The sequence below is a fragment of the Type-D symbiont of Plautia stali genome (assembly GCF_001485335.1).
Lineage (GTDB): Bacteria > Pseudomonadota > Gammaproteobacteria > Enterobacterales > Enterobacteriaceae > Pantoea > Pantoea vagans_C.
Genome location: NZ_BBOC01000021.1, coordinates 1 through 57,671 on the forward strand (window position 1 = coordinate 1; position 57,671 = coordinate 57,671).

Here is a 57,671-nt window from a genome sequence, read left to right on the forward strand (position 1 = left end):
AGTTTGGTAAAGCCATCCACATCAAAACCAAACGCGGCGTGATAAAACCGCGTACGCCGAACCAGGCGCAGTATGTGGCGAATATCCTCGACCATGACATTACTTTTGGTGTCGGCCCAGCGGGTACCGGTAAAACTTATCTCGCCGTTGCGGCGGCCGTCGATGCGCTGGAGCGCCAGGAAATTCGTCGCATTTTGCTGACGCGCCCTGCCGTTGAAGCAGGTGAGAAGCTTGGCTTCCTGCCGGGCGATCTCAGCCAGAAGGTCGATCCCTACTTACGTCCGCTGTACGATGCCCTGTTCGAAATGCTCGGCTTTGAGCGCGTTGAAAAATTGATGGAGCGCAACGTGATTGAAGTGGCACCGCTGGCCTACATGCGCGGTCGTACGCTCAATGATGCGTTTGTGATTCTGGATGAAAGCCAGAACACTACTATCGAACAGATGAAGATGTTCCTGACGCGTATCGGCTTTAACTCTAAAGCGGTGATTACTGGTGACGTGACGCAGATTGACTTACCGCGCAGCACCAAATCGGGTCTGCGCCACGCTATTGAAGTGTTGGCGGAAGTCGAAGAGATCAGCTTTAACTTTTTCCACAGTGAAGACGTGGTTCGTCATCCGGTTGTCGCACGTATCGTTAATGCTTATGAAGCGTGGGAAGAAGCCGATCAGAAACGTCGAGATAAACTGGCTGAAGAGCGCAAGCGTGAAGCGCTGGCGGCTCAGCTAGCGACCCACCCCAGCCCGCAGGAGAATTCATGAGCGCGGTGATTTTAGATTTACAGTTGGCCTGTGCCGATGAAAACGGCCTGCCAGCCGAAGCCGCCTTTCAACGTTGGCTGGAAGCGGCGGTCACGCCTTTTCAGCCGGAAAGCGAAGTGACGATTCGCCTGGTTGACGAAGCAGAGAGCCATGAGCTTAATCTGACTTATCGTGGCAAAGATAAGCCGACAAACGTGCTCTCATTTCCTTTTGAAGCCCCACCGGGAATTGAGTTACCCCTGCTGGGCGATCTGATTATTTGTCGTCAGGTGGTTGAGCAAGAAGCGGAAGAACAAGGCAAAACCCTGGAAGCCCATTGGGCGCATATGGTGGTACACGGCACGCTGCATTTGCTGGGGTACGACCATATAGAAGACGATGAAGCCGAAGAAATGGAGGCACTGGAGACCGAGATAATGCTTGCTCTTGGTTATCCTGATCCGTACATTTCGGAGAAAGAAGACGCCTGAAACTCTGTTTCAGGCTATTGCGCTGCTGGCGATGACGCCGGCAGTTCCTTTCCCTCATTAGAGAGAACGAAATAAAAACGCCATGAGCGACGACCATTCTCAAAACAGCGACGCACCCAGTAGTAAAAAGGGATTTTTCTCCCTGCTAATCAACCAACTGTTTCACGGTGAACCTAAAAACCGTGATGAACTGCTGGGGCTGATCCGCGATTCTGAGCAAAAAGAGCTGATTGACCAGGACACCCGCGACATGCTTGAAGGGGTGTTGGATATCGCTGAACAGCGCGTGCGTGACATCATGATCCCGCGCTCACAGATGATTACCCTCAAACGCAACCAAAGCCTGGAAGAGTGCCTGGCGGTCATTATTGACTCTGCCCACTCGCGCTTCCCGGTGATCAGCGAAGACAAAGACCACGTCGAAGGCATTCTGATGGCCAAAGACCTGCTGCCGTTTATGAGTAGCGCGTCTGAACCTTTCAGCATTGAAAAAGTACTGCGCCCTGCTGTTGTGGTGCCTGAAAGCAAGCGTGTTGACCGCATGCTCAAAGAGTTCCGCTCCCAGCGTTATCATATGGCGATTGTCATTGATGAATTTGGCGGCGTTTCTGGACTAGTCACCATTGAAGACATCCTCGAACTGATCGTTGGCGAGATCGAAGATGAATATGACGATGAAGAAGATCGTGATATCCGTCAGCTTAACCGCCACACCTACACGGTGCGTGCGCTTGCGCCGATTGAAGAATTCAATGAAATTTTTGGTACCAGCTTCAGCGATGACGAAGTGGATACCATTGGCGGTCTGGTGATGCAGGGATTCGGCCACCTTCCCGCGCGTGGTGAGAGCATCGACATTGATGGTTACCAATTCAAAGTCGTGATGGCTGACAGCCGCCGTATCATCCAGGTGCATGTGAAAATTCCGGAAGACTCTCCGCAACCGCAACTGGAAGACGAATAATTTTATGGCTTTAGCCTCTTTATACTCGCAGCAGCGGGTACGCCTGCTGCTGGCGTTAATTACGGGTGCCGTTGGCACCCTTTCCTTTTCCCCCTACGATTTCTGGCCCGCCGCGCTCATCTCCCTGGCAGGTTTACAACTGCTGTTGCTGGAGCGCCGCAGCCCGCAGGCCGCGGCGATAGGTTTCGTCTGGGGCTTTGGCCTGTTTGGCAGTGGCATTAACTGGGTTTACGTCAGCATCGCCACCTTTGGTGGTATGCCCGGTCCGGTGAATGTCTTCCTGGTGATTCTGCTGGCCGCCTACCTGGCGATCTACCCGATGCTGTTTGCTGCAGTGCTCAATCGCTTGTGGCCACGCGCCACATTGTGGCGTCTGGCACTGGCGGCTCCGGCCCTCTGGCAGATCAGCGAATTCCTGCGCGGCTGGATCCTGACCGGTTTCCCGTGGCTGCAATTCGGCTACAGCCAGATTGATGGCCCGCTGAAAGGCCTTGCACCGCTGGCAGGCGTCGAAACCATTACTTTCCTGCTGATGGTGATCGCCGGCCTGTTGGTGCATGCATTCCATCATCGCACAGTAAAAAGCCTGATCGCCGCAGCCGTGTTGTTGCTGCTGCCCTGGCCGCTACGGATGCTGCAATGGTATCAGCCACTGCCGGAACGCAGCGTGGATGTCGCCATGGTGCAAGGCAACATTCCACAGTCCATGAAGTGGGACCCACAACAGCTGCTCAATACGCTGCGCGTTTACACCTCCTACAGCCAGCCCTACATGGGCAAAGCGCCGATCATTATCTGGCCAGAGTCTGCGATAACCGATCTGGAGAGCAATCAGCAGCCGTTCCTGAAGGCGCTGGATGCTGAGCTGCGCGCGCGCGGAAGTTCGCTGATTACCGGCATTGTTGATTCACGCGTTGAAGGCGATAACCGCTACCACGATTACAACTCGGTGATTGTGTTAGGGGGAGAACAGCCTTACAGCTATCAGAGCCAGAATCGCTACCAGAAAAACCATCTGGTCCCGTTCGGGGAGTTTGTTCCGCTGGAAGACTTGCTGCGGCCGCTGGCGCCGTTCTTTGATCTGCCCATGTCATCATTCAGTCGTGGAGCTTATATCCAGCCGCAATTGAAAGTGTCGGGTTACAACCTGACCAGCGCCATCTGCTATGAGATTGTGCTCGGTGAGCAAGTGCGCGCTAACTTCCGCCCGGACACCAACTTCCTGCTTACGGTGTCCAATGATGCCTGGTTTGGTCACTCTATCGGCCCGTGGCAGCACTTCCAGATGGCGCGCATGCGTGCACTGGAGTTGGGTCGTCCGCTGCTGCGCTCCACCAACAATGGCGTGACCGCCGTGGTGAATGCCAACGGTGAAATCGAGAAAGAGATTCCGCAGTTCACCCGTGACGTGCTGGAAGCCAAAGTGACACCAACCACCGGTGAAACTCCTTATGCGAAAGCCGGTATCTGGCCGGTGTGGATTCTGACGCTAATCGGCATGGTGTTGGCGATTATACGCCGTCGTCATTGATACCTGGCTCACAATATCTCCAGGCGAAGTGATCACTTCGCCTTTTTTTTGCGCTGTTTTCCGCTCCCATCCGCTACGCTTTACCAGATTCTCTGCTGGCATTTTTCTTTTTTCATCGTGCTGGCACGATCATTGCTATTTATTTCAGTGATTTTCCAGACATCAGCGTTTTGTCAGCGTATTGCCATCTTTTCGCACTACTATCTGGCACTGACACGCACCGTAAGGGCGCACAGGTGTTTTATTGCCTCTTAATGGTGCGGAGCGGCTCGCAAAAAACAAACTTTTTTGTTTCATTGCGTTAACAATTCGCTATGTTAATCACTATCCTGCGTGCAGTTGCGCTAAGGGATAACTAAAAAAGCAGCACGAAATACACACAACATCACAATCTGCGCAGTTTATGTTCTGCGCAACATCCATTCAAAGGAGTAGGAACATGCAGACACGCAAAGTGGCATTATCTCTTCTGCTGTTGGGAGCAGCAGCGGGAGCGGCCCAGGCGGAAGATCTCACCGGCACCCTGAAAAAAATTAATGATAGCGGCGTGATCGTCGTTGGGCATCGTGAGTCATCAGTTCCCTTTTCTTACTACGACAACCAGCAAAAAGTGGTTGGTTATTCACAAGATTACTCAAACGCTATCGTAGCGGCGATCAAAGCCAAGCTGAACAAACCTGATCTGCAAGTTAAAATGCTGCCGATCACTTCACAAAACCGTATCCCTCTGTTGCAGAACGGGACTTACGATTTTGAGTGTGGTTCTACCACCAACAACCTTGAGCGTCAGCAGCAAGCCGCATTCTCTGACACCGTGTTCATCATCGGTACACGCCTGCTGGTGAAAAAAGGTGGCGACATCAAAGATTTCGCTGACCTGAAAGGGAAAACCGTTGTGGTGACCTCAGGTACCACCTCTGAAGTTCTGCTGCACAAGCTGAACGATGAGAAGAAAATGGACATGCGCATCATCAGCGCGAAGGACCATGGCGATTCTTTCCGTACGCTGGAAACCGGTCGTGCCGTGGCCTTCATGATGGATGATGCACTGCTGGCGGGTGAACGTGCGAAAGCCAAAAAACCTGATGACTGGCAGATTACCGGCACACCTCAGTCGAAAGAAGCCTACGGCTGTATGCTGCGTAAAGAAGATCCACAGTTCAAACAGCTGATGGATGACACCATCGCAAAAGCGCAGACCTCGGGTGAAGCGGCGAAATGGTTCGATACCTGGTTCAAACAGCCAATTCCACCGAAAAACCTGAACATGAACTTTGAACTGTCATCTGATATGCAGGCACTGTTCAAAGCGCCAAACGACAAAGCACTCTAATTAACAATGAAAACAAGGGCAGTTCCGCTGCCCTCTCGATTGCTGAACACGCGGTGCGGACAGACAGACTGCAACAGGTCGTTCCCCTGAAGCAGGACGTAAGACACCGCTCAACAATCTTATGGGTAGCCTGGCTACCCTTTTTTTACCGGAGCTCGTTATGGGTATCGATTGGAACTGGGGCATATTTTTACAACAGGCCCCGTTCGGCAATACGACTTACCTCGGCTGGCTGTGGTCCGGATTTCAGGTAACCGTTGCGGTTTCCTGCTGTGCCTGGATTATCGCCTTCCTGGTAGGTTCCTTCTTTGGCATTCTGCGTACCGTGCCCAATCGTCTACTGTCGACGATCGGTACCTGCTACGTGGAACTGTTTCGTAATATCCCGCTGATCGTCCAGTTCTTCTTCTGGTATCTGGTCGCGCCTGAACTGGTCGGTGAGAAGCTGGGGATGTGGTTTAAAGCGGAGCTGGATCCGAACGTTCAGTTCTTTGTCTCATCGACAATTTGTCTGGGCTTGTTCACCGCCGCGCGCGTATGTGAACAGGTGCGTGCCGCTATCCAGTCACTGCCGCGTGGCCAGAAAAACGCCGGTCTGGCGATGGGCCTGACGCTGCCACAAACCTATCGCTACGTGCTGTTACCCAATGCGTATCGCGTGATTGTGCCGCCGATGACGTCTGAAATGTTGAACCTGGTAAAGAACTCGGCGATTGCTTCGACCATTGGTCTGGTCGATATGGCAGCGCAAGCGGGTAAACTGCTCGACTACTCCGCCCATGCTTACGAATCCTTCACCGCTATCACCCTGGCTTACGTCGGCATCAACCTGATTATCATGCTGATCATGAGTCTGGTAGAACGCAAAATTCGCCTGCCTGGCAATCTGGGAGGCAAATAAATGTACGATTTTGACTGGAGTTCCATTCCGCCAAGCCTGCCCTATTTATGGAATGGCTTGATCATTACCTTCAAAATTACCGCGGTGGCGGTGGTATTCGGCATTATCTGGGGCACCATTCTGGCGGTGATGCGCTTGTCACCGTTTGCCCCGATCCGTTGGTTTGCCAAGCTATACGTCAACCTGTTCCGCTCGGTGCCGTTGGTGATGGTGCTGCTGTGGTTCTATCTGGTGGTACCGGCTTTGCTGCAACAAGTGCTGGGGCTATCACCAAAAACCGATATCCGTCTGATTTCCGCCATGGTGGCATTTGCGCTGTTTGAAGCGGCCTATTATTCGGAAATTATTCGTGCGGGTATCCAGAGCATTTCACGCGGTCAGTCAAATGCTGCGCTGGCACTGGGTATGACGCACTGGCAATCGATGCAGCTGATTATCCTGCCACAAGCCTTCCGTGCCATGGTGCCGCTGCTACTGACGCAAGGCATTGTGCTGTTCCAGGATACCTCGCTGGTGTATGTCTTAAGCCTGGCTGACTTCTTCCGTACCGCCTCCACCATTGGTGAGCGTGACGGTACCCAGGTTGAAATGGTTCTGTTTGCCGGTCTGGTCTACTTTGTGATCAGCCTGAGCGCTTCGCTGTTGGTTAGCTATCTGAAAAGAAAAAGGACGGTTTAAATGATTAGCCTGAAAAACGTTTCTAAGTGGTATGGTCACTTTCAGGTTCTGACCGACTGCTCCACCGAAGTAAAAAAGGTGAAGTGGTGGTGGTCTGCGGACCGTCCGGTTCGGGGAAATCAACGCTGATTAAAACCGTTAACGGTCTGGAGCCGGTTCAGCAAGGCAGCATTCAGGTCAACGGTACCGAAGTGAACAACAAGAAGACCAACCTCGCACAGCTGCGCAGCAAAGTGGGTATGGTGTTCCAGCACTTCGAACTGTTCCCGCATCTCAGCATTGTCGACAACCTGGTGCTGGCGCAGGTAAAAGTCCTGAAGCGTGATAAAGCTGCCGCCCGTGAAAAGGGTCTAAAGCTGTTGACGCGCGTCGGTCTGGCGGCACATGCGGATAAATTCCCTGGACAGCTTTCGGGTGGACAGCAACAGCGTGTGGCGATTGCCCGTGCGCTGTGCATGGACCCGATTGCGATGCTGTTCGATGAACCAACTTCAGCGCTGGATCCCGAAATGATCAACGAAGTGCTGGACGTAATGGTCGAGTTGGCCAACGAAGGCATGACCATGATGGTGGTGACGCATGAGATGGGCTTCGCACGTAAAGTGGCAAATCGCGTGATCTTTATGGATGAAGGGAAGATTGTCGAAGACACTAACAAAGATGACTTCTTCAACAATCCGCAATCTGACCGTGCAAAAGACTTCCTCGCGAAGATTCTGCATTAATTTGTTAGCGCAATAAATTGCGCCGCTACGGGATCTGCACACCGCTAGCGGCGCGGCTTTATGCAGGTGCGTATGAATGCGCACCCTACGTAAAACGCGCCAATGCATTGTAGGGTCGCCATTTATGGCGACCGTCAGGCGCTAAATCGACAAGCACATCGCGATTCATCGCGCTTTTGACATCCCATCAAGGCTCAAACGGCTGACGCTGGAAATGGTCGTGCCCACACTCCGGACAGCGCGTTAAGCTTTCAGGCGTGTAAATAGCTCGGGTAAAACCGCACTTCTCACACACCAGATTCCCTAAGCCCACCACTTCACCGCTCTGATAGACGCCGTGATGTCGCAGATCCTGAAACACCTCGCGCCACTCCAGCTGGCTTTTGTCTGTGATATCCGCCAGCTCCTTCCACACGCTCTCACGGATCACGCGCATAAATACGGAATCCCCCAACACATCAGAAGACTCCTGATAGCTCAGAGCAAACTCATGCAAATCGCGTCTGACGGCCCGCATCACTTCATTCACCTCTGAAGTCGTCAGCGTTTTTTTCGCCAGCAAATCCTGCCGCGCTTCTGCTACCAGCGCATCGACATCACGCTCGCCGCGCTCCAGCCGCTGGGTTAACGCCGCTATCGTTGCTCGATACTCCTGCGCCACGTTATTCATTTTGTTCTCCTTTCCGCGGGAATCGCTGCCTTTAAGTTTAGCTGTTCTGTCATATTTGCCGTGCTATCCGCCAGGGAAATCATAAAAGGGTGAAAGCGGCGGCGCATTAAGCAGAAATCCTGCCTGCAGGGGCGTGAAATGTTGTTGAGGGCCAGCCTTATGGGTATGCTATGCGGATCTAAAAGTATGCGAACCCACCATACAGGGTTAACGATTTTCACAAAGGACCACAGGCAGCCATGCAAGAGCAATACCGCCCGGAAGAGATAGAATCCCGCGTACAACAGCACTGGGATGAAAACGAAACCTTTAAAGTGACCGAGCAGGAAGGCAAAGAGAAGTATTACTGCCTTTCAATGCTGCCCTATCCTTCTGGCCGCCTACACATGGGCCACGTGCGTAACTACACCATTGGCGATGTAATCGCACGTTACCAGCGTATGCTCGGTAAAAACGTCCTGCAGCCGATTGGCTGGGATGCGTTCGGTTTGCCAGCAGAAGGTGCCGCGGTAAAAAATAACACCGCCCCGCCCCCTGGACATACGACAACATCGAATACATGAAGAACCAGCTGAAACTGCTGGGCTTTGGTTATGACTGGAGCCGCGAATTAGCGACCTGCCAGCCAGAGTACTATCGCTGGGAACAGTGGTTCTTCACCAAGCTGTATGAAAAAGGCATGGTCTACAAGAAGACCTCTGCGGTGAACTGGTGCCCGAACGACCAAACCGTGCTGGCCAACGAACAGGTTATCGACGGCTGCTGCTGGCGCTGTGATACCAAAGTGGAACGCAAAGAGATCCCACAATGGTTCGTGAAAATCACCGCCTATGCTGAAGAACTGTTGAACGATCTGGATAAGCTGGAAGACTGGCCTGAACAGGTCAAAACCATGCAGCGTAACTGGATTGGCCGTTCTGAAGGCGTTGAGATCACCTTTGATGTGGCTTACAGCGAAGAGAAACTGACGGTTTACACCACCCGTCCAGATACCTTCCTGGGTGCCACTTACGTTGCCGTCGCAGCGGGTCACCCACTGGCGCGTCAGGCAGCAGCCAGCAATCCTGCGCTGAGTGACTTTATCGCCGAATGCAGCACCACTAAAGTCGCGGAAGCTGATATGGCGACGATGGAGAAGAAAGGCATGGCCACGGGCCTGTTTGCTATCCATCCGCTGACCGGTGAAGAGATCCCTGTTTGGGTGGCTAACTTTGTGCTGATGGAATACGGCACCGGTGCGGTGATGGCCGTGCCAGGCCACGACCAGCGTGACTGGGAGTTTGCCACCAAGTACAACCTGAACATCAAGCCGGTTATCCTCAACCTTGACGGTTCAGAGCCCGATATCAGCGAAGCCGCAATGACTGAAAAAGGCACGCTGTTTAACTCTGGCGAGTACAACGGTCTGGACCATCAGGCGGGCTTCAACGCCATCGCTGATGCGCTGGCCGCTAAAGGTGTGGGCGTACGTAAAGTTAACTATCGCCTGCGCGACTGGGGTGTTTCCCGTCAGCGTTACTGGGGCGCGCCAATTCCAATGGTGACACTGGAAGATGGCACGGTCATCCCGACGCCAGAAGACCAGTTGCCGGTTATTCTGCCAGAAGACGTGGTGATGGACGGTATTACCAGTCCTATTAAAGCTGATCCTGAGTGGGCGAAAACCACCGTGAACGGACAGCCTGCGCTGCGTGAGACCGATACCTTTGACACCTTCATGGAGTCATCCTGGTATTACGCCCGTTACACCTGTGCCAACTATAACGAAGGCATGCTGGACCCGGCTGCGGCCAACTACTGGCTGCCGGTCGATCAGTATGTGGGTGGTATCGAACACGCCATCATGCACCTGATGTATTTCCGCTTTTATCACAAGCTGCTGCGTGACGCCGGCCTGGTCAATTCTGATGAGCCCGCTAAACGCCTGCTGTGTCAGGGCATGGTATTGGCCGATGCGTTCTACTACACCGGCGCTAACGGTGAACGTAACTGGGTGTCTCCGGTTGATGTGACGGTAGAGCGTGACGAGAAAGGTCGTATCGTTAAAGCTGTCGACAATGCAGGCCGCGAAGTGGTGTATGCGGGCATGAGCAAAATGTCGAAGTCGAAAAACAACGGCATCGATCCACAGCTGATGGTTGAGCGTTACGGCGCGGATACCGTGCGTCTGTTCATGATGTTTGCTTCGCCAGCAGAAATGACGCTGGAATGGCAGGAGTCCGGTGTGGAAGGGGCTAACCGCTTCCTGAAGCGCGTCTGGAAACTGGCTTACGAGCACATTGCGAAAGGGGCCACCGTGGCGCTGGACGTGAACACGCTGAACGACGATCAGAAAGCACTGCGTCGCGACCTGCACAAAACCATCGCGAAAGTGGCGGATGATGTTGGCCGTCGTCAGACCTTCAACACCGCTATCGCAGCCATTATGGAGCTGATGAACAAGCTGATTCGTGCACCACAGGAGAGCGAGCAAGATCGTGCCCTGCTGCAGGAAGCCCTGGTGGCGGTTGTTCGTCTGCTGTATCCGTTCACCCCGCACGCCAGCTATGTTCTGTGGCAGGCTCTGGGGGGTGAAGGCAGCATTGATGAAGCCAGCTGGCCGGTTGCGGATGAAGCCGCAATGGTCGAAGATTCACTGCTGGTGGTTGTACAGGTGAATGGCAAAGTGCGCGGCAAAATCACCGTTGCGCCCGATGCTACGCAGGAGCAAGTTCAGGCGCGTGCTGCGCAGGAGCATCTGGTGGCGAAATATCTGGATGGCGTCACCCTTCGTAAAGTGATTTATGTCCCTGGCAAACTGCTTAACCTGGTCGTAGGTTAAGTTCAGGAGGAACTGTGCGACAACTGATTATCAGGCTGTTTGTCCTGCTGGCGGTGATGATCACCGCTGGATGTGGTTTTCACCCGCGCGGCACCACCATGGTGCCAACTGAGATGAAAACGCTGATCGTCCAGAGCGGCGACCCTTATGGTCCGCTGGCACGTACCGTGCGCCAGCAGCTGCGTATCAATGATGTGACCATCGTTGAAGACAGCAAAAAGGCGAGTGCGAAGTACCCTACTCTGCGCCTGGGCGCAGAAATGCAGGGGCGTGATACTGCATCGGTGTTTATCAGCGGCACCACCGCTGAATATTCCCTGGTGATGACGGTCACCGCACAGGTTCTGCTGCCGGGCAAAGGTATCTACCCGATCAGCACCACCGTGTATCGTTCTTTCTTCGACAACCCGAACGCCGCACTGGCCAAGGATGCCGAGCAGGACATGATCGTACAGGAGATGCGTCAGCGCGCTGCCGAGCAGTTGGTGCGTAAGCTGCTGACCGTTCATGCCGCGCAGGAAAGCAACAAAGACACACTGCCGCAGCCGGAGACGATTGCACCGGGTCAGAACTCACCGGAAGTGCCGTCTTCGTCAGCTACCAGTCTGCAATGATCAGGATTTATCCTGAACAACTGAGCGCGCAGCTTCGAGAGGGGCTGCGCGCCTGTTATTTTCTCACCGGCAATGAACCCCTGCTGATTCAAGAGAGTGCCGACGCTATCCGCGCCGCCTCGACCGCACAGGGTTTTGAAGAGCACTTCAGCGTCACGTTGGATGCGCAAACCGATTGGGATGCGATCTTTGCCAGCTGTCAGGCGCTCAGCCTGTTTACCCAGCGCCAAACCTTAACCTTACAGTTGCCAGAAAATGGTCCGAATGCCGCCATGGCAGAGCACCTGGTCAAACTGGCCGGTTTGCTGCACAGCGATATTCTGCTGATTTTACGTATGGCAAAGCTGACCAAAGCGCAGGAAAACAGCGCCTGGTTTAAAGCGCTCAGCGGGCATGCCGTGGTAGTGCCGTGCCAGACGCCGGAACAGGCACAGCTGCCGCGCTGGGTTGCCAGCCGTGCAAAAGCCATGAAATTAAGTGTCGATGATGCCGCCATTCAGCTGCTGTGCTACTGCTATGAGGGTAACCTGCTGGCCTTAGCGCAAGCACTGGAACGTCTTTCGCTGTTATGGCCGGATGGCAAACTGACGCTGCCACGCGTGGAAGAGGCGGTCAACGATGCCGCGCACTTTACGCCGTTTCACTGGGTGGATGCACTGCTGGCCGGGAAAAGTAAACGCGCCCTGCACATCCTGCATCAGCTGGAGAAAGAGGACGCCGAAGTGGTGATTCTGCTGCGCTCGCTGCAACGCGATTTACTCACGTTGTTGTATCTGCAGCGTAACCAGGCAAAACAGGGTTTACGCACGCTGATGGATCAGCAACGCATCTGGCAAAATCGTCGTGCACTGTTTACCGAAGCCCTGCAGCGCCTTGATGCGCGACGTTTACAGCGCGCGGTACATCTGCTGGCTGAGCTGGAACTGACCATGAAGCAGGATTACGGTCAAAACCTGTGGCCTCAGCTAGAAACGCTGTCGCTGTTGATCTGCCATCGTGATTTTCCCTTGAGTTTCACCGATGTCTAAACTCTATGCGCTGTTTGGCGGCACCTTTGATCCGATCCATTTTGGCCATCTGCGTCCAGTGGAAGCCCTGGCGCAGCAGGTGGGTTTGAAGAAGGTGACGTTGCTACCCAACAATGTGCCGCCGCATCGCCCTCAGCCCGAAGCCAGTGCGCAACAGCGCGTTGAGATGCTGCGTTGTGCCATTGCCGACCGCCCATTATTTGATATCGACACACGGGAACTGGAGCGCGACACGCCCTCCTGGACTGTGGCTACGCTTGAAGCACTGCGTGCGGAACGCGGTGCAGAACAGCCCCTCGGGTTTATCATCGGACAGGATTCTCTGCTAACGTTATCCAAATGGCATCGCTGGCAGGATTTGCTGTCGCTGTGCCATTTGCTGGTTTGCAAGCGTCCCGGCTATGCGGCACAGATGGAGAGTGTTGACATGCAGCAGTGGCTGGATGCCCATCTGGCGCAAAACCCGCAGCAGTTGCATCAGGCACCTTCAGGCCACATCTGGTTGGCGGATACCCCGCTGTTCGACATCTCCGCCACAGAAATACGCCAGCGTCGCCATAGCGGTCAATCCTGTACCGATCTGCTGCCCGATGCGGTCATTGACTATATCGATCGCGCTGGCTTATATCGCGCTTGATCTTTGCGTGCTATACTGCGCCGCTTCATTTTCGGCTACGTTTTCGGGCATTCAGCCTGCTCGCAATCACCTGTTTTTAAGGGGAACCTTTTGCAAGGTAAAACACTCCAAGATTTCGTTATTGATAAGATTGATGATCTTAAAGGTCAGGACATCATTGCTGTCGATGTTCAGGGCAAATCCAGCATCACCGACTGCATGATTATCTGCACCGGCACCTCCACGCGCCACGTTATTTCGATTGCCGATCACGTGATGCAGGAATCACGTGCAGCTGGCCTTAAGCCATTGGGCGTAGACGGTAAAGCTGCCGCTGACTGGGTCGTGGTTGATCTCGGCGAAGTGATCGTTCACGTGATGCAGGAAGAGAGCCGCCAGCTGTATGAGCTGGAAAAGCTCTGGAGCTAAGCGTTGAAACTTCAGCTTGTCGCCGTCGGCACCAAAATGCCGGATTGGGTTCAGACCGGTTTCATGGAATATCTACGCCGTTTCCCCAAGGATATGCCGTTTGAACTGACCGAAGTCACTGCCGGTAAACGCGGCAAGAACGCGGACATCAAACGCATTCTGGAAAAAGAGGGCGAAGCGATGCTGGCTGCCGTGGGTAAAGGCAATCGCATTGTCACGCTGGATATTCCAGGTCAGCCGTGGGAAACGCCCCAACTGGCGCAGCAGCTTGAGCGCTGGAAGCTGGACGGCCGCGATGTCAGCTTGCTGATCGGCGGTCCGGAAGGACTGGCGCCGGCGTGTAAAGCCGCCGCCGAACAGAGCTGGTCGCTTTCTGCGTTAACGCTACCGCACCCGTTAGTGCGCGTGTTGGTGGCGGAAAGTTTGTATCGTGCCTGGAGCATTACGACGAATCACCCTTATCACCGTGAATAAACGCCTGACAACCTCCAGACAATAAACGCAGCGGATGAAATTACAGAGCAACGCCTTTCGCGACTACACTGCTGAACAGAAACTCTTTGTCCGCCGGGCTCTGGTGGCTTTTGTTGGCATTTTTCTCCTCTCCAGCGTGCTGGTGGTAAACCTCTATCACCTGCAAATCCTGCGTTTCGACGATTACAGCACCCGTTCAAATGAAAACCGCATCAAGCTGGTGCCCGTGGCACCGAGCCGCGGCATCATCTTTGACCGTAACGGCGTGCCGCTGGCGCTGAACCGTACGATCTATCAGGCGGAGCTGGTGCCAGAAAAAGTTGATGATCTTAAGCAGACCTTGCAAGACCTGCGTCCGGTGCTGGATCTGACTGACGACGATATCGACGCCTTTGAAAAAGAGCGTAAGCGCTCGCGCCGCTTTACCTCCATTCCGGTGAAAACCGCACTGAACGAAGTCCAGGTAGCGCGCTTTGCGGTGAACCAGTACCGCTTCCCCGGTGTGGAAGTCAAAGGCTATCAGCGCCGTTATTATCCTTACGGCCAGACCCTGACTCACGTGGTGGGTTACGTATCAAAAATCAACGATCGTGACGTTAAACGGTTGGATGATGAAGGGAAATGGCCTAACTATGCCGCAACGCATGATATCGGTAAGCTGGGCATCGAAAACTACTATGAAGATGTGCTGCACGGCAAAACCGGCTATGAAGAGGTTGAAGTTAACAACCGAGGGCGCGTGATCCGGCAGTTGCATGAACAGTCCCCTCAGGCTGGACGCGATATCTATCTCACCGTCGATTTGAAGCTGCAGCAGTATATTGAAACCCTGCTGACCGGCAGCCGCGCAGCAGTGGTGGTGAGCGATCCACGCACCGGTGAAATTCTGGCGCTGGTGTCGACGCCAAGTTATGACCCCAATCTGTTTGTCGATGGTATCTCCAGCAAAGATTACAAAGCACTGCTGGGTGACGAGAACCGTCCACTCTATAACCGTGCGTTACAGGCATCCTATCCGCCTGCATCCACCGTTAAACCTTATGTCGCCGTGTCCGCACTCAGTGCCGGCGTGATTAACCGTAATACCAGTTTGTTCGATCCCGGCTGGTGGCAGTTGCCAGGTTCGGAAAAGCGTTACCGCGACTGGAAAAAGTGGGGACACGGCCGGCTTAACGTCACCAAATCGCTGGAAGAATCCGCCGATACCTTCTTCTATCAGGTTGCCTATGATATGGGCATTGATCGCCTGTCCGAGTGGATGACCAAATTCGGTTATGGCCATCGTACCGGTATCGATCTGCCGCAAGAAAGCCCAGGCAACATGCCAACCCGCGAATGGAAACTGAAGCGCTTTAAAAAGCCCTGGTATCAGGGTGACACCATTCCAGTGGGCATCGGGCAAGGTTACTGGACGGCGACGCCCGTACAGATGAACAAAGCAATGATGATTTTGATTAACGATGGCGTAATCAAAGTGCCCCACTTGCTGCGCGCCACCCGTGAAGGGCAAACCATGGTGCCTTATCGTCAGCCACCCGATGCCCCGATTGGTGATATTCACTCCGGCTATTGGGAAATCGCCAAAGACGGTATGTATGGCGTGGCGAACCGCCCCAACGGAACCGCACACAAAAGCTTTGCTGACGCGCCTTATAAAATCGCCGCAAAATCAGGTACTGCGCAGGTTTTCGGCTTGAAAGAGAACGAAACCTATAACGCCCATAAGATTGCCGAGCGGTTGCGCGACCATAAACTGATGACGGCTTTCGCGCCCTATGACAAACCGCGCGTGGCGGTCACCATGATTCTGGAGAACGGCGGTGCCGGCCCTGCGGTAGGTACTGTAATGCGCCAGATTCTCGACCACATAATGTTAGGCGACAACAATACCGTGCTGCCTGAAGCCGCACCGACGCCGCCTGGCTACGAAGGTGAATAAAGATGTCCATGAACGATAGCCCGCAGAAACGATCGATCTGGACGCGTATCCACATCGACCCGATTTTTATGCTGATCATCCTCGCGCTGCTGACCTACAGCGCCATCGTGATCTGGAGTGCCAGCGGTCAGGACCCAGGTATGATGGAGCGTAAGCTCGGCCAGATCGCGATGGGCGTGATTATCATGCTGGTGATGGCACAGGTGCCGCCGCGCGTCTATGAGAGCTGGGCGCCGTATCTCTATATTGTCTGCGTAATATTGCTGGTGGCCGTTGATGCCTTTGGACATATCAGTAAGGGCGCACAGCGCTGGCTGGATCTGGGATTTGTGCGTTTTCAGCCCTCGGAGATTGCCAAAATTGCGGTGCCGCTGATGGTCGCGCGCTTTATCAACCGTGACGTCTGCCCCCCTACCCTGAAGAATACCGGCATCGCGTTAGTGCTGATTTTCATGCCGACACTGCTGGTGGCAGCGCAGCCGGACTTGGGTACATCTATTCTGATTGCCGCATCGGGTCTGTTTGTGCTGTTCCTGTCAGGCATGAGCTGGAAGCTGATCGCGGTGGCTGTGCTGCTGGTTGCCGCGTTCATTCCCGTTCTGTGGTTCTTCCTGATGCACGACTATCAGCGTGACCGCGTCATGATGCTGCTGGATCCAGAAAGTGATCCACTCGGCGCGGGCTATCACATCATCCAGTCAAAAATTGCGATAGGTTCCGGTGGGCTGCGCGGTAAAGGCTGGCTGCACGGCACGCAGTCGCAACTTGAGTTTCTCCCTGAACGCCACACCGACTTTATTTTTGCCGTGTTAGCAGAAGAACTTGGCCTGGTCGGGGTGTTGCTGTTGCTGGTCCTGTATCTGTTGCTGATTCTACGCGGGCTGATTGTCGCAGCCCGTGCACAAACCACTTTTGGTCGTGTAATGGCCGGCGGTTTGATGCTGATTTTATTCGTTTATGTTTTCGTTAACATTGGCATGGTAAGTGGTATCTTACCCGTGGTCGGCGTACCGCTACCGCTGGTGAGCTACGGCGGATCGGCATTGATTGTGTTAATGGCCGGATTTGGCATCGTGATGTCGATCCATACTCATCGAAAAATGTTATCTAAAAGCGTTTAAGAGGCTGCACATGCGTAAGGATTGGCTTGGGGTTGTACTCGCGTCACTGGTACTGGCTGCCTGTTCCACACCGGAACAGCAGACTAACACGGCACCGCCACAACCGGCCTATAACGGCCCGGTGGTTGAGATCCCAGGCGTGGAGCCACGCTATGAACCGATCAATCCGTCCACCAGCCAGGATTACAGCGTTAACGGTAAAAATTACCGCGTGATTCAGGATCCGTCGAATTACAGCGAAATCGGTCTGGCGACCTGGTACGGTGACGAAGCCAAAGGCAATCGTACTGCCATTGGTGAGTCCTACGATCCAGACGCCATGACCGCTGCACACCCGACGTTGCCACTGCCAAGCTATGTGCGCGTGACTAACCTCGCCAACGGTCGTCAGATTGTGGTGCGCGTGAACGATCGCGGCCCTTATACGCCGGGTCGGATTATCGATTTATCCCGTGCCGCAGGCGATCGTCTTAACATCTCGAATAACACGCGCGTGCGTGTGGATTACATCAAAGTCGCGCCGGATGGCTCGGTTTCCGGTCCTGGCACCATTGGTACGACTGTTGCTAAGCAGAGCTATGCCCTACCCGCACGCCCTGACTTGGGCGGCGGCATGGTGATGATGGGCGGCAGCAGCGCTAATACCACACCAGCCCCTGCCCCGCAGGATGTCCGCGCGGTGGATAACAGCACGCTGCAAAGCAACGGCAACATGGGTGCGCCAGTACAAAGCAGCGGTTTCCTTGGTGCACCACAGCCGTTAGCCAATGGTGTACTGGAAGGCAGTGAACCCGCGGCTACGCCTGCCCCTGCGGCAGTTGCGGCGCCGGTGGCGGCCAGTGCTGCCCCCGTGAGTCAGAATGCTCACGCTGGCAGCGGTTATGTGGTACAGGTCGGCGCCGTCAATGACGCGGCACGTGCCCGCCAACTTGCCACCAGCCTGGGCAAACGTTTTGGTGTGCCGGGCAGCGTTGAGGCCAACGGTAATGTCTATCGCATCCAGCTCGGGGGTTACAAAAGCCGAGCTGAAGCCGCAGCGTTACAGCAGCGTCTGACCACTGAAGCACAGATGAGCTCATTTATTACCACTGCCCGCCCGTCAATGTAACGGGCAGTCAATTTTACCGCTGATACTGATTTGCAAAGCAAGATGTCGCCCGATCGGGCGTTTGCTATAGTAAGGCACTTTTTTCACTCTTAGCCCACGGATGTTGTAGTCCTTAACATGAATACGCTGAAACCTTCTCGTTTTCTGAAACGCCTGACAGTGGGATCACTGGTCGCCCTCTCTCTCAGCCATGCCGCATTTGCGGATGATGTTAATCTTAAGACGATGATCCCGGGCGTACCGGAAATCGATGCTGAAGCTTATGTGCTGATGGATGCCAACTCCGGCAAAGTGCTGGCGGAAAAGAACGCGGATGCACGCCGCGATCCCGCCAGCCTGACCAAAATGATGACCAGCTACGTGATTGGTCAAGCGGTCAAAGCCGGTAAAATCCATAACGATGACATCGTCACCGTGGGGAAAGATGCCTGGGCAACCGGCAACCCGGTGTTCAAGGGTTCATCACTGATGTTCCTGAAACCTGGCGATCGCGTACCGGTTTCCCAGCTGACGCGCGGCATCGTGCTGCAATCGGGTAACGATGCTTGTGTGGCAATGGCGGACTATGTCGCCGGTAGCCAGGACGCCTTTGTTAGCCTCATGAACAACTACGTTAACGCGCTGGGTCTGAAAAATACCCACTTCCAGACCGTACACGGCCTGGACGCTGAAGGTCAGTACAGCTCACCACGTGATATGGCGCTGATTGGTCAGGCACTGATTCGTGACGTACCGGACGAATACGCGGTTTACCGTGAAAAAGATTTCACCTTTAACAATATCAAACAGATGAACCGTAACGGTTTGCTGTGGGATACCAGCCTGAACGTGGACGGTATCAAAACCGGTCATACTGATGCCGCTGGTTACAACCTGGTGGCATCCGCTACTGAAGGCCAGATGCGTCTGATTTCTGCGGTAATGGGTGGTCGTACTTATAAAGGCCGTGAAACCGAGAGCAAAAAACTGCTGACCTGGGGCTTCCGCTTCTTTGAAACCGTAGCACCACTGAAAGCGGGTAAAGAGTTTGCTTCTGAGCCAGTGTGGTTCGGTAACAGCGATCGTGTGCAGTTGGGCGTGGAAAAAGATGCCTATCTGACGATTCCTCGCGGCCGCATGAAAGACCTGAAAGCCAGCTATGTGCTGAACAACACCGAACTGCATGCACCGCTGCAGAAAAATCAGGTCGTGGGCAGCATTAACTTCCAGTTAGATGGCAAAACCATCGAACAGCGTCCGCTGGTGGTACTGAACGAAGTGCAGGAAGGCGGCTTCTTCGGTCGTATCATTGATTACATCAAACTGATGTTCCATCACTGGTTCGGTTAAGATCAGCTTGAAAAAACGCCCGTCTGGTACAATATAAATACAATCCCCGTATCAAACGTGTAGGGGAGGCCTTCTGGCCTCCCTTTTTAACTTTTTTGCACCACCCGTAAGGGACGCATTTTTGCCTCCCGAATTATCTGTTAAGCACCGGAGTCAACATGAAAACCAAACTGAATGAACTGCTCGAATTCCCTACCCCCTTCACTTATAAAGTCATGGGACTGGCGCAACCGGAGCTGGTTGATCAAGTGGTTGAAGTGGTGCAACGTCACGCGCCAGGCGACTATACCCCGGCGGTGAAGCCCAGCAGCAAAGGCAACTATCACTCCGTCTCCATCACCATTACCGCCACGCATATCGAACAAGTTGAAACCCTTTACGAAGAGTTAGGCAATATCGAAATCGTGCGTATGGTTCTGTAATACCCACGCTGGCAAAGGCAGCTTTGCCAGCGTTATACTCAGCCCTTCACTCTTTACCGGATTTCCGCTTTGTCAGCTAACATGCTTCTTGTTCGTCAACTGGGCCTGCGCGACTGGCAGCCCGTCTCCGATGCGATGCATCAGTTTACCGATCAACGCGACCCGCACACTGCCGATGAACTCTGGCTGGTGGAGCATCACCCGGTGTTTACCCAAGGCCAGGCCGGTAAAGCAGAACATCTGTTGATGCCCGGTGACATTCCGGTAGTACAAAGCGATCGCGGCGGTCAGGTGACCTATCACGGACCTGGTCAGCAAATCATGTATGTGCTGATTGACGTCAAACGCCGTAAAATGGGCGTGCGTGAACTGGTGACGGCGTTAGAAGAGACGGTAATCAGTACACTGGCGGACTACGATATTTCCGCGCGGGCGCGCGCCGATGCGCCCGGTGTGTATGTGGGTGATGACAAGATTTGCTCGCTGGGATTGCGCATCCGCAAAGGGTGTTCCTTCCACGGGTTAGCCTTAAACGTGGCCATGGATCTCGCTCCCTTCTTACGCATCAATCCGTGTGGCTATGCGGGCATGCAGATGACCCAGCTCAGTGCAACCCAGCCCGGCGTCACTCCGGGCGATGTGCAACCGCGCCTGGTGCAGCATTTCGCGCGATTAACCGGTTTTAGCCAGCTGGAGTGGAAAAATGAATCAGCGGTCTGACCTTGACTGTCTGTGCTGATTTACAAAATTGTAACTTTTGCACGGGCTTATCGGCTGCTTATACGCAGACGAGATGATATAATTTTTGCCATATTTTCAAATAAAGTTGAAAGCCTGGTTCTCAGTTTGAGTGAGGAAGCTTTCAAATCGCAATCCCGACCGGAACCTGCAGATTTATGAGTAAACCAATTCAGATGGAACGTGGCGTCAAGTATCGCGATGCCGACAAAATGGCGCTGATTCCGGTGAAAACCGTGATGGTCGAGCGTGAAGAAATTCTGCGTAAGCCGGAATGGATGAAGATCAAACTGCCTGCGGACTCAAGCCGCATTCAGGGAATCAAAGCCGCCATGCGCAAAAATGGTCTGCACTCGGTGTGTGAAGAGGCGTCCTGCCCTAACCTCGCCGAATGCTTCAACCATGGCACCGCCACCTTTATGATCCTCGGCGCAATTTGTACCCGTCGCTGCCCGTTCTGTGACGTAGCACATGGCCGCCCCAATGCGCCTGACGCCAACGAACCGCTGAAGCTGGCGCAAACTATTGCCGATATGGCACTGCGCTATGTGGTCATCACCTCGGTGGACCGCGACGATCTGCGTGACGGCGGTGCTCAGCACTTTGCCGATTGCATCACCGCGATCCGCGAGAAAAGCCCAAGCATTAAGATTGAAACGCTGGTGCCTGATTTCCGTGGTCGTATGGACCGCGCACTGGAAATTCTGACCGCAACCCCACCGGATGTGTTCAACCACAACCTGGAAAACGTGCCGCGCGTCTATCGCCAGGTGCGTCCTGGTGCCAACTATGACTGGTCACTGAAACTGCTGGAACGCTTTAAAGAAGCCCATCCGGATGTGCCGACCAAGTCTGGTTTGATGGTAGGTCTGGGTGAAACCAATGCAGAGATTGTTGAAGTGATGCGCGATTTGCGCCGTCATGGTGTCACCATGCTGACACTCGGCCAGTACCTGCAGCCAAGCCGCCACCATCTGCCGGTACAGCGCTATGTCAGCCCAGCCGAGTTCGATGAGATGAAAGAAGAAGCCATGGCGATGGGCTTTACCCATGCCGCCTGCGGTCCGTTCGTTCGCTCTTCTTACCATGCAGACATGCAGGCGAAAGGTCTGGAAGTAAAATAATCCGCCATTTTGGCCGCAGGCTAATGACCTGTGGCCGTTTTTTCGGCAGCCAGAAAAACAAAAACCAGACTGGAAGCAGTCTGGTTTTTTTATTAACGTCATAAATATTTACATTTATATACGTTCGACGTTGGAATTACTCTTTGTGACTGACGCGTTCAGCCGGCGCTTCTTCAGCGGTGCTTTTGGTTGCGGTGGATTCATCGTCTTTCATGGCTTTCTTGAAGCCTTTGATTGCGGAACCCAGATCGCCACCCAGTGAACGTAACTTGTTGGTACCAAACAGCAGTACGATAAGTGCACCGATGATCAGCAGTTTGGCAATGCTGAAACCTTCCATACTTTACCTTTCAACCTTAGCGAAAAACATACATGACTATTAACGCGCAGTTTATCACCTGTCACAAATGGAATCTGTAACAGATTACGATTAACCTACGCGTGGCACTAAATGAAGCGGCTCAGAAATGCCTGGGTACGTGGATGCTGAGGATTGCCAATCACCTGCTCTGGGCTGCCCTGCTCCACCACCACACCCCCATCCATAAACACCACCCTGTCAGCGGCTTCGCGCGCAAAACCAATTTCGTGCGTCACCACAATCATGGTTAAGCCTTGGTCTGCCAGCGTTCGCATGGTGGCCAGCACTTCGCCCACCAGCTCGGGGTCCAGCGCCGATGTAGGCTCATCAAACAGCATCAGCGCCGGTTTGATCGCCAGTGCACGCGCAATCGCCACGCGCTGTTGCTGGCCGCCTGAAAGGTGACGTGGCCAGGCATCGGCTTTATCACTCAAGCCCACGGTTGAAAGCAGTTCCCGAGCGTGCTGCAGCACTTCCTGACGCGGATACTTATGCACGCCAATCGGTGCTTCGATAATGTTCTGCATCACCGTCATGTGCGGGTAAAGATTAAACTGCTGAAACACCATGCCGATTTTCTGGCGTTGATGGGCAATCTTGCGTGCCGACAAGCGGTGCAGAATACCGCGCTTCAGCTCGTAACCGATCTGCTCGTCACCCACCATAATCGAGCCCGCATTCATATCTTCCAGATGGTTAATGCAGCGCAGGAAAGTCGATTTACCCGATCCCGAAGGCCCGAGGATCACCACTACCTCGCCCGGAAACACATCCAGATCGATACCCTTCAGTACTTCATTATCGCCATAACTCTTCTGCACATTGCGCGCACGGACCAGCGGCTGAACGTCACTCATACATCCTCCTTCAGTCGGTGTGCGGCGGCGACCGCTTTATCGGTATTGGCAGTACGGCGTTTATTCACTACCACGGTGCGTTTAGTACCACGTGCGTAGTAACGCTCAATGGCGGACTGGCCCACGTTGAGAATCGAAGTGATGAACAGATACCAAATCACTGCCACCATCAGCATCGGGATAATTTCAAAGGTACGGTTATACACAGCCTGCACAGAATAGAGCAGGTCGCCCATCGCAATTACACTCACCAGCGAGGTGGCTTTGATCATGCTGATCAACTGGTTGCCTGTTGGCGGAATGATCGAGCGCATCGCTTGTGGGATGATGATGCGACGCAGCGCACGGCTGCGGCTCATACCAAATGCCTGAGTGGTTTCCACCTGTCCATTGTCCACTGACAGCAACCCTGCGCGAATGATCTCGGCCATATAAGCCGCCTCATTCAGTGCCAGACCAGCGATCGCAGCCGTTAACGGCGTGATCAGATCGTTGGTATTCCAGTGAGCAAAGGTGATGTCCGTCCAGGGCACGGTGATGGAAATGGACGGAAACAGCGTTGAAAGGTTGTACCAAAAAATCAGCTGCACCAGCAGCGGCGTTCCACGGAAAAACCAGATGTAGAGGGAAGAGATACCACTCAACAACTTGTTATCAGACAGTCGCCACACCCCTAACACCAAACCTAACAGCGTCCCGAGGATCATTGAGACCACGGTCAGGCCCAGCGTCACCTGAAGCCCTTTCATCACCGAGCCTTCAGTGAACCACTGCAGCACCACTTTCCACTCAAAATTGGGATTGGTCGCCACTAACCAGAGAAAGTTAGCGGCAATCACCAGTACCACAATCCAGGAGATCCAGCGCCCATAGGTGGGCGCACTGCGGGCAAAAGCCACATCGCGCTGCTGCACGTCGGCCTTATCCCTGGCTCGCGTATTGTGGTTGAGCGGACTCATTTTGCCGTCCCCTGCGCCAGATTACGTCCCGGCTGCTGCAGAATATTGCCGTCGAGTTTCCATTTTTTCATGATCGCCGCATAAGTGCCGTTGGCAAACAGCTCTTTATAGGCATCCAGCACCACATTGCCCAGCTCGGAGCCTTTCGGCACCACAGTGCCCTGGAAGATATCGCCGAAACCGTTTTTCTGCCCTTTGCCCGACAACTCGAGTTGGCCATTCGCCTGCTCGATGAAGTAAGTCAGCGGCGCCTGTGACGAGAAGAATGCATCGGAACGTTTTGAACGTACCGCCAGAATCGATGACGGCTGGTCGGTGAAGGATTGCACCTGCACCGCTGGTTTGCCCGCAGCCACACAAGCATCAGACTGCTTACGGATCACCTGCTCTGCCGAACCCGCCGCCATCACCGCGATGCGTTTACCGCAGGTATCCTCAAGACCATTGATCTTCGCTGGGTTGCCCTTCTGCACACCGAACACCACGAACTCCTGCACGAAGTCGATAAAATCGACCTTCTGCTGACGGTCCGGATAGTCACCAATCGGGCCAATCGCCATCTGGTAACGACCTGAATTGATGCCAGCCAATACGCCAGATAATCCGCTGACGGTAGCATGTTCAATTTTCACGCCGAGCAGCTGTGCCAGCGCCTCGGTCAGGTCGGCAGACGCGCCATCCATTGAGTGAGGGCCATTCACAATCTCATAGGGAGGGAATGATCCGTTGTTTACCGAAATCATTTTTCCGGCGCTTTTAATTTCAGCAGGCAGACGATCGTGTAAAGCCTGATCAACTTTCTGCGTTGGGATGGCATCCGCTGCCTGAACGACGCTTACGGTCAGGCCCAGAGCCAGCGCGATAGCGGTTGCAAGTGTTTTCATTGGCCAGTTTCCCCAAAGTCTATCAAAGTGGTTTCAATTCAGGACGTGCAAAACGGCGGTTTTCCAGCACCGGTAATACGCTGCGGGCGTAAGCAATGCGTTGTGGATCGAGGTCGGCAAACACCAGCGCGGCAGACTCAGGCGCTTTAGCAATGGCCACACCGAGCGGATCGACCACCAGGCTGTTACCGATGTTGCGCGGGCCACATTCGCCCACGGCCACCATGTAGCAGGTGTTTTCCAGGGCGCGTGCGGTGCAGAGCAACTCCCAGTGCATCTCTTTCAGTGGACCTTTCACCCATGCGGCAGGCAGCACCAGCACGTCTGCGCCATCCAGCACCAGGCGACGCGCCAGCTCCGGGAAACGCACGTCGTAGCAGGTCATCAGGCCCACTTTCATCCCTGCAACTTCAACCAGCGGAGGGATCACATTCCCTGGATTGACGCGCTGAGATTCCTGCATCGCAAAGGCATCGTAGAGGTGTAATTTGTCGTAAGCGGCAATGATTTCGCCGTTACGGATGGCAATCAGCACGTTCAGCGCTTTGTTGCCTTCAGTTGGCACGTGCACGCTCATCATGGTGGTTAAGTCATTACCTTTGCTCACCGCCAGCAGCTGCGTCACAAAAGGGCCATCCAGGGGTTGCGCCGCTTTCAGTACCAGGTCTGGGTCGGCAATATCACGCGCCAGCACACCTTCAGGCAGTACCAGCAAATCTGCGCCACCCGCCAGCGCATTGTTCATCAGACCGATGCAAATATCGGTGTTTTCCTGCCATTCACGGCTGACAGCAAACTGTCCCATTGCAACTTTCATCATCACTCCCCTTTCGCGACGGCCGGGAAAATCGCTTCCGGCGTCAGCAATGTTTTGGTTAAGCCTTGTTGGAACAGCTCGTTGGCAAAATCGGCGATCATCTTTTTGTTAGTTGAGAATCCGTTTTGATTCCAGTCGGCCGGTAATTCCTGCGCGGTACGTCGCAAATCATCCAGCAACCACGGCGTGGTATCCGCATACTTCTCACGTTTCTTCATCCACATCTGGTACGACCGATCGATAATTTCGCTTAAGGCCTGTGGCAACCAGGGATGCGCTTCTGCCAACGCCGGTTTCATCGCCAGAATGTGAATGCCAGGCACATAACCAACGCGGTTAAAGTAGTCGCGCTCGGCAGTGGCAAAGTCGGCCTGCAGCTGACGTAAACCGGAGTCTTTCAGGAAGAAGCCCTCAGGCATAAACGGCGTGAATACCGCATCCAACTCGCCCGCTTTCAGCAGGTCGATCAGCGGTCGCTCACCCGGAGCAGGCTCGATGCGGCCCGGACGGCCAAAGCCCGCCAGACGGTCCACAATCGGGTGATCTTCGGTCAGACGGCCCGCAAACCAGTAGGCATCATCAATGTCTACACCCGCTTCACGCAGTACGGTACGCGTCCAGGTATTGCCGGAATCCTGCCACCCCGTGACACCAATCTTTTTGCCTTTCAGCTGTGCAGGCGTGGTGATGGGGCTGTCAGCGGTGGTGATAATGCAGCGCTGACGAAAGCCCCGCATCAGGAAGTGCGGCAGGCCCAGCAACGCGTAGTCACCTCTGGCACATGCCTGAACATAGCGGCTGAAGGAGACTTCACCCGCATCGTATTTGTCGCTGGTTGCGAGGTTATCGACCAGCGTACCTACGCGGTCAATCTCCAGCGTAAAGCCTTCTGGTTTGATATCGCCGAGTGCTAGCGGGGTAAAATAATCCCAGTCACGCACCGCCAGTCTGATGGTTAACATATCTGTACTTCCCCGTTTTCTGCCAGCCAAGGCATTGTTTATTTTTTAATCAAATAATGCTTGAAATTGAGTCTAAAACGCGAATACTAATCTGAACAATCAATTCTTTGTTACTGAACAAATGATTTTCTTATGACGCAAAATGTAGACGTAGAGTGGCTTAGCCAACAGATTGATGACGCTTCGGTGAAGGGGATTACTCACGCCACTTCAACTCTGATTCGTGACGGGGAAATCGCGGTGGGTATGCAGATGCCGGCGGTACGTGAACTGGCAGAACGGTTGGGCGTCAGCCCGGCAACCGTATCTGCTGCCTGGGCGCAGTTGAAGAAGCAGAAAGTGCTGGCGGGAAAAGGTCGCAGTGGTGTCTGGGTCTGTGGCAACAGCGTGCTGCCCCGCCCGATTCGCTTTGAAAAAATTGGCAATTACGGCGAAAACATTAAAGCGTCACTGGCGATGGCGTCGCCGGACCCTGCGCTGCTACCGGACCTCAGACAGGCGATGCTGGCGGGCATTACCTCAACCGATCTCAACAGCTATCAACGTGAGGCGATCTCGCCGCAGTTACAGGCTGCGATCCAGCCGCGCTGGCCCTATCCGGCACAGGCCTGGCTCGCCACCGATGGCGGATTTGATGCCATGAACCTGATCGTGCAAACCTTGCTGTCGCCTGGCGATCGGGTCATCATCGAAGATCCGACGGCCACACGCCTGTTGGATATGCTGGATAATATCGGCGCAGAAATTTTACCGCTGCCCTGTGACGAGCAAGGCCCGCTGCCTGCCGTATTAACCACGCATCTGCAAAAGTCACCGGCCATGTTTATCTATCAGCCGCGCACCCATTCAGCAACAGGGCACAGTGTCACCCAGCGCCGCAGCGCCGAACTGGCCCGCGCGTTGGCAAACAGCAACACCCTGATAGTGGAGGATGACGGCATCGGCGACCTGTCACGCTGGCCGGTCTGGAGCCTGGGCTTTCACTTCCCGGAACGCGTTATCCACGTCCACTCGTTCTCCAAAGCCTATGGCCCGGATCTCCGGCTGGCAGTGCTGTCCGGTACGGCAGATATGGTGAAACGATTACAGTCATGGCGTAACTTTGGCGTGAGCTGGACCAGTCGAATTTTGCAAGACGCCGTGGCATGGATGCTGACTGATGACACCACGCAACAGTGTATCCAGCGGGCAAAAACCGCCTATGCACAGCGCCGCCAACAGCTGCTCGCGGCACTGGCGGCTCGTGGAATGGTGCTGGAAGAGCGTGATGGGCTCAGTGTTCTGATTCCGGTGGAGTCAGAACAGTACGCGATGATTACCTTAGCTGCACGTGGCATTGCCGTGCTGCCAGGTGAGCGCTGTAGCATTAACAGTCGGCAATTTATCCGCGTCAGCGCCGCGCTATTGCCATTCGAACAGCTGGACAGCATCGCAGACGCTATCGTCATCGCCTCAGGTCGAGAACTGAAAACTACCCCAGATCTTTGATGTGATAGCGCGGTGACTCCACATAGCCTTCTCTCGAATAAAACTGATTCGCTTTAAGGCGGGATGAGTGACAATGCACTTCCATCCGGTCACATCCGCGTTTTATCGCCAACTGCTCAGCGTGATTGAGCAGCTGCTGCCCACTGCCCTTGCTGCGTTCGCCTTCGGCAATACAGAAATAGCTAATACGCGCGAAGTCGCCAGAGAGGGCCAGTTGTGGAATGAAATGCAGTGAGAGAAAGCCCAAAACCTGATTGCCATGCTCCGCCACCAGCAATATCTCATCAGGATGGTTACACAGCTGGGCTAAACGTGAATCAATAAATTTTTCCGTGCCGCTGTAACCCAGCTCAGTTAACAGCGCACTCAACGCAAAACTGTCTTTTGCTTGAGCCTGACGTATGTTCATCCTGCCTCCTCATAAGTCCCTGACTGCAGTTATATAGCGTTGTTCAGCAAAAAGCTGCAAGTAAGGATTGTTATGAGAATGTTACTGATATTATCTGTGAGATACGCCGCAGAATGTGCCTTGTCATCGGAGTGTCACGGCAATTTAAGGTTGGCTTAACCTGGCTTTGCCATGCTGGAGGAAATGAATTTCCGAGGCATAAGCCATGAAAAATTTAGTCCCACGTACGTTGAATGAACTTATCGCTACCAGCGTCGCGATCGCTGCCGTGCTGGCCTATGCGCACACCTGGTGGCAGATGTAAAATTAAGGCGAAAAAAAACCCGCCATTAGGCGGGTTTTCAGAATTCTAACTGTTAACTTACAGAGCGATAACGTTAGCAGCAGATGGGCCTTTAGCGCCGTCAGTGATTTCGAACTCTACACGCTGACCTTCAGCCAGAGTTTTGAAACCATTGCTCATGATTGCAGAGAAGTGTACGAATACATCTTTGCTGCCATCTTCTGGAGTAATGAAACCGAAGCCTTTCGACTCATTAAACCACTTAACGTTACCTTTGATCTTGGACATCTATATTACCTTTACATGAAAAATGGACACTAAACTGTGTCGACGTGTAGTACAGCAATTGCGGTGACATTTGTCCAGTGCGAATTGATGAAAAAGTGATAAATATTGATTTTTTCCACCTCCTTCACACTTTCTGACGCTTTTCACCGTTTAAAACGGGAATCTCAGCCAGGCAAAATAGACATTGCCATTATTATAAGTCTCTGGAATATAAGTCATTTGGAAAGTGGCTGGCCCGTATCCGATTGATGCTAATGATAAAATCAACGGAACAGGGATATAGCACCAGTTATCTCCCCCCGTTACACCCGCGGTGTAGCCTGCTGCGATGTGGGAGCTTTGGTCGTTTAAGGGACACCATGTTGCCTTTTCACTCCAACGGGAAACGCACCGCCTGCCCCCCCGGGGACAAGAATGGTATTTTTTCATGTGTTGAACATCCAAAGCCAAACGGCTATGCCAGGTGAGGATGAGTCAGCAATAAACGCAAAGTTAGCCGTATTTTAATGATAAGCAGGTGCAAAAAATGCACACCACCCGTGATAGTTGAATCATGATATAAGTTAATATTCAGCCACTTAGCCCTGATCATTTACATCGTAAACAAATTAATTAAATTTATGAATTGAACTCAAAGAACGAATGAGATAAATCTCATCTTTCCAGGAAGGAGAGAGGGGAATATTGAGATGACCATTCGCTGTAGCCACTGCGGTTGCGTTAAATTCTTTTTCACGTTGCCTAAGCGTGAAAACAACAGTGCACCTCGTCACCATGGGGCTTGCTGCGCAGGCTGTGGTAAGCCAATCAATCAGCAAGATCTGCATCCGCCGCTGCTAACCTGTGATGAGTGGGCCGCGTCGCGCGCCGAATAAATTTAGCAGGCACCCAAAGGTGCCTGTTAGTGTTAGAAAATCAGTTTAAACACGCCAGTAATCGTCAACAGTCCCACAATAAAGATGATGGCAATGATCCACAGGATTATTTTCATTATTCGCTCCTTCAGTGATGAAAAATAACGCGTCGCCATTCCAGTATAGATGATCATTCTGAGTTCGCCGCCGACTGCGAGCCCTGTCACGTAAGAGGATGGTTGTTACTTTCACTTCAATTAAATTTCTGCGAGACCGGTCGCAGGTCGCAATTTCCCCCCTCGTCTGACCGCACAAGGCAGCCTCGAACTGTCTAAAATTAAAGCGCCTCTAGCAGGCCTCAATTGTTATCACTGCCTACGTAACAAGGAGATCTTATGAGCACGATTAATACCAGCATGGGGCGTTACAGCCTGAAGGCAAAGGATTATGGCAACCACATCAGTGGCAGTTTTGCCATCAATGATGAGGGGGGCACACAACTCACCATGCAAGAGTTTGAAGAGCACTACCTTGACGATGTCGTCAACAATGTCATTTATCCTGTCACGGGTGGGAACCGTGAAATTACCCGCGCTTTGCGTGAACAAATGGTTAAAGCCGGCTTTGAACAGCCACACTAAGATTTTGGGCCACGGTTTGTGGCCCTTTGCTTCTAAAACCCTTACTTGCGGTTATTAATGTTTTCGGCGCAGGATGCCTGATTAATGATGACATGGAGATTGACCGCGTGAGTGCCCTCTATCGTATTTCCCCTTCCCAGTTGCATCAGTTTGTCCAAGCCATTTGGTTGCACGCAGGCAGCAGCGCTGAAGAGTCGCGTCTGGTTGCCGATCACCTGGTCGCCGCGAATCTGGCAGGCCACGATTCACATGGCGTCGGCATGATCCCCAGCTATATGAACTCTCTGTCTCAGGGGTTTCTGCAGCTTAACCAGCACGCCACCATCGAAAAAGATGCGGGTGCCGTTATCACGCTGCACGGCCACAACGGATTTGGTCAGGTTGCAGCACACGAGGCCATGCAGCACGGTATTGAGCGTGCAGCGAAGTTGGGTATTGCGGCGGTTGGGCTGCATCACTCGCACCATATCGGCCGTATTGGTCACTGGGCGGAACAGTGCGCGGCGGCGGGGTTTGTCTCCTTCCATTTCGTCAATGTGATGGGTGATCCCATGGTTGCGCCGTTTAATGGCAGCGATCGTCGTTTTGGCACCAATCCGTTCTGCGCCATCTTCCCACGTCGTGACGCCAAACCGCTGCTGCTCGATTTCGCCACCAGCGGCATTGCCTTTGGCAAAACACGCGTGGCCTGGAATAAAGACCAGCAGGTTGCGCCGGGTTATTTAATCGATCATCAGGGCCAGCCCACCACGGAACCAGGTGTGATGCATCAGGCCCCCTATGGCTCGCTGATGCCGTTTGGCCTGCATAAAGGCTATGCACTGGCGACCATGTGCGAGATTCTCGGTGGTGCGCTTTCCGGTGGCCGCACCACCCACGATGCCACCCTGGTCAGCAGCCATGATGCTATTTTCAACTGCATGACCACGATTATCGTCAATCCCGAGGCGTTCGATGCCCCTGCGATGCAGGAAGAGGCGGAATCTTTCCTTGAGTGGGTGAAACGTTCACCACAAAGCGGTGATGCACCGATTCAGGTGCCAGGCGAATGGGAGGAGCAGAATCGCGTTGATCGCGATCGTGATGGCATTCCGCTGGACAGTAATAGCTGGGAGCAAATCTGCGCGGCTGCACTTACCGCCGGAATGCCCGAAGAGGAGTTAGCGGCCTTCCGTGCCCTGGCACAGTAGACCGCTGGCATAAGGCTGAGGTGCAATACCTCAGCCTTGCATTTAGATCACATTTGCGAGCAGCAGACAGCCCACCAAACCGCACACCGAAATAATGGTTTCCAGCGCCGACCACGAGCGAATGGTTTCACCAATCGTCAGGTTGAAATACTCCTTGAACAGCCAGAAGCCGGGATCGTTAACGTGCGAGAAGATCACGCTGCCGGAACCCACCGCAATCACCATCAGTTCTGGGCTGGCGCCGCTAGTGACAATCAACGGTGCGACGATGCCGCCTGCGGTAATCGCCGCTACCGTTGCTGAACCCAGCGCAATACGCAGCACCGCGGCAATCGACCACGCCATAAAGATCGGCGAGACATTGGTTTCATGCATCATGCTGGCGATATATTTATCCACGCCGCTGTCCACCAGCACCTGCTTGAATGCGCCACCACCACCAATGATCAACAGCATCATGGCAATGATTTTGATCGAATCGGTAATGGTGCCCATCACTTCATCCATGCTGCGGCCGCGGTTCAGACCGAAGGTGAAAATGGCGATTAACACCGCGATCAGCGTTGCCATGATCGGGTCGCCGAAGAACTCGGCATACGGCAATAACAGGTGCCCTTTTGGCAACACCATTTCGGCCACTGCGCGCAATGCCATCAGAATCACCGGTACCAGTGCAGTTCCCACGCTGACACCGAAGCCAGGCATTTCCGCTTCAGTAAAGGTTTTCGGGTTCCACAGTCCTTCAGGGATCGGCTTGTCGATGCCTTTCAGGAAACGCGCATAAACCGGACCGGCAAGAATCACCGTTGGAATACCTAACAGCGTGCCGTACAGCAGCGTTTTACCCATATCGGCATTAAACAGCGTGGCAATCGCCGTTGGACCCGGATGCGGAGGCAGGAAACCGTGCGTTACAGACAACGCGGCCGCCATCGGCACGCCAACAAAGAGTAACGGGACACGCGCTGAGGCTGCCACGCTGAACACCAGCGGCAACATCAACACAAAACCGACTTCATAGAACAGCGCGAAGCCCACAGTAAAGCCGGTCAGCACCAGTGCCCATTGAATATGCTTCGGGCCAAATTTGTCGATCAGCGTGGTGGCGATACGTTGCGCCCCGCCGCAATCCGCCAGCAGTTTGCCCAGCATGGCACCGAAGCCCATAATCAGCGCCAGGCTGCCTAAAGTGCCACCGACACCGGCTTTGATTGATCCAATCACTTTATTGACCGGCATTCCTTGCATCATGCCCACCGCCAACGCGACCAGGATTAGCGCAATAAACCCGTTTAGTCTGAATCGGATCATCAGCAGCAGCAGTAATGCGACGCCAATCGCCACATAGAGTAATGGCATAATTTTTCTCCACTTTTGCGTACGACGAGAAGTCGCCAGCGGTTTGTTTTTGGTTATCCCAGAGGACTTTGAATTTCACGACATCTGCGCCTGGCGTTAAGTCGCTTACGCGATGTTACGGGTATCATGTTAAGGGTAACATTGCGCACAAAGCATCAGATGCGGCGGCGGAATTTCTGTTTTGCGAAGGTGATCAACTTTTTGCCTGGTGGTTATCAGAATGTTTGCCACGGGGACGTCACGGCTTTTGGTTACACTAGATTCTTTACGCCATTCAAAAAGGACATGCAGGTGAGTGAGAATCTGATCGAGTTGTACAGTAATCAACAAACCCTGTTTGGTCGCGGTAGCATTGACCGCCTGGTGCCGCTGTTAGCGGCCAATCCCCAACCTACTCTGCTGTTTTGTGGCCGCTCATTTCTTAATGGCCCGGCCTGGCAACGACTGGGTGCCGCGCTGAATGACCAGATTTTGGGCTACGAGATTGTCAGCCATGAAGCCTCTCCCGATGAAATCGATGCGTGGGTCAACCGCTGGCGCGGTCACGTTGACCGTGTGGTCGCGATAGGCGGCGGTAGCGTGTTGGATGCGGCAAAAGCGTTCAGTGCCATGATGCAGCATCCGCTGAATACCGCGCGCTATCTGGAAAAAGTGGGGGATACCGCCGTTCAGGCTATCACCTTGCCGTTGATTGCCATCCCGACCACCGCAGGGACCGGCAGTGAAGCGACGCAAAATGCCGTGGTGACCGATCAACAGCATATTCAGATTAAAGCGTCGCTGCGCCATCCGGTGTTTGTGCCGCAGGTCGCGATTCTCGATCCCGATTTACTCAAAGGTTCACCGGATAGCGTACTGGCGACCTGCGCCATCGATGCTTTTACCCACTTGTTCGAAGCGTACCTGTCACGTAAAGGGAATCTCTTTACCCAGCAAACCGCGCTGAACGGCCTGCGGTTATTCTTTACAGCCTGGCCGAACCTGAATCGTGATGACCAGCAAGGTGACGAAGCACGAGAAGCGATGATGATGGCCTCCTGGCTTGGTGGGGTTTGCCTGAGCAGCGCAGGATTGGGTGTGATCCACGGGATCGCCGGTGAACTGGGCGCGATTAAGCCGTTCCATCACGGTGAAGTCTGTGGTCGCTTACTGTTCCCGTTCCTTGATGTGCTGGCCGAAAGTGAAAATGCCGATCAACAGCGTCTGATGGCGCAGTTAGGTCAAGCGCTGCTGCCAGAGGATCCGGCCCCACCGGCGCTGGCACTCAAAGCCTGGTTGCAACAGCACGCGATTGTGCCGTTCTGGCAGGAGGGTCCGACGCTGAGCGCCACCGAGGTCGACTGGATTGTGGCACGCGCCAACAGTAAAAATGGCTGGGTGAGTTACGATGCCCCAACCCTGACCGAGATAATCTCCGCCGCGTGGCGCGTGGTTTGATAAAGCGGGCGGCCTGAAGGCCGCCCATGAACTACACCACCTTGAACATCGCAATCTCTTGCGCCAGCTGTGCGGCTTCATCACGCAAGGCTTGGGTATTTTCCGCCGTTTGCGTCACTAACATCAGGTTCTGCTGAATGCCCCGCTCCATTTGCGAAACGGCCAGCGTCACCTCCGCAATCCCTTTGCTCTGCTCATCTCCCGCGACGCGCATTTCGCTGACCACCTGCTTCACCTTATGCACATCACCGACCAACTGCGTCAATTGCTGGCCCGCGCCCTGCACCAGCTTACTGCCCGCCAGCACGTTGCTGTCCGAATCAGCGATCAGCGCTTTAATCTCCTGCGCCGCCGTGGCACTACGCTGCGCCAGCGCGCGCACTTCCGAGGCCACCACAGCAAAGCCTCTGCCCTGTTCACCCGCGCGCGCCGCTTCAACCGCCGCGTTCAGCGCCAGAATATTGGTCTGGAACGCAATGCTGTCGATTACCGTCAGGATCTCCGCCACACGACGTGAGGAAGATTGAATCGAGCCCATGGTACTCACCACTTCACTCATCACCTCACTGCTGCTACGCGCAATATTGGCGGTTTGCTCCGCCGCCGCATCGGCAAGCCGGGTGTTTTCGGCGTTCTGCTGCACGGTGGCGTTAAGCTGCTCCATCGCGGCGGCACTCTGTTCCAGTGCAGCGACCTGTTCGGCAATCTTTTCGGATAAGGCATGATTACTCTGCGCCAGGCCAGAAGCATTGGCGGCAACGGTTTCACCGCTACCCTGCACACGGGAGATCACGCCAGCAATTTTATCGACAAAACTGTTAAAGGCCTCGGCGATATCGGCTAACTCATCACGCCCGCTTTTGGTTAAACGACGCGTCAGGTCACCATCGCCGTGAGCAATCGCGTCCAGCGCCACATGCGTCGCTTTCAAGCGCTGACCAATACGTTGGGTAAACATCCAGGTGAGCAACAGCAGCACAATCATCGCCGGGATCAGGAAGGTAAAGATGTCGCGCATCATGGTTCGCGCCAGACCGCTGACCACATTTTCCGGCGTCACCAGCCCCACCACCCATCCGGTGCCAGGCATACGGAACAGTGTCACCTGTGCACGGGTGTGCAGATAATCATCGGCAAAATCCGACATCTTTTGCACATCCCCTGCACCTTTGAGCTGGCTAATTTGCTCTGCCAGTGGCGCGAGCCACGCTGATTTCTCGGTCAGGCTTTTCAGGGTGCTCAAGGTCTTTAAATCCTGACCTGGGTAATAGAGCAGATTCCCTGCGCTATCCAGCGCAAACGCGTAACCGCCTGTGACCTGCCCTTTTTGCTGCATAAAGCCCGCCAGGTTATCCAGTTGCACATCCAGAGTCGCGACCCCGGCAAACCGGTCCCCAGCCACATAAGGCACGCTGCAGGTCACCATTTTCACGCCGGACACCGGATCCTGATAAACCTCAGACCAGCCGCAGCGATCGCGCGCCGTACTGCGCACGGCGCTGTACCAACTCTCTTGTTGATAGGGATTCCCCTCCGGCTGGTTATAGCCATCCGAATAGGCCAGCGAGCCATCGTTCTGTCGCGCCCAGAAAAAACTGCGACGCTGCACGCCGGGGGTAAAGGCGTCCGGTTCGGGCCACACACCGCCGCCCGCGATGGTTTTATCGCCGCTGCTGTTGATAATCTGCGGGAAACTCTGCTGCCAGAGTGTGGCATCGTGCGGCAGGACTTCTGCCAGACGCGCCATACTGACGGCTTCGCCTTCGATGCGAACCAGTTGCTGATTCAATTGACTGACAAGGTTGTTGCCGGCCTGCTCAATCAGCGTATGGCTGGCTTCGATGACGCGCGGCTGACCGCGCAACATCAATACGGAGAACACCACTGCGGTAGTAACACAAAGCAATAACAGGCCGCCCAACGTCATGCGGGCAGCCAAACGGGTTGGCAACATAATTTATCCTTACTTACCGACTGCATTTTCGATTGAGATAAGAAACTGCCGCTCAGCGGCGAATTGTGCGTTCCGTCACAATCGAGTATCGGCAAAGTCAGGAATAGCTTAAGGCTGCATGACGATTAAATGACAAAGGGTGGTTTGCCCGCCAGCATCTGTTCAATCACCTGCAGCACGCCCTCTTGGTTATTGTTGGGAGCCTCAAAGCGCGCCGCGTCTTTAACTTTCTGCGGCGCATTCGCCATGGCAAAGCTAAAACCGGATTGCTGCAGCATCTCCAGATCGTTGCCGCCATCGCCGAACACCAGAATCTCACTGCGATCGATGCCCCAGCGTTTGCCCAGCAGATCGAGTCCATGGCCTTTGTGATTGCCCGGCACGATTAAATCCACCGATCCGTGGCCGCTGGATGTCGCCGCAGCCGAACCCTGATGCAGGCGCTCAATGTCCGCCATTAGCGGCTCAACGTATTCATCAGACAGGTTAAGGGCAAACTTGAAGAGTTTGTCATCGCCGACCTCATCGAGGCTGCGAATCGGCTTCAGACGATGGCAGTAGTGACGCATTTTGACCAGCCAACTCTCTTCGATACCTTCGAAGTAGTAGGCGCTGTCGCGTCCACACAGAATGTAGCGCAGTTCTGGATAGTGTCCGTTATGCAGGGTATCGAGCACCGCGTCAATGTCCGCGCGAGAGAACGAGCCGCAGAACAACTCTTCGTCGCAGTCGATGATCCACGCGCCATTTTCGGCCACGAAAGCAATTTCACTGGAGATGTCGGGGAAGAAGGATTTGAGCTGGTAATACTGGTTGCCGCTGGCGACCACAAATTTGATGCCGCGCCGTCTCATTTCCTGATAACAGGCCTGAAAACGTGCCCGGTTGTACTGTTTCTTATCGTCGAGGAAGGTGCCGTCCTTATCCACCGCCACCATTTTTACCACGGTCATCATGACTCCTTAGCGCATTGAAAGGAAAAAAGGGCCGTAGAGAGGATAACCTGGTGAGCGAAGAAAGCGGAGAGAAACACGGATGGTGGACACCATCCGTGCAAGAGATATTAGTTAAACGCGCCGTTCAGAATCAGCGAGGTGATCACGCCTGTTGCTGCGGCAATCAACACATAGTTACCGTCAACATAAGACCAGTACTCACCACGCGGAGGCTCCGGCAGGCGACGTTCACGCCAGTCATCTACACGATAATGTGGGCCACGGAATTCTGGTGGCATTGGGTGTCCACGGCGGAAATCATGGCCATTCCACGCGAAGTGGTCGCCACCGTGGTGTCCTTCCGGCATACGATGGTCAGCATAACGGTCGTGATGATCCGGGCCATGACCATGATCGGGACCATGGTCGCCGCCATGATCAGGGCCACGGCCGTGGTCCTGATGTTGGTCGCCGCCGTGCGGCTGCCAGTGTTGGTTGCCCGGACCATCGGCCCAGGTGACGGCTGAAAACAGTGAGCTGCATGCAATAAGTGACGCAATAAGATTTGATGTTGTTTTTTTCATGATGTTGCCTCCAATGATAACGGCAGTTCTCGCACCGTTGAGTATCACTATTCATCAAATGGCAGCAAAAGAGGATTTCCAAAATTCCTAAAAAATCGGTGACTTACAATAAATTACCGCGAATTATCGCTTTCTTAACGATTGTGTCTTTTCTGACATCAAATGGACTTAATGTGAACAAAAAATGGAGATGGGAGGGGGAAAGAAACCCGATCGCGAGGATCGGGTGGATAATGCTAATTCCATAAATTGCATAAAGCGGGTAAACCCTGCAAATTTGAGGGTAAAACTGAAGCACACAACGCCACATCACTAGCATTGCCGATAAACAATACCACTTTAAAATGCAAAATTCTTTTAGAACCACCTGCTTTTCGGAAAAAACCGTAAAAATTTAACGGGGAAAATAAAATTATATTTCGCTGACGCTCACTTCCTGACAAATAAGGTCTGTGCTCTGACCAGAGTCGGGGGAGTGATTAAGCACTCTTTTCTTTTTTGCAGAGGAGCGCAGCGTAAAAAAAGCACGCCCTTGCCATAAAAAAAACACATAACCCACTAAAAAAGAAGGGGAATTGAAAAAATCACTTCTAAATGGACTGTTTATTCAAAGCAAACTTCATTGTTATTCATCATTCCCTTACGCGCTTATCAGATTAAAAGCCTTATTAGCCCCATTAATACACATCTGTGATTAATACCGCGCTTAATATTATCCACACTGAGTTTTGGATTATCCCTCGCTTTCTATTTAACTGAGTGTTTTTTCATCCCTGACGGGTCTGACAATAGAAGATTGCACCTCAGATAAAGTTATTTCAGGCAGATGATTGCATTAAAAAAATAATAGTGGACGTGTAGACAACGGAATCAACGCGTTGACGATACCGACAAATGTCGTGTTGTCGATGCCGGATGACGCACTAACGCGGCAGCAGGACGAACCGGACGGCGCACCAACTCGCCGCTGCAATTCGGGCAGCGCTGGTTCAGGATGGTTTCCACGCAGGTGACACAGAAGGTGCATTCAAACGAACAAATACGGGCATCCGGTGACTCGGGCGGCAAATCTTTATCACAGCATTCGCAGTTAGGACGAAGTTCCAGCATGGCGATCTCCTCTCAGTTTAGGGCCCATCATCACCTGCTTGTGCGGTCAGCACCAGACTGCTGACGGACACCACCCGGACAGATCGGGACAATCCTTCAGGGCAAAAGCATTACATTCCGCGTTTCACGTTCTATAGTTCAATCGCCACATTTACACATGAGATTATGCAATGCGAATCAAAGGCCTTAACTTCGGTTTCTTTATTGTGATTTTGGCGATCGTCACGGTCGCCTTTTTTGATGTGCTGACACCCTACTTTTCCGCCATCTTCTGGGCTGCGATTCTGGCGGTGATCTTCCATCCATTAAAATCCCTGCTGCGCCGCAAAATGGGCGATCGCAACGGGCTGGCTGCCTTTGCCACCTTAGCGATCATTTGCCTGATCGTCTTCACGCCACTGGCCATCATCACCTCTTCAATGGTGGTGGAGGTCAACACCGTCTACACCAAGCTGCAGAACAACTCGTCGCAGTTCCCTGCGGTGTTTGCCGATCTGATGCAGCATTTACCTTCATGGGCGCGTAACTATCTCGCTGAAAATCACCTCGACAATGCCGGACAGATTCAGCAAAAACTGTCTGAGTTTGCGTTAAAAGGCGGTCAGTATATGGCCGGCAGTGTGTTCCTGATCGGCAAAGGTACCTTCACCTTCACCGTGGGTTTTGGCGTAATGCTCTACCTGCTGTTCTTCCTGTTAAAGGATGGCGCATGGTTAGTGGCGTTGATGCTGGAAGCGCTGCCGCTTTCAACCTACGTAAAGCATCATCTGATGATGAAGTTCGCGGCGGTGTCCCGTGCTACGGTGAAAGGCACGGTCGTGGTGGCAGTGGTTCAGGGGATTCTGGGCGGTATCGCCTTCTGGATCACCGGCATTGATGGCAGTCTGCTGTGGGGCACGCTGATGGCGTTCCTGTCGCTGATCCCGGCGGTGGGTTCAGCTATAGTTTGGGTACCAGCAGCGATTTTCTTCTTCGCCACCAGCGCGGTGTGGAAAGGGTTGTTCCTGGTCGGTTTCTTCGTGGTGGTGGTTGGCTTAGTGGACAACATTTTACGTCCCCTGTTGGTGGGTAAAGACACCAAAATGCCAGACTACTTGATCCTGATCTCTACGCTCGGCGGCATGGAAGTTTACGGTATCAACGGTTTTGTCATCGGCCCGCTGATTGCAGCACTGTTTATCGCCTGTTGGAATCTGCTCTCCGGACGTGACAACCGTGAGAATGCCGAAGAGATCGATGAAGAGTTTATCGAAGAGGGGAAATTGCGCGAGTAAGCGGTTTCCCGATCAGACGGTTGCCCACGTTGGGTAACCGCCCGCTGACTGGAGAACTGCACCGATGTACCAGGGTTGGTTAAAAACGCTCTCCCCCGTGGCGCAAGCCCTGTTCCTGCTCGCATGCCTCACCTTGGTTTTACTGGGCTTGCGGCTCGCTGCACCGTTGATCAATCAGGTGCTGTTGGCTATTTTTCTTGCCGCCATGCTGGACCCGCTGATTAGCCGCCTGGCACAGCGCGGCATTCCTCGCGCCCTCTCTTCACTGCTGGTGATCGTCATCCTGTTAATGCTGATCGTGATCACCATCATGTCACTCAGCGCGTCGGCACCCGATCTGATTAAACTCAGCCGCCAGGCGCCTAATCTGGTCGCCGCCAAGCTGCAATACCTGACGCAATCCCTCAGCCAGATGGGCATTATCCTCACCGCCGATGAGATGCTGAATTTCGTTGATGCGGGGGCGGTGGTACGCTTCGTCACCACGCAACTGTCGATGATTCCCGGCTTACTCTCCTGGTGGCTGATGGTGTTTTTGATGCTGCTGTTTATGCTGATTGAACTGCCACTGCTAAAACGCGTAGTACGCGCCAGCGAACGGCACTCCCGCTTATTCACGGCACTGGAGGAAGGGATTCAGAGCGTGCTGGTCTATGCGCGAGTCAAAACGTTTACCGGTCTACTCGGTGGTGTGATTGTCTGGGCAGTGGCCCATATGATTGGGCTGAAGTTCGCCTTTTTGTGGGGCGTGCTGATGTTTATCTTCAACTACATTCCGGTATTGGGTTCGTTCCTGGCGGCAATTCCGCCGGTGATCCAAACCTTTATCATGTTCGATATCAAAACCAGTCTGATGATGGTGGCATTTTTTGTCGCTCTCAACCTGCTGCTGAGTTCGGTGCTGGAACCGCTGATGCTGGGCAAACGACTCAATATGACGCTGACAGTACAGCTATTGGCTTTCCTGTTCTGGCAAGCGCTGCTCGGCATCACCGGCGCAATTCTTGCCATTCCCCTCACCTTCCTGCTGAAAAAAGTCTGGCTGGCAGTGCGCCAGCCAGATTTAAGCAGCGAATAAAATATTGTCGTCCTGGGCACACAAGTGCCCAACGACAATGATTAACCCTGCCTGTTAATTAAATACCTTAAAAACACCACGCGAAATAAATAATATATTAAAAACAATTAAAAGTTAGTCAGAAATGGATATTAACGCCGTAAGGCAACCACTACAAAATTAATATTTGCGCCACTCAGACTTTAATCATAAAATCCATTAACCATTAAAATAACATCTAATGAATTCTTTCGTGATTAACAGGACTGTGACATGAAGAATGTGCTTATTGTTGATGATCATCCGGTAGTCAGGATGGCACTCCGATTATTACTTGAAACGGATAATATGAATGTCATCGGTGAAACTGATGACGGCTTTGAAGCGATGAACCTCACCAAAAGACTCTCACCGGATTTAATTATCGTGGATATCGATATGCCCTCCTACAACGGCATCGATCTGGTACAACGCTTACGCAACAATGACTTTGGCGGCGGCATCTTAGTCCTGACGGGCAAGGACGGCGATCACTACATCAAACGCAGCGCCAACGCAGGTGCGGATGGGTTTATTAGCAAACGCAATAATATGACGGAATTACACGATGCGATCAGAGCGATTAACGCAGGATACGGTTATTTTCCGTTAAATCGTAAACGCCATGGCATGGCCGATGATGAACCAGCGGACAAAGCGAAAATTGAAGCGCTTTCCAGTAAAGAACTTCAGGTGCTGGTGTTTTTAGCCAGAGGAATGAAAGTGGTCGAGATGGCACAAAAAATGAAAATAAGCGACAAGACAGTCAGCACTTATAAACGCCGCCTGATGGAGAAACTGGACATTCATAATATGGTCGGACTCTACGAATTCGCCAAACGCAATAATATCTCCTGAATCTCTCATGCTTAAATTAGCGTATCTGCTTACTCTCTTTTTTAGCCTGTTCATTCTGCCCGCGCAGGCGGAAGAGTCTCGGATGATGCAGATATTCAGTCGCGAGCAAATTATCCCACTGACGTTTACCCTGTCCGATAACGACTGGCGTTGGCTGGGTAAAAAACGCGAGATCAAAGTGGGTGTCTATGCACCCGATAATCCCCCTTTTAATCTCACCAGCGACGCGAATACCTTAGAGGGCTTATCGGCTGATTACACCAAACTGGTGCTGCATCATCTTGGGCTTCAGATAAAAACGCACTACTTTCCCAGTCGCAGTGCTGCCTTTGACGCCCTACAACAGGGCGCGCTGGATATGCTGGTTACGGGCGCAGGCAATCAGGAAACCCCGCCAGAACTCTTGCTCAGCCAATCAGTGGTTGATGACTTCCCCGCCATGGTGTCACAAGAAAACAGGTTGTCTGCCCGCCAGGATGAGCCTGCACAACTGCACATCGCCCTGCAGCGTGGCTACTTGAGTGATGCATGGGTGGAGAGCCGCTATCCAGAAGCAAAAATCACCCGCTACCCGTCCGCATTGAGCGCGCTAGCCTCGGTCGCATTTGGCGAAAATGAGGTGTTTATCGGCAATCTGACCTCTGCCAGCTATCTGATTGAGCGCAACTACGCTTCCACACTCTCGGTCGTGCGCATTTTTGAACGCACCGATGCTGGCCACCGATTTGTCTTCCTCGCCGCCAATGCACCGCTACTTCGCGCGGTGAATAAGGTTATTAATGCCATTCCACAACAGCAGCATCAGGCCTTATTTCACCAGTGGGGACAAAGCCTACCCGCTTCACTGGCTGCTCAGCCGCAACTGTTCAATGACAGTGAGCGGCGCTGGCTGCGCCAACACAAAGTGCTACGTGTGGTGATCAATCCCTTAGACGCGCCCTTTACCCTGAAAGATCGTCAGAACAGCTTCAATGGCATGACAGCGGATTTGCTGCGCTTGATTCATCTGCGCACCGGGCTGAATTTCAAAATGGTTGAAGCTTCCTCGGTCAACGACATGCTGGATAAGTTGAGCAGTCATCAGGCCGAGTTTGCCGGCTCACTGACCTACAGCGCGCAGCGGGAAGATCGTGCGTTATTTTCGCGGCCCTATGTTTATCCGCCCTATGTTTTAGTCAGTAAAGATTCGCTGGGATCGCCGAATTCACTCAGCGAGATCACCACTCTCGCTATTACTCCACAGCATGAACTCACTCAGTGGCTGACGGAAAATTATCCCCATATCAAACTGGTGAACGTTGAGAATGCCAGCATCGCGCTGCAAATGGTTAATGAAGGACGCGTCGACAGCGCGGTGAACAACCTGATATCCGCGCGATATATGATCGACCGCTACTTCAGCAATCGACTGCAGATTTCGGCGCGTCTGGGGGAACATCCTGCCCGCATCGCCTTTGCCATTGGGCGCGAAAACCCAGAGCTACTCAGCATTTTGAATAAAGCGCTGGCGGCCCTCTCTCCCCGCGATATTTCGCAACTGACGATGAAATGGCAGGGCACGCCGGATGTCAAACTGGATACTTGGCTGGCCTATCGCCACGAGTTCTATTGGCTGGCGGGGATCTTTGCGCTGCTGGTGATCACCTCTCTGTTCTGGAACTATCATTTGCACCGCGCGATACGCCAACGCAAAGAGGCACAGGCCCGTCTACAGGAGCAGGCCGCGTTTCAGCGGACTCTGTTTAACGGCACGCCGGTGCCGATTTATGTCATCAACAGTGCGGGAGAATTAACCAACAAAAATCCGGCATGGAGCCAGTTTTTTGCCGAAGAATACAGCCACATCTGCCAACTTCCTCTCAGTGATACCGCGCACCCATTGCACAGCATCTGCCAGGCACAAATGGCGCTGCTGGCGGAACAAACGTCGCGAGTCATGCCACCACAGCGTGGACAGATCGATAACGGACGCGAGCGACGTGAAGTGATCCATCGGGCTGAAGCCTTCCGTGATCATTACGGCAATATCGCGGGGTTAATTTGTAGCTGGCAGGATGTCACCGAGCATGAACGCCTGACGCGCGCGCTCTCTTTAGCCCGAGAGCGCGCCGAGCAGGCAAACCGCACCAAGAGCACCTTCCTTGCCACCATGAGTCATGAAATCCGCACGCCAATCAGCGCGATTATTGGCCTGCTGGAACTGGCGGTGACCGATCGCCAGCAGCAGCCGTGTGATAAGGAGTCGGTGCGGGTGGCCTATGAATCCGCGCAGTCACTGATGGGGCTGATTGGCGATATCCTCGATATGGCCAAAATTGAGTCCGGCAAGCTGGAGTTCACCCCGGAATGGGTAAGCTTTGAGACGCTGGCTGAACCCGTGGTGCGGGTGTTTTCTGGCCTGGCACGTCAGAAAGGCTTGCTGCTGCATTACCACATTGACGCACTGCATCCCGATGAAATCTATGTCGATCCGATGCGTCTACGGCAGATCCTCTCCAACCTGATCAGCAACGCCATCAAATTCACCGAGCGCGGATCGGTGGAAGTGCAGATTCGCAGTCAACCTCGTGAGGATGATCAGATTCAACTGGAATTGATCGTGCAGGACACCGGCATTGGCATCAGTGAGGTTGAGCAGCAGCTGATTTTCAATCCCTATGAACAATCGGCTTCAGGCAAAAAACAGAGCGGGACAGGATTAGGTCTGGCGATCTGCGAGCAGATGGTGGCGATGATGGGCGGATGCATCGCCCTGCACAGCCAACCCGGCCGCGGCACCCGTATTAGCGTGCATATCCCGCTCTCCAGCCGTAAAGCGTTGGATATCCCGGTCGAGGCAGTTTCCCAGCAGGAGTGTTGCAATTTGCCCCTCACCATTTTGACGGTGGACGATCACCCGGCCAACCGATTGTTGCTGAAACGACAACTCACTCGCCTGGGGCATAACGTGATTGAAGCAGAGAATGGAGAACAGGCGTTATGGCTATGGCAGGAAAACACCGTTGATTTGGTGATTACAGATTGCAGTATGCCAGTGATGGATGGTTTTGCCTTAACTCGCCAGCTGCGCCAAAAACAACGTGGACCCTTAACGATTATGGGATTGACCGCCAATGCCCAACCGGAAGAGCGCCTGCGTTGCCTGGATGCTGGCATGGATGATTGCCTGTTCAAACCGCTGCGTTTACCCCAGTTGGAAGCAATCCTGCATAACATCCCGCGTTCAGCTGCCGCCACTACCTCAAAGCACCTCAAGCTGCATCAGCTCCTCGACCTCAATGCGCTGCGCGATCTGGCACACCACGACGCCGAGATGTTAGAGCGATTACTGAGTGCCACCCGTGAAGAGAACCTGCGCGATATGCAGTTCGCCTACACCAGCTGTGACAAAGGTGACTGGCCAGCCCTGGAGCGTAGCCTGCATCGGCTGGCGGGATCGGTGCAAATCATCGGTGCGTTAGACATCGCCGCGCAGTGTCGCAAGCTGGAAGAGCTCTGCGTCACCCCCTTAGAGGCCGCTGAAATTAAACAGATGCTGGATGAAACTCTCAGTTGTGTGCAACTGCTTAACCAAGCCATTCAGAACTTCATTCAGGAACAGCGGGCCTCTTAAGCAATGAGGCTCGCTGTTTTCTCTCGTCAAGGAATTAATCCAGATTGTGTTGCAGCGTAAAGTCATACAGGTCGATCATATTTTTCAGTTCTAATTTTTCCATCATGCGGCACTTGTAGGTGCTGATGGTTTTGTCGCTGATGTTCATGATTTTAGCAATCTCAACAATTTTCATACCCTGCGCCAGATAACGCATCACATCCATTTCTCTGGCGGTGAGCGTGGCGATTTTATCCTGTGCACTGTGCGCCTCAGCGAGCATCAGCCGCCGTGCACGCGCGCCGGGAAAATAGCCGTAGCCACGGCGCATCGCACTCAGCGCATCATGCAACTCTACTAACTCTTTGCGTTTGCTGATAAACCCATCGGCGCCTGCACTGGCACAGCGCCGAATATAGTGTTCACTGTCCTTGCCCGACAGCACAAGAATACCGATATCCGACCCTTGCTGGCGGATGCGCTGTACAACGTCAATACCGTTAAGTGAAGGGATATCGATATCAATGATGAGTAAATCTGGCCGCAACTTTTTCACCAGCACAATGGCTTGCAAACCGTCATTCACCTCCGCAGCCACCACCAGATTTTGCTTTTCAAGCAGCAGCTTGACGGCGAAGCGCGTGACGGGGTGATCATCCACAATCAATACATTTTTCATTCTTCACCTTGCGCAGATTGGCGATTTCTGAATTTCATCGAGAGGGCTGCGGCAGCCACCTCAGTCACTCAGGGCTTATCTACAGGTTAAATCGGTCGTTCGGGCTGATGACTAAAATAAATAACCCGTTGAATGTCTGATTTTTGCGTATTGGTGAGTAAAGAAAAAAATGCACTGATTAAATGAATGAAATGCCTGCAAGAGTGATGTTATGGGGGGAATCGAACCGTGCATATGCTTGCCAGCAATTGCGGTTACGACCGAGAAAATCAAGAACGGCAAGCTGAGAGTGTATATGAGTAACTGCTGGAGACGTTATGGGAGAGAATATTTAACGTTGTTCTGACATCATATCTGGCGGGATTATCAAGGGCATTCGTAATGGCTTACCTGATTAGAGTGAAGCCATTACTCCTGGGAATATTAGAGCCTGTCAATAATTCTGTATAATTGCCACCGTATTAAAGGTGATCGCTCAGACGGTCACCGAACTCGACAATAAAGCGGCTCCTCGCGCAAGCGCCCCACCCGGATACGCGTGCTTTCTGGCATCGTGTGCTGATTGTCGTCCCTCAACCCCAGCATCACATTGTATCCGTTGAACAATCCGGCATCGCCCAACCGGGGCACCGGCAGCAGCCGGGTCGGCACCGTCAGCCAGAATCGCAAATCGTAATCACAGCCCAGCAAGGTGCACAGCAGCGCCATCACGTCTTGGCGGAGTTGTCCGTCAGGCATCCAGCCCTTCGCTTCTGCGGGATCGTCTGTTGAGAGCTCGACCCGCGAGCAGTACCCCGCAACGCGTGTTTCATCGCCCAGTATCGGATTTTGATCGAGCGTCATGCTGCCGCGTATTGAGAGCCGGGCGCGTTTTGCCACTGGCATCCTCACCGGATGGTGTGCAAAAACCTCAACTTTGGTATTCGGTGCCTGGCTGTTGATCACCGCTACAATGCCTTCCGCGGTGTGCGTGGTATGCAAGAGTGGTTGCAATATTGCCAGCAGGCGTGATGACGGTTGATCGCCGCTGTGGGTGATGCCCGTAAGCGCCATCAGGCTTTGCGAAACATTATCTGTACCGCCCGGTTCAAAGCTGGCCGGATAGTTGTATTTACGCCAGATGCGGTAAAACTGTGTCATCAAGCGATGATTGAAGATATCCAGAAACGCTGCCATCGCATCCGCACCGTCGCGGCCCTGATTGATATCGTCAATGATGCTGGTGGGCAACGGCGAATCCACGCCGTATAAGCCGAAGAAATGGGTTCTGACCGTTGGCGCGGCATCCGGATTGTCAGCGTCAGTTTCTGTGCGTTTCAGCTCCCCGGCGGGAAATCCCAGATGTGGATCGGGGCGAAAGCGCACCGGATCACTCTCTGGCGTACGGCCCGTGCCGAGACGGCTGCCGGTCGTCTGCTCCAGCAACTGGCAGAAACGATAAAAATTATACCGCGCCGTTTGGTCACGACCGTTATCATCCAACCAGAAAGGTGGCAACGGCTGGCTGTTTTCTTTGTTATCTATGCTCACATCAGCACCCTGTCAATGCGTCGTTCAGGCCAGGCCCATTCGGTGCCAGAAGCGGTCAACAGCACCGTCAGTTGGGTAAAGCGCAACAAGCTGGCGTACTGCGTCAGGAACTGCTCCAGCAGCTCGCAGAACAGGCGGGCATCACCGGTGCCGCTGAACTGCGTTTCATCGAGCGCCACGCGAATGCGCACGCCGTGCCAGTGATACGTCGAGTTATAGTCCTGACGCCAGCTGACGTGGCGGATACCGCTGATACGGCGGCGGTTGTTTTCGTCGTCGCTCCAGTCGAATAACGTCAGCACGGCGCGGAGGCTTGCAGCATCATTGATCATCTGGCTGAGAGCGCGTGGATGCAGCAGCGACATCAGGTGCCATTGATATAACTTTGTCGCTGGCGGGTAGTACGGCAGCGTCGGCACGCTGCGGGTCTGTCCGCGCATCACAAGATTGCCGGTAGTGTAATCAGCATCAAAGAGCGCCTGCTGCAGCGCCATACGCGGAAACGCACCATTGGTACAGGTGAGATCGAGCAACAGTTTCACGCCGAGCTGCTGCTCATGCGCGCGGCCACCCAGCATCAGCAGGGTGTCATGCAGGCCGCTGACGCCGCGCCAGATGCGCGTATGGAAATAACGTTCGGGCCACGACGATGCATATTTCAGCATCCCACCCTTCTGCCGGAAGTGACTGTAGGGCGTGTAGGGATAGCGTTCATCATCTTCCTCATCCTTCTGCACCACCGTGTCCACGCTGTAGATTTCGGTATGCCCGTCGGTAAGGCGGTGTGGGCGCAGGCGATAGTCCAGCTCCGCCGGGCGGGTCAGTAGTGGCTCCCCGGCAAGGCGGAACAGGTTAATCAGCGTCACGCAGTGCATGCGCAGGGCATCTTCCGCGATGGCAATCTCATACGGTAATGCCTGGCTCAGTACCAGTTCCAGTTCAATGTGCCTGGCGTCTGGCGCGAGGCTGATGTCCTGCGGAGAGTTAAGCATCAGAAAGAAAAAGCGCGACGGCGCGGTAAAATATTCCAGCAACGGCCTTATTTCACCGCACAGCGCCGGGCTTTCGCTGCCGGGCCACAGCGAAGGCAGTGAATGCTGCCAACACGGCGTGAAGCTGGCCGCAAACGGATAGGGTTCTGGGTCACCGCTGTAATGCAGTCGCACCTCGCGGATATACTGGGTCAGTGTCTGATAGAGCAGCGACTGCTGCACGCGGTCGCCGGTGATGTAAAGTGGAATATCTCGCAGATGAAGCGTGCGGGGCTCGCTCTGTACGGGAAAAGTGAAGCGCAGCCTCAGGGTCTGAAGGCCGTCCGGGCGGGTGTGACGCGTGACGCGCTGCAGTCGGAACGGATGAATGACCAGATCCTGCGTGGTGCGGTACGGGCAGCGTATGCCGTTCTGGCGTTCGGCGGTACTCACTGGCAGGCTCAGCAGACCGGTTCCAGCAGCAAGCGTCTGTGCCTGCAGATACGTCTCCGGCTCTGCCGGATTCAGCTCCAACACGGCGGTGGAAGGCAGCGTGCGGTTGACCACCGGCAGCAGGTGGCTCAGCAATGGCTCGGTCAGCTCGGGGATGTCGTCATCAAGCTTGCGCCGCATCTGGGCCATCATCAGCGAGAAGCCCTGAAACAGCTGCTCCACCGACTCCTCTCTCTTCAGCGACATGCCGTCTACGCCGAGGCGGCGGCCTGCCTCCGGATGTTGCTCAGCAAACTCACGCGCAGCGGCCTTCAACCAGCGCATCTCACTATCAAAGTAGCGTAAAAATTCGTGGTCTGACACGGTTACTCCCTGTTCCGTACCCGCAGTTCGCGGTTATTCAGTTCGATAACGCTGGGATTATCCGCGTCCATCTCTGTACGCAGCAGCGTAATGCGCCAACTGTCCTTCGCCATATCCGGATAAAGGAAAAAGGCTGCCACTCCCACGGCCTGCACGTCATCCGCCAGCGGAACATCCACCGTAGTGGTGTTGCCTGGCAGCACCCTGACTGTGACCGGCGTGCCCGACAGACTCTGTGCGATCGCGGCACCATCCTGCCTGAGCAGAGTGCTGTAGCTGGCCTGAGTAAAGGCTGCCGCGTTGCGCAGCGGCCAGATACGCACTTCGACCGGCGAGGACATCTGGCCTTCATCGCTGTTCAGCGCGGCGCGGGCAGTCAGTTGCAGGTGCAGCGTCTCCACCGTCGGATAAAACACCGCCCGGCTGACGCTGGCGGCCCCTTTTTTCACACTCTGGGTCAGGCCACAGCCTGTCAGCATCAGTGCCACCGCCAGCGGCAGGGCAATACGGGACAGCGCTGATAACTTACTGTTCATCGTTACCTCCGCCATCGGCAGAAAAGACGGCAGCAGGCAGCTTAAATCCCCGCAGCTTCAGCAGGTCGAGCGGCCCGCCATAGCTCTCTGTGCGCAGAATCAGCGAGAGCGGCTGTCCGTTCCTGCCGCTCCAACTGACCCGCCAGCGGCTGCCGTCAATCTGCTCGCGACGGCTCTGGTCCAGCAGGCGTATCAGCGCCCACGGGCCGCTGAAACGCTGTGCTGTTTCCGGTGGCAGTGCGGTGTCACCGCTCTGATTGAGAGGAATGTAGCTCAGCACCGCCTGTGGGCTGGCGGTCTGCCTGTCCGGCCAGCGGAAGGACATCCATTCTGCCTGCTGGTTGAAGTATTTGAGCATGGCGTCGTCAAGCAGCAGCGTGGTTTCCATAATGCCGCGCTGCGGACGCATCTGGACGTCGAAGCGCAGGTTGGCTTCTCCCGAGGCAAAAGCCAGCCTCCCGGTACGTGATAAAAGGTTGATGGCGTTGAAAAATGCGGGACTGACAGTCAGCGTCTGCTGCGCGGAAGCTACCGGCACCCATTCATCGCCCTGTTTTTCCACCAGGCCATGTAACTGCTGGCTGACAAACTGCTCAACAACACCGCTCTGCGGAGCGATAAAATGAGCCAGCAGCGGTACAGAGGCGTCGCTGGTACTGCTGACAAACGGGTATCGCCCGCCAAAACCTTCCTGCCAGCTGTTCACCACCCGCTGCTGCCAGGCACCGTTAAGGGCCGCAGCGGCAGGCTCCATCACGCTCTGCCAGGCCTGGTCCAGCGGTTCGCTGAAGGCGGCGGCAAATCCGCTCCAGTCCTGGCCGAGGCTGGCCGCCAGCAGCGCCCCCCGGCTGCGGGCGATAGCGAGCACGCTGTCACGGCTGTTCAGCGCTTCTTGCATCAGGGAGAGCATCCCAGCCTGCGGGTCGCTGGCAGTCGTCACCTGCTGCAGCATCAGTCGAACCTGAGTGACCTGCAGCAGATAATCCTGCAGCGTCAGCCCGCCGGGTGGTGCGCTGCCGTTTTTCCGTCTTCAGCAGGCATCAGCGCCAGCAGCGGCGCGAAGGTCTGCACCACCACGTCAGCGGGTTTGCTCTCCGTGCGGCTGAGGCCGGTAACGCCTGTATCGCTGTCACCGGTGACCAGCTGTTTTGCTGAATTCAGCAGCGACTCACCTGCGGTTCGTCCCTCCTGGCCGACGCCCGCCTGCCAGCGCAGCAGTGTCAGCAGCGGCGGCAACGGCGAGCGCTGGCTGTCGCCCAGCAGGCTCAGCTGGTCGAGTGTATCGCTCAGCGTGGCACCGCGCTGCCACTGGATACTGTTAATGAATGCCAGCCATGCTGCTGCATAATCGGCGAAATAGCGCTCAGTAAGGCGGGTGCGCAGTGCCTCCTCGCTCAGCACCTTCATGGCAGCCGTTTTGCCATCGTCCAGCACCCGGTCAGTTGTTACCTGACGGCTGGCGGCCACGCGGGCAATCAGCGTTCGCACGTCCTGCTCCCAGGCCTCGCGGGTGAAAATCCCCGGCAGGGTGGCGTCAGTGTCAAGCAGGCTGTCGCCATCACGTCTGGCCATCAGGTCGCTCAGGGAAACGGCAGGATGGCGCTTCATCGCCTGCTGCAGCACCGACTGGTAGAGCGCGTTCTCGCTGTTACGCAACCCTTTCTGACTGCGCAACAGCGTGCGCACGGCGGCCACCAGCGGCGCGTTCGCACGCTGACGCCAGTCGGGATGGTAAGGCAGTTCGCGGCTGTAAAATCCCAGCATATCCGTGGAGAGCATCAGCCATTCGCCGGGACGGATACGGCTGTCCGGCGCATACCACAGTGGAACCAGCGTCTGATTAAGAAACGTGGGTTCTGCCTGCTCTGGCTGGGTCAGCATCAGGTACGCTTTCAGCTGGTCATAGGCCTCCGTCGCGCGGGTGCGGCGTTCCGGTGCATCCGGTGGCAGATCAGCGTACTGACGCAACTGTGTGGAAAGTGCTGCCATCACGGGGCTCAGCATCAGGCGCTGACTCTGCTGCTGCCAGGCGGACCACAAGCGGTGTAGTTCACGGGCATTCTGGTCCAGCCCGAAGCGCAATTGCAGCGGCGTGCCCTCGCGGGCGCGGTACAGCAACACATCAGTCCGGCGCTGCAGTTCACGCAGTTGGTGCAATTGCTCTGGCTGTGAGGCAGACGCGATCATTTGTGCCAGCAGCGCACTGTTCTCACGGACAAGGCGGGTATTCAGATACGCCGACGTCAGCATGCCCGTGCACCACAGCGCCATCGCCAGCAGCAGGCCACGAAACAGTCCGTCGCGCAGTGTCAGCCGGTCACGGCGGCCCCGGCGAATGCTGGCCTGATGCAGTACGCCGTACCATGCGGGCGACAGACTGCACTCCCGGTAACCGGCGTGCTGGCCCGGTGGTGCGGGCGGCATCATAAACAGCCCTGCGAACAGGACGCCGCTGCGTATGCCTGCCAGCGGCTGCAGGGCAGCGGTGAGCGTCACCAGCGTCCCTTCGCGGATGTCCTGCGCCAGCTGCAACAGCCAGCTCCAGCGGCGGTTGTGCTGCACCTGCGCCATGCCATCGGTTACCAGCGAGGGAGCCAGCGCTTTCAGCTCGTCAGAAATATTTTTCTGCATGCCCGGCGTCCAGCAGACGCCGGTGCTCTGACGCGGGCGATCATATTGTTCATGTTCATCCGCCCGCTGTGCCATGGCATAAACCGGCAGACGCCAGCCAAGGCGTTCTCCTGTGCGTTTCAGCTGCCGCCAGAGTGCGTGCTGCGTGTGTTCATCACGGGATGGCGTATCGGCGGCGTCGGTCACCCACAGCATTGCGCTAAGGGCACAACGTCTCCGGCGTCGTTTCAGCCAGGTGAGATCTGCATCCGCTATCTGACCGGGTTCACCACACCAGAGCAGGATGCCACGCCAGCTCACCTGCCAGCGTTCTTCCGTCAGCCCCGGCAGCAGGGCATTAACGTGTTCCGTCTGCCCGGTGACCAGCAGCCACGGTAGCCGTTTTTTGCGCCATGGCCAGAGGGACAGCGGATGTCGTTCACACAGCGGGCCAAAGACCCGCTCTGCTTCCTCTTCCTGCTTATCCGTCGGAAAACGCCAGGCAAGCAACTGCACGGCAAAGCCAAAACGGGCCACCAGCAGCCAGAGCAGAATAATTCCGGCCTGCACAATCCAGACGGTAGCCGGGTCGGTGAACCATACCGGGGCCTGAACGTGGCACAGCGCCAGTAACAGCAGGGCAACCAGCAGCCAGAACAGTGAAGCCATTTTACTCATGAGAGGATACGTCCGGGTTCAGCCATTCATCGTCCAGGCGGTAGTGCCAGAGTTTCAGCGCTAGTGGTACGGCGAACGTCAGCAGCAGGACATAAAAGATAAAGCCCCCCGCCAGCCACGGCCACAGGGCCAGGCGAACGGAGGGAGGCGGCAACAGGCCGAACAGGGTAATAAGACAGGCGGAAGCCCCCAGCCACGCCAGGGGATAGCGGGAAATCCTGTCCTGCGGCCAGGCAACGGGATCGGCTGGACGGACGCTCAGCTGCACGCAGGCGAGATTATCACCGCATGGCGTCACCACCAGCTGGCCCTGCTGGCCGGTGTCGGTGGCCGCTGCGGCCAGCGTGAGCGCCAGCACAAAACCGGAGCGGCCCTGATCGCCCACCAAAGCGGGCAGCAAATGCTGACCTTCGGCTGGCAGCGGATCCCCAGCGATATCCAGCACGGAGAGCAGCGTATTGCGGGCGCGGGGATCAAGCCCGGCATCCCATAAATGTCGGCGGTGGCCCGGTGGCAGTTGCTGCACGTCCAGCCATGCGTTAAGTTTTTTTCTGGTGCAGAGGCAGACGTCAGCAGCGGGCGGAAGAGCCAGACCGGGCGGAACGGCAGTTGTTCCGGCAGGCGCTGGTTGTGCGGTATAAACAGCAGCGCCGCGCTGAATTCGGCTGCCTTGCTGTCATCCGTGATCTGGTGCAGGCACAGCAGCAGGCGTGGAATATCGGCAGGTTCATCACACCATGTTTCCAGCAGTTCGGCCCCTGCAGGCTGAGACAGCCAGTTAAGGCGGCTGGCGGAGAGCTGACGGCCCTGCTGGCGTAGCCATGCCTGCATCAGCGCCTGACGGCAGTCCTCTTCCGGCTGACCTGCTGCACTGAGCCAGATGTCCACCACCGGAAGCGCACTGAGTGCGGGCTGCAATGGCCCCAGCAACGCAGTAAACAGCTGGCGCAGCGGAGATTCCCCGAGCATGCTGCCTTCTTCCACAGGCAAACGCAGCGTGACCGGCGGGGCCTCAGGTGGCACACCGCTTATGCCGGTGATACGCTCCATCAGCTCTGGCTCGGGAGTGACCAGATGCCAGGCTGCCAGCTTCAGGGCGCTGTGGCCCTGCGTTCTCCACTGCGCCTGCTGACGATCAAGAAACAGGTGCCGGAAATCAATTTCGCGGCGCTGATGGAGCAGATGGCTCAGCCAGAACAGCCCAAGCGCACCGGCGACCAGCAACGGCGCGGCCAGCAGCCAGAACCAGAAACGCAGGCTGGCAAAGCCACGCTCCAGCGGCCAGGTGAACAGCAGTATCACCCCGGCCACCGACACACAGACTAACGGCAGCAATACCCACATCCACCAGGCCGGAAACGCCGGGCGCGACTGACGCGCCACCGGCGGCAAAATCCATCGCATGCTTTACTCTGCTCCTGCATTCGGCAACGTGGTGCGCAACACGCAGCCGCATTTTGCCTGACATCCATCCACAATCACCGCTTTGCCGGACATGGTCCAGGTCGGGTGACCTTCAGTGACCGCCACCTGGCCGTGCTGTGGGCATGAAACCGCGTCCCCCGCCAGCATCACTTTTTTACCGTCAAACAACGCTCCAGAGGCAGTAGCAACTTTGCCGCCGTGCGAATGGGGATCGCCTAATCGAATGACTCCGCGCATTTCTTTGCCCTTTTAGTTCATTCTGTAAATATTTACTGGCGAGTAATCGTTGTTTTTATGTTTTTCATTGAGCATTCCCTTTGCTAAACCGTTCTGAAATTTCTGCGGGTAATGTCGCAGCTGTTTTATCAACACCAAAGGCATCAGAGTAAAATCCAGACATCACCATCAACACAAATGGCGTTCCGGGTTTACGCTCAGTTGTGTAGTTTTGCGATTGCGCTAATACGCTATATGTTTTTTCCTTATCAGAGGGGATAAGAATACCTGCACCTTGCAGTATGATGCTGCACTCCGGAAAGTTTTCTCGCTCAAGGTCATCTTTATCGACGGTAATAACAGTCACAAATTGTAAAGAATCATCACTGCCAACAATTGCCATATATTCGCCAGCAGCGTTTCTTTTGATATAAAGGTCTGCACTGCCCTCGATTTTATAACTACCTTGCATATCAGGACATGAAGAGTTGGCGCTTGTCGTTACGCAGCCAACCAGAAAAAATATCATCACAGTAATAAATTTAATTACGGTTTGTTGGTTCATTATGCTCATCCTTGTTTATCTGTAGACAATCCCAATTCCGGGTTGCAATGCATACGGTCCCAACCCTTGTAGTTTTTAACGTCAGGAACATGATTGGGAATGTTTTGCCAGTTGGGTTTCCAGGCAGAAATCGACCACGGTTTTTTATCGTTTACTGCATTCCATGAAATATACTGCCTGCCCCAATCAAGGCCTGAACTCCCGGGCATCAACCGGGCATTTTTCGGATTGTTATGTACATCCTTGTAGGTATAAGGAATACCTTCACCACCAGGAAGTAGACGCGGATCATCAAAAGGCTTTGAGCTCATATAGAGATCGCCTGATTTGGTCTTAATAAAGCCCTGATTGTTTACAACGGTAAAAGACACCACATCTTCTAAGGACGGCTTATCATCGCCATATCGCTCTGCTCCGCCACCCGGCATAAATCGGGCATCGTGCCATGTTTCGCCATAGTCTTTAGAAACCATTACACCTGAAACATCATAATAGGTTATCGCAATATATTTATCAGAAGGGTGGATATATTTTTTAGTAAAGACACGATAAAACTGCGATGACACTTCGCTATGGATATTACGCTGAGTGTCAGTAAACCAGAGTGCGCCTTCGCAATTAAATCCCACCAGTTCAAGATAGCGGTGATCGTCAAAGCGATATACAACCTGAGTCGGTGGCGCTTTAGGTACAGCCTGACACCCGGCAAGTACAAATAATCCGCTTAATAAAATCAGTTTCTTTTTCATTTACCCGGCTCCGCTGTGGACAGCCCTAAATCCGGATTGCACTGCATACGGTCCCAACCCTTGTAGTTTTTAACGTCAGGGACTTGATTGGGGATGTTCTGCCAGTTGGGTTTCCAGGCAAAAATCGACCACGGTTTTTTATCATTTACTGCATTCCATGAAATATACTGCCTGCCCCAATCAAGGCCTGAACTCCCGGGCATTAACCGGGCATTTTTCGGATTGTTATGTACATCCTTGTAGGTATAAGGAATACCTTCACCACCAGGAAGCAGACGCGGGTCATCAAAAGGCTTTGAGCTCATATAGAGATCGCCTGATTTGGTCTGAATAAAACCCTGATTGTTTACGACGGTAAAAGACACCACATCTTCTCTTTCCGGACTCGAGGCTCCATAGCGCTTTGCTCCCCCACCCGGCATAAAACGGGCATTATGCCAAGTCCTGCCATAGTCTTTAGATACCATTACACCCGAAATGTCGTAATAGGTTATCGCAATGTATTTTTCAGAAGGATGAATATAATTTTTAGTGAAAATTCGATAAAACTGCGATGACACTTCGCTGTGGATATGACGCTGCGTATCCGTAAACCAGAGCGCGCCTTCGCAGTTAAATCCGACCAGTTCCAGATAGCGGTGATCGTCAAAACGATAAATAACCTGAGTGGGTGGTGTTTTAGGTGCTGCCTGGCATCCGGCAAGAACCAGTAACCCGGTTAATAAAATCAGTTCCTTTTTCATCGCCATAATCCTTGTACTTAAACCAGCGGCTTGGGCATATCCCATTGCAGGACATCCACCATTGTATTTTCCATATCCCGTTTCGTTCCCGGTTGAACGCGCTGACGTGAGCCATAGTCATTCACCACGCCGAACTCGCCTGTTGGCATGGGTTTATCTCCG

55 protein-coding genes and 3 pseudogenes (1 of these 58 running past the window's edge) are annotated in these 57,671 nt (G+C 54.2%); 29 read left to right on the forward strand and 29 right to left on the reverse strand.

The genetic code is table 11. The features are described 5' to 3' along the window. The 8 genes and pseudogenes from PSSD_RS08830 to PSSD_RS08865 all read left to right on the forward strand — a co-directional run. On the forward strand, window positions 1-764 hold a 764-nt coding region (locus PSSD_RS08830; RefSeq protein WP_058970721.1), incomplete at its 5' end, for a PhoH family protein. Continuing rightward, window positions 761-1,234 carry an rRNA maturation RNase YbeY gene (gene ybeY / locus PSSD_RS08835; RefSeq protein WP_039330494.1) on the forward strand — a complete coding sequence of 158 codons (474 nt, stop codon included), beginning with the start codon at window positions 761-763 and terminating at the stop codon, window positions 1,232-1,234. The genes PSSD_RS08830 and ybeY, both read left to right, overlap by 4 nt. An 82-nt stretch (window positions 1,235-1,316) precedes the next feature. Continuing rightward, complete coding sequence (corC, locus tag PSSD_RS08840; protein WP_039330496.1) at window positions 1,317-2,198, forward strand: CNNM family magnesium/cobalt transport protein CorC; 882 nt, start codon at window positions 1,317-1,319, stop codon at window positions 2,196-2,198. A 4-nt stretch (window positions 2,199-2,202) separates the two neighbouring features. Then, window positions 2,203-3,729 (forward strand): apolipoprotein N-acyltransferase, encoded by a 1,527-nt coding sequence (gene lnt, locus PSSD_RS08845; protein WP_058970724.1) that lies wholly within the window; start codon window positions 2,203-2,205, stop codon window positions 3,727-3,729. A gap of 439 nt (window positions 3,730-4,168) precedes the next feature. Further along, complete coding sequence (locus PSSD_RS08850; RefSeq protein ID WP_039330499.1) at window positions 4,169-5,062, forward strand: glutamate/aspartate ABC transporter substrate-binding protein; 894 nt, start codon at window positions 4,169-4,171, stop codon at window positions 5,060-5,062. A gap of 160 nt (window positions 5,063-5,222) precedes the next feature. Then, window positions 5,223-5,963, forward strand: coding sequence for an amino acid ABC transporter permease (locus tag PSSD_RS08855; protein ID WP_039330501.1), 741 nt, complete (start codon window positions 5,223-5,225; stop codon window positions 5,961-5,963). After that, window positions 5,964-6,641, forward strand: a complete 678-nt coding sequence (gltK, locus tag PSSD_RS08860; RefSeq protein ID WP_039330502.1) for a glutamate/aspartate ABC transporter permease GltK — start codon at window positions 5,964-5,966, stop codon at window positions 6,639-6,641. It abuts the gene before it with no gap. Next, a pseudogene (locus tag PSSD_RS08865) lies at window positions 6,642-7,366 on the forward strand (amino acid ABC transporter ATP-binding protein). Between the two features lie 187 nt (window positions 7,367-7,553). Here the strand turns inward: PSSD_RS08865 and PSSD_RS08870 are convergent. Then, window positions 7,554-8,036 carry a zinc ribbon-containing protein gene (locus tag PSSD_RS08870; protein ID WP_039330507.1) on the reverse strand — a complete coding sequence of 161 codons (483 nt, stop codon included), beginning with the start codon at window positions 8,034-8,036 and terminating at the stop codon, window positions 7,554-7,556. A 239-nt stretch (window positions 8,037-8,275) separates the two neighbouring features. Between PSSD_RS08870 and leuS the strand changes: the two are divergent. From leuS to lipA, 13 genes and pseudogenes are all read left to right on the forward strand, one after another. Then, a pseudogene (leuS, locus tag PSSD_RS08875) lies at window positions 8,276-10,857 on the forward strand (leucine--tRNA ligase). A gap of 14 nt (window positions 10,858-10,871) precedes the next feature. Continuing rightward, on the forward strand, window positions 10,872-11,471 hold the full coding sequence (gene lptE / locus PSSD_RS08880; protein WP_039330510.1) for an LPS assembly lipoprotein LptE: 600 nt from the start codon (window positions 10,872-10,874) through the stop codon (window positions 11,469-11,471). Next, window positions 11,468-12,499: a DNA polymerase III subunit delta gene (holA, locus tag PSSD_RS08885; protein WP_058970730.1), complete on the forward strand. Its 1,032-nt coding sequence runs from the start codon at window positions 11,468-11,470 to the stop codon at window positions 12,497-12,499. Before lptE ends, holA begins: the two co-directional genes overlap by 4 nt. Then, window positions 12,492-13,136, forward strand: coding sequence for a nicotinate-nucleotide adenylyltransferase (gene nadD / locus PSSD_RS08890; RefSeq protein WP_039330514.1), 645 nt, complete (start codon window positions 12,492-12,494; stop codon window positions 13,134-13,136). Before holA ends, nadD begins: the two co-directional genes overlap by 8 nt. Before the next feature lie 90 nt (window positions 13,137-13,226). Continuing rightward, entirely contained in the window at window positions 13,227-13,544 is a 318-nt protein-coding gene (gene rsfS / locus PSSD_RS08895; RefSeq protein ID WP_058970733.1) for a ribosome silencing factor, read from the forward strand. A 3-nt stretch (window positions 13,545-13,547) separates the two neighbouring features. Then, window positions 13,548-14,018: a 23S rRNA (pseudouridine(1915)-N(3))-methyltransferase RlmH gene (gene rlmH, locus PSSD_RS08900; protein WP_013357098.1), complete on the forward strand. Its 471-nt coding sequence runs from the start codon at window positions 13,548-13,550 to the stop codon at window positions 14,016-14,018. Window positions 14,019-14,052: 34 nt separating this feature from the next. Further along, on the forward strand, window positions 14,053-15,957 hold the full coding sequence (gene mrdA / locus PSSD_RS08905; protein ID WP_039330521.1) for a peptidoglycan DD-transpeptidase MrdA: 1,905 nt from the start codon (window positions 14,053-14,055) through the stop codon (window positions 15,955-15,957). Window positions 15,958-15,965: 8 nt separating this feature from the next. Continuing rightward, entirely contained in the window at window positions 15,966-17,078 is a 1,113-nt protein-coding gene (gene mrdB / locus PSSD_RS08910; RefSeq protein WP_039330589.1) for a peptidoglycan glycosyltransferase MrdB, read from the forward strand. 10 nt (window positions 17,079-17,088) lie between these two features. Further along, window positions 17,089-18,186: an endolytic peptidoglycan transglycosylase RlpA gene (rlpA, locus tag PSSD_RS08915; protein WP_058970736.1), complete on the forward strand. Its 1,098-nt coding sequence runs from the start codon at window positions 17,089-17,091 to the stop codon at window positions 18,184-18,186. Between the two features lie 117 nt (window positions 18,187-18,303). Next, window positions 18,304-19,515, forward strand: a complete 1,212-nt coding sequence (gene dacA / locus PSSD_RS08920) for a D-alanyl-D-alanine carboxypeptidase DacA (protein WP_039330524.1) — start codon at window positions 18,304-18,306, stop codon at window positions 19,513-19,515. Between the two features lie 158 nt (window positions 19,516-19,673). Then, a complete protein-coding gene (ybeD, locus tag PSSD_RS08925; protein ID WP_039330526.1) occupies window positions 19,674-19,937 on the forward strand; it encodes a DUF493 family protein YbeD in 264 nt (87 codons plus the stop codon). A gap of 69 nt (window positions 19,938-20,006) precedes the next feature. Beyond that, entirely contained in the window at window positions 20,007-20,657 is a 651-nt protein-coding gene (gene lipB, locus PSSD_RS08930) for a lipoyl(octanoyl) transferase LipB (RefSeq protein ID WP_058970739.1), read from the forward strand. A 176-nt stretch (window positions 20,658-20,833) separates the two neighbouring features. Beyond that, window positions 20,834-21,799 (forward strand): lipoyl synthase, encoded by a 966-nt coding sequence (lipA, locus tag PSSD_RS08935; RefSeq protein WP_039330529.1) that lies wholly within the window; start codon window positions 20,834-20,836, stop codon window positions 21,797-21,799. A gap of 136 nt (window positions 21,800-21,935) precedes the next feature. On the opposite strand, the gene tatE is transcribed toward lipA, so the two are convergent. The 6 genes from tatE to PSSD_RS08965 all read right to left on the reverse strand — a co-directional run bounded on the left by tatE (window position 21,936) and on the right by PSSD_RS08965 (window position 26,639). Continuing rightward, a complete protein-coding gene (gene tatE, locus PSSD_RS08940) occupies window positions 21,936-22,139 on the reverse strand; it encodes a twin-arginine translocase subunit TatE (RefSeq protein WP_034829040.1) in 204 nt (67 codons plus the stop codon). Between the two features lie 107 nt (window positions 22,140-22,246). Then, entirely contained in the window at window positions 22,247-23,017 is a 771-nt protein-coding gene (locus PSSD_RS08945) for an amino acid ABC transporter ATP-binding protein (RefSeq protein WP_039330531.1), read from the reverse strand. Continuing rightward, on the reverse strand, window positions 23,014-23,976 hold the full coding sequence (locus tag PSSD_RS08950) for an amino acid ABC transporter permease (protein WP_058970743.1): 963 nt from the start codon (window positions 23,974-23,976) through the stop codon (window positions 23,014-23,016). The genes PSSD_RS08945 and PSSD_RS08950 overlap by 4 nt, the downstream gene beginning before the upstream one ends. Continuing rightward, window positions 23,973-24,860, reverse strand: a complete 888-nt coding sequence (locus PSSD_RS08955) for an ABC transporter substrate-binding protein (RefSeq protein ID WP_039330533.1) — start codon at window positions 24,858-24,860, stop codon at window positions 23,973-23,975. Before PSSD_RS08955 ends, PSSD_RS08950 begins: the two co-directional genes overlap by 4 nt. Window positions 24,861-24,882: 22 nt before the next feature. Then, the gene (locus PSSD_RS08960; protein ID WP_039330534.1) at window positions 24,883-25,677 is read right to left on the reverse strand and encodes a deaminated glutathione amidase; all 795 of its coding nucleotides are present in this window, start codon (window positions 25,675-25,677) and stop codon (window positions 24,883-24,885) included. A gap of 2 nt (window positions 25,678-25,679) precedes the next feature. Then, a complete protein-coding gene (locus PSSD_RS08965) occupies window positions 25,680-26,639 on the reverse strand; it encodes an ABC transporter substrate-binding protein (protein WP_058970746.1) in 960 nt (319 codons plus the stop codon). A 132-nt stretch (window positions 26,640-26,771) separates the two neighbouring features. Here PSSD_RS08965 and PSSD_RS08970 point away from each other — a divergent pair, with 132 nt between their 5' ends. Next, the gene (locus PSSD_RS08970) at window positions 26,772-28,127 is read left to right on the forward strand and encodes an aminotransferase-like domain-containing protein (protein ID WP_058970749.1); all 1,356 of its coding nucleotides are present in this window, start codon (window positions 26,772-26,774) and stop codon (window positions 28,125-28,127) included. On the opposite strand, the gene PSSD_RS08975 is transcribed toward PSSD_RS08970, so the two are convergent. The 4 genes and pseudogenes from PSSD_RS08975 to PSSD_RS28570 form a co-directional block, all read right to left on the reverse strand. Next, window positions 28,111-28,536: a GNAT family N-acetyltransferase gene (locus PSSD_RS08975; RefSeq protein ID WP_058970752.1), complete on the reverse strand. Its 426-nt coding sequence runs from the start codon at window positions 28,534-28,536 to the stop codon at window positions 28,111-28,113. The genes PSSD_RS08970 and PSSD_RS08975 overlap by 17 nt on opposite strands. A 361-nt stretch (window positions 28,537-28,897) precedes the next feature. Continuing rightward, window positions 28,898-29,107: a transcription antiterminator/RNA stability regulator CspE gene (cspE, locus tag PSSD_RS08980; protein ID WP_034829024.1), complete on the reverse strand. Its 210-nt coding sequence runs from the start codon at window positions 29,105-29,107 to the stop codon at window positions 28,898-28,900. 150 nt (window positions 29,108-29,257) lie between these two features. After that, a pseudogene (locus PSSD_RS26515) lies at window positions 29,258-29,575 on the reverse strand (lipid IV(A) palmitoyltransferase PagP); the annotation flags it as partial. Between the two features lie 439 nt (window positions 29,576-30,014). Next, on the reverse strand, window positions 30,015-30,155 hold the full coding sequence (locus tag PSSD_RS28570; RefSeq protein WP_500812362.1) for a small membrane protein YohP: 141 nt from the start codon (window positions 30,153-30,155) through the stop codon (window positions 30,015-30,017). 201 nt (window positions 30,156-30,356) lie between these two features. Between PSSD_RS28570 and PSSD_RS08990 the strand changes: the two genes are divergently transcribed. Together PSSD_RS08990 and PSSD_RS08995 are read left to right on the forward strand one after the other, a co-directional pair. Further along, window positions 30,357-30,602, forward strand: coding sequence for a hypothetical protein (locus tag PSSD_RS08990; RefSeq protein ID WP_058970758.1), 246 nt, complete (start codon window positions 30,357-30,359; stop codon window positions 30,600-30,602). Between the two features lie 107 nt (window positions 30,603-30,709). Then, entirely contained in the window at window positions 30,710-31,792 is a 1,083-nt protein-coding gene (locus tag PSSD_RS08995) for a malate/lactate/ureidoglycolate dehydrogenase (protein ID WP_058970822.1), read from the forward strand. A gap of 42 nt (window positions 31,793-31,834) precedes the next feature. Here the strand turns inward: PSSD_RS08995 and gntT are convergent, their stop codons facing one another. Beyond that, window positions 31,835-33,151 (reverse strand): gluconate transporter, encoded by a 1,317-nt coding sequence (gene gntT / locus PSSD_RS09000; protein WP_039330541.1) that lies wholly within the window; start codon window positions 33,149-33,151, stop codon window positions 31,835-31,837. Between the two features lie 291 nt (window positions 33,152-33,442). Here gntT and PSSD_RS09005 point away from each other — a divergent pair, with 291 nt between their 5' ends. Beyond that, a complete protein-coding gene (locus tag PSSD_RS09005) occupies window positions 33,443-34,588 on the forward strand; it encodes an iron-containing alcohol dehydrogenase (RefSeq protein ID WP_058970825.1) in 1,146 nt (381 codons plus the stop codon). Window positions 34,589-34,619: 31 nt separating this feature from the next. On the opposite strand, the gene PSSD_RS09010 is transcribed toward PSSD_RS09005, so the two are convergent. From PSSD_RS09010 to PSSD_RS09025, 4 genes are all read right to left on the reverse strand, one after another. Then, the gene (locus PSSD_RS09010) at window positions 34,620-36,542 is read right to left on the reverse strand and encodes a methyl-accepting chemotaxis protein (RefSeq protein ID WP_058970761.1); all 1,923 of its coding nucleotides are present in this window, start codon (window positions 36,540-36,542) and stop codon (window positions 34,620-34,622) included. A 125-nt stretch (window positions 36,543-36,667) separates the two neighbouring features. After that, on the reverse strand, window positions 36,668-37,495 hold the full coding sequence (locus tag PSSD_RS09015; protein ID WP_058970764.1) for a Cof-type HAD-IIB family hydrolase: 828 nt from the start codon (window positions 37,493-37,495) through the stop codon (window positions 36,668-36,670). 110 nt (window positions 37,496-37,605) lie between these two features. Beyond that, window positions 37,606-38,061, reverse strand: a complete 456-nt coding sequence (locus PSSD_RS09020; RefSeq protein ID WP_058970767.1) for an RcnB family protein — start codon at window positions 38,059-38,061, stop codon at window positions 37,606-37,608. Window positions 38,062-38,931: 870 nt separating this feature from the next. Next, the gene (locus PSSD_RS09025) at window positions 38,932-39,171 is read right to left on the reverse strand and encodes a DUF1272 domain-containing protein (RefSeq protein WP_058970770.1); all 240 of its coding nucleotides are present in this window, start codon (window positions 39,169-39,171) and stop codon (window positions 38,932-38,934) included. Between the two features lie 170 nt (window positions 39,172-39,341). Between PSSD_RS09025 and PSSD_RS09030 the strand changes: the two genes are divergently transcribed. The 4 genes from PSSD_RS09030 (at window position 39,342) to PSSD_RS09045 (ending at window position 46,012) form a co-directional block, all read left to right on the forward strand. Continuing rightward, window positions 39,342-40,445, forward strand: coding sequence for an AI-2E family transporter (locus tag PSSD_RS09030; protein ID WP_039330546.1), 1,104 nt, complete (start codon window positions 39,342-39,344; stop codon window positions 40,443-40,445). A gap of 64 nt (window positions 40,446-40,509) precedes the next feature. After that, window positions 40,510-41,523, forward strand: a complete 1,014-nt coding sequence (locus PSSD_RS09035) for an AI-2E family transporter (RefSeq protein WP_058970773.1) — start codon at window positions 40,510-40,512, stop codon at window positions 41,521-41,523. A gap of 252 nt (window positions 41,524-41,775) precedes the next feature. Then, window positions 41,776-42,399: a response regulator gene (locus tag PSSD_RS09040; RefSeq protein ID WP_058970776.1), complete on the forward strand. Its 624-nt coding sequence runs from the start codon at window positions 41,776-41,778 to the stop codon at window positions 42,397-42,399. 82 nt (window positions 42,400-42,481) lie between these two features. Next, window positions 42,482-46,012, forward strand: coding sequence for an ATP-binding protein (locus PSSD_RS09045; protein WP_235589205.1), 3,531 nt, complete (start codon window positions 42,482-42,484; stop codon window positions 46,010-46,012). Window positions 46,013-46,046: 34 nt separating this feature from the next. Here PSSD_RS09045 and PSSD_RS09050 read toward each other — a convergent pair whose 3' ends face one another. The 13 genes from PSSD_RS09050 to PSSD_RS09110 form a co-directional block, all read right to left on the reverse strand. Then, window positions 46,047-46,670 carry a response regulator gene (locus PSSD_RS09050; RefSeq protein ID WP_058970781.1) on the reverse strand — a complete coding sequence of 208 codons (624 nt, stop codon included), beginning with the start codon at window positions 46,668-46,670 and terminating at the stop codon, window positions 46,047-46,049. Between the two features lie 483 nt (window positions 46,671-47,153). Further along, entirely contained in the window at window positions 47,154-48,200 is a 1,047-nt protein-coding gene (gene tssG, locus PSSD_RS09055) for a type VI secretion system baseplate subunit TssG (protein WP_082672296.1), read from the reverse strand. Continuing rightward, window positions 48,197-49,987 carry a type VI secretion system baseplate subunit TssF gene (tssF, locus tag PSSD_RS09060; protein ID WP_072214963.1) on the reverse strand — a complete coding sequence of 597 codons (1,791 nt, stop codon included), beginning with the start codon at window positions 49,985-49,987 and terminating at the stop codon, window positions 48,197-48,199. Before tssF ends, tssG begins: the two co-directional genes overlap by 4 nt. 2 nt (window positions 49,988-49,989) lie before the next feature. Then, the gene (tssJ, locus tag PSSD_RS09065) at window positions 49,990-50,523 is read right to left on the reverse strand and encodes a type VI secretion system lipoprotein TssJ (protein ID WP_058970783.1); all 534 of its coding nucleotides are present in this window, start codon (window positions 50,521-50,523) and stop codon (window positions 49,990-49,992) included. Next, complete coding sequence (locus tag PSSD_RS09070) at window positions 50,513-51,475, reverse strand: type VI secretion IcmF C-terminal domain-containing protein (RefSeq protein ID WP_058970785.1); 963 nt, start codon at window positions 51,473-51,475, stop codon at window positions 50,513-50,515. The genes tssJ and PSSD_RS09070 overlap by 11 nt, the downstream gene beginning before the upstream one ends. Window positions 51,476-51,516: 41 nt before the next feature. Continuing rightward, window positions 51,517-53,802, reverse strand: a complete 2,286-nt coding sequence (locus PSSD_RS09075) for an ImcF-related family protein (RefSeq protein ID WP_058970788.1) — start codon at window positions 53,800-53,802, stop codon at window positions 51,517-51,519. A gap of 1 nt (window position 53,803) precedes the next feature. Beyond that, window positions 53,804-54,211 (reverse strand): hypothetical protein, encoded by a 408-nt coding sequence (locus tag PSSD_RS27725; RefSeq protein WP_167347663.1) that lies wholly within the window; start codon window positions 54,209-54,211, stop codon window positions 53,804-53,806. After that, window positions 54,106-55,215, reverse strand: a complete 1,110-nt coding sequence (locus PSSD_RS09085) for a KPHS_23130 family T6SS system protein (RefSeq protein WP_058970793.1) — start codon at window positions 55,213-55,215, stop codon at window positions 54,106-54,108. The genes PSSD_RS27725 and PSSD_RS09085 overlap by 106 nt, the downstream gene beginning before the upstream one ends. Window positions 55,216-55,218: 3 nt before the next feature. Next, the gene (locus PSSD_RS09090) at window positions 55,219-55,473 is read right to left on the reverse strand and encodes a PAAR domain-containing protein (protein ID WP_058970796.1); all 255 of its coding nucleotides are present in this window, start codon (window positions 55,471-55,473) and stop codon (window positions 55,219-55,221) included. A gap of 64 nt (window positions 55,474-55,537) precedes the next feature. Further along, complete coding sequence (locus PSSD_RS09095; protein WP_058970798.1) at window positions 55,538-56,017, reverse strand: hypothetical protein; 480 nt, start codon at window positions 56,015-56,017, stop codon at window positions 55,538-55,540. A 5-nt stretch (window positions 56,018-56,022) separates the two neighbouring features. Continuing rightward, window positions 56,023-56,766, reverse strand: coding sequence for a T6SS immunity protein Tli3 family protein (locus tag PSSD_RS09100; RefSeq protein ID WP_058970801.1), 744 nt, complete (start codon window positions 56,764-56,766; stop codon window positions 56,023-56,025). Next, window positions 56,763-57,509 carry a T6SS immunity protein Tli3 family protein gene (locus PSSD_RS09105; RefSeq protein ID WP_082672299.1) on the reverse strand — a complete coding sequence of 249 codons (747 nt, stop codon included), beginning with the start codon at window positions 57,507-57,509 and terminating at the stop codon, window positions 56,763-56,765. The genes PSSD_RS09100 and PSSD_RS09105 overlap by 4 nt, the downstream gene beginning before the upstream one ends. Before the next feature lie 17 nt (window positions 57,510-57,526). Then, on the reverse strand, window positions 57,527-57,671 hold the final stretch of the coding sequence (locus tag PSSD_RS09110; protein ID WP_058970807.1) for a T6SS effector phospholipase Tle3 domain-containing protein. The gene runs 2,000 nt beyond the window's last position; the window shows 145 of its 2,145 coding nt (coding positions 2,001-2,145); its start codon lies beyond the right edge, outside the window; its stop codon occupies window positions 57,527-57,529.

Coding starts and splice junctions, on each gene's coding strand:
- ybeY (WP_039330494.1), top strand. CDS start 761: ATGAGCGCGGTGATTTTAGATTTACAGTTGGCCTGTGCCGATGAAAAC.
- corC (WP_039330496.1), top strand. CDS start 1,317: ATGAGCGACGACCATTCTCAAAACAGCGACGCACCCAGTAGTAAAAAG.
- lnt (WP_058970724.1), top strand. CDS start 2,203: ATGGCTTTAGCCTCTTTATACTCGCAGCAGCGGGTACGCCTGCTGCTG.
- PSSD_RS08850 (WP_039330499.1), top strand. CDS start 4,169: ATGCAGACACGCAAAGTGGCATTATCTCTTCTGCTGTTGGGAGCAGCA.
- PSSD_RS08855 (WP_039330501.1), top strand. CDS start 5,223: ATGGGTATCGATTGGAACTGGGGCATATTTTTACAACAGGCCCCGTTC.
- gltK (WP_039330502.1), top strand. CDS start 5,964: ATGTACGATTTTGACTGGAGTTCCATTCCGCCAAGCCTGCCCTATTTA.
- PSSD_RS08870 (WP_039330507.1), bottom strand. CDS start 8,036: ATGAATAACGTGGCGCAGGAGTATCGAGCAACGATAGCGGCGTTAACC.
- holA (WP_058970730.1), top strand. CDS start 11,468: ATGATCAGGATTTATCCTGAACAACTGAGCGCGCAGCTTCGAGAGGGG.
- nadD (WP_039330514.1), top strand. CDS start 12,492: ATGTCTAAACTCTATGCGCTGTTTGGCGGCACCTTTGATCCGATCCAT.
- mrdA (WP_039330521.1), top strand. CDS start 14,053: ATGAAATTACAGAGCAACGCCTTTCGCGACTACACTGCTGAACAGAAA.
- mrdB (WP_039330589.1), top strand. CDS start 15,966: ATGAACGATAGCCCGCAGAAACGATCGATCTGGACGCGTATCCACATC.
- rlpA (WP_058970736.1), top strand. CDS start 17,089: ATGCGTAAGGATTGGCTTGGGGTTGTACTCGCGTCACTGGTACTGGCT.
- dacA (WP_039330524.1), top strand. CDS start 18,304: ATGAATACGCTGAAACCTTCTCGTTTTCTGAAACGCCTGACAGTGGGA.
- ybeD (WP_039330526.1), top strand. CDS start 19,674: ATGAAAACCAAACTGAATGAACTGCTCGAATTCCCTACCCCCTTCACT.
- lipA (WP_039330529.1), top strand. CDS start 20,834: ATGAGTAAACCAATTCAGATGGAACGTGGCGTCAAGTATCGCGATGCC.
- tatE (WP_034829040.1), bottom strand. CDS start 22,139: ATGGAAGGTTTCAGCATTGCCAAACTGCTGATCATCGGTGCACTTATC.
- PSSD_RS08945 (WP_039330531.1), bottom strand. CDS start 23,017: ATGAGTGACGTTCAGCCGCTGGTCCGTGCGCGCAATGTGCAGAAGAGT.
- PSSD_RS08950 (WP_058970743.1), bottom strand. CDS start 23,976: ATGAGTCCGCTCAACCACAATACGCGAGCCAGGGATAAGGCCGACGTG.
- PSSD_RS08955 (WP_039330533.1), bottom strand. CDS start 24,860: ATGAAAACACTTGCAACCGCTATCGCGCTGGCTCTGGGCCTGACCGTA.
- PSSD_RS08960 (WP_039330534.1), bottom strand. CDS start 25,677: ATGAAAGTTGCAATGGGACAGTTTGCTGTCAGCCGTGAATGGCAGGAA.
- PSSD_RS08965 (WP_058970746.1), bottom strand. CDS start 26,639: ATGTTAACCATCAGACTGGCGGTGCGTGACTGGGATTATTTTACCCCG.
- PSSD_RS08970 (WP_058970749.1), top strand. CDS start 26,772: ATGACGCAAAATGTAGACGTAGAGTGGCTTAGCCAACAGATTGATGAC.
- PSSD_RS08975 (WP_058970752.1), bottom strand. CDS start 28,536: ATGAACATACGTCAGGCTCAAGCAAAAGACAGTTTTGCGTTGAGTGCG.
- cspE (WP_034829024.1), bottom strand. CDS start 29,107: ATGTCCAAGATCAAAGGTAACGTTAAGTGGTTTAATGAGTCGAAAGGC.
- PSSD_RS28570 (WP_500812362.1), bottom strand. CDS start 30,155: ATGATCATCTATACTGGAATGGCGACGCGTTATTTTTCATCACTGAAG.
- PSSD_RS08990 (WP_058970758.1), top strand. CDS start 30,357: ATGAGCACGATTAATACCAGCATGGGGCGTTACAGCCTGAAGGCAAAG.
- gntT (WP_039330541.1), bottom strand. CDS start 33,151: ATGCCATTACTCTATGTGGCGATTGGCGTCGCATTACTGCTGCTGCTG.
- PSSD_RS09010 (WP_058970761.1), bottom strand. CDS start 36,542: ATGTTGCCAACCCGTTTGGCTGCCCGCATGACGTTGGGCGGCCTGTTA.
- PSSD_RS09015 (WP_058970764.1), bottom strand. CDS start 37,495: ATGACCGTGGTAAAAATGGTGGCGGTGGATAAGGACGGCACCTTCCTC.
- PSSD_RS09020 (WP_058970767.1), bottom strand. CDS start 38,061: ATGAAAAAAACAACATCAAATCTTATTGCGTCACTTATTGCATGCAGC.
- PSSD_RS09025 (WP_058970770.1), bottom strand. CDS start 39,171: ATGCTGGAACTTCGTCCTAACTGCGAATGCTGTGATAAAGATTTGCCG.
- PSSD_RS09030 (WP_039330546.1), top strand. CDS start 39,342: ATGCGAATCAAAGGCCTTAACTTCGGTTTCTTTATTGTGATTTTGGCG.
- PSSD_RS09035 (WP_058970773.1), top strand. CDS start 40,510: ATGTACCAGGGTTGGTTAAAAACGCTCTCCCCCGTGGCGCAAGCCCTG.
- PSSD_RS09040 (WP_058970776.1), top strand. CDS start 41,776: ATGAAGAATGTGCTTATTGTTGATGATCATCCGGTAGTCAGGATGGCA.
- PSSD_RS09045 (WP_235589205.1), top strand. CDS start 42,482: ATGATGCAGATATTCAGTCGCGAGCAAATTATCCCACTGACGTTTACC.
- PSSD_RS09050 (WP_058970781.1), bottom strand. CDS start 46,670: ATGAAAAATGTATTGATTGTGGATGATCACCCCGTCACGCGCTTCGCC.
- tssJ (WP_058970783.1), bottom strand. CDS start 50,523: ATGAACAGTAAGTTATCAGCGCTGTCCCGTATTGCCCTGCCGCTGGCG.
- PSSD_RS09070 (WP_058970785.1), bottom strand. CDS start 51,475: ATGCTGCAGCAGGTGACGACTGCCAGCGACCCGCAGGCTGGGATGCTC.
- PSSD_RS09075 (WP_058970788.1), bottom strand. CDS start 53,802: ATGGCTTCACTGTTCTGGCTGCTGGTTGCCCTGCTGTTACTGGCGCTG.
- PSSD_RS09085 (WP_058970793.1), bottom strand. CDS start 55,215: ATGCGATGGATTTTGCCGCCGGTGGCGCGTCAGTCGCGCCCGGCGTTT.
- PSSD_RS09090 (WP_058970796.1), bottom strand. CDS start 55,473: ATGCGCGGAGTCATTCGATTAGGCGATCCCCATTCGCACGGCGGCAAA.
- PSSD_RS09095 (WP_058970798.1), bottom strand. CDS start 56,017: ATGAACCAACAAACCGTAATTAAATTTATTACTGTGATGATATTTTTT.
- PSSD_RS09100 (WP_058970801.1), bottom strand. CDS start 56,766: ATGAAAAAGAAACTGATTTTATTAAGCGGATTATTTGTACTTGCCGGG.
- PSSD_RS09105 (WP_082672299.1), bottom strand. CDS start 57,509: ATGAAAAAGGAACTGATTTTATTAACCGGGTTACTGGTTCTTGCCGGA.